The following is a 57,475-nucleotide window of genomic DNA, read 5'->3' on the forward strand; positions in this document are numbered from 1 at the left end:
AATACGGTGCGCCGTATGCGGACATGATCAAGCGCATCGACGCGGTTCAATAACCTCCCCTGCCCCTGCATAAGGCCCGGCGCGGTCGGCATCGACGCGCCCGGTCACGGTGAACGCCATGAAGACTTTACTGCTGCGCTTCAATGACCGCCTTTACATGACCTGTATCTGGGTCGCCGGCCTTTCGGTCCTGGGGGTGGCCTTGATCATTCCCTGGGGTATCTTCACCCGCTACGCCCTCGGTACCGGTTCCAGCTGGCCGGAGCCCACCGCCATCCTGCTGATGCTGGTGTTCACCTTTATCGGCGCCGCTGCCAGTTACCGTGCCGGCGCGCACATGTCGGTGGCGATGATCACTGACCGCTTGCCGCCTGTCCAACGCCGCCTCGTCGGCATCCTCTCGCAACTGCTGATGGGCACCATCTGCGTGTTCATGACGATTTGGGGCACCAAGCTGTGCCTGTCCACCTGGAACCAATTCATGAGCGCCATCCCTACCCTGCGCGTAGGCATCACCTATATGCCGATCCCGATTGGCGGCGTGCTGACCCTGGTGTTCGTGGTCGAAAAGCTGCTGTTCGGTGACCAGAGCAACCGCAAGGTGGTGCGCTTCGACTTGGTTGAAGAAAACGAAGGGGCCGCCTGATATGGACGCATTGATTCTGTTGGGCAGCTTTGTTGTATTGATTCTGATCGGCATGCCGGTGGCCTACGCGTTGGGGCTGTCGGCGCTGATTGGCGCGTGGTGGATCGACATCCCGTTCCAGGCCCTGATGATTCAGATTGCCGGTGGGGTGAACAAGTTTTCGCTGATGGCGATTCCGTTCTTCGTGCTGGCCGGGGCGATCATGGCCGAGGGCGGCATGTCGCGGCGCCTGGTGGCCTTTGCCGGGGTGCTGGTGGGCTTTGTGCGTGGCGGGTTGTCTCTGGTCAACATCATGGCTTCGACGTTTTTTGGCGCGATTTCCGGCTCATCCGTGGCCGATACCGCCTCGGTCGGCTCGGTGCTGATCCCGGAAATGGAACGGCGGGGTTATCCGCGCGAATTCGCCACCGCCGTGACCGTCAGCGGTTCGGTGCAGGCGCTGCTGACGCCGCCCAGCCATAACTCGGTGCTGTACTCCCTGGCGGCAGGCGGCACCGTCTCCATCGCCTCGCTGTTCATGGCCGGTGTGGTGCCAGGCTTGTTGATGAGCGCGTGCCTGATGGTGCTCTGCCTGATCTTCGCGAAAAAGCGCGACTACCCCAAAGGCGAAGTCATCCCCTTGAAGCAGGCGCTGAAGATCGCCGCCGATGCGCTCTGGGGCCTGATGGCCATGGTGATCATCCTCGGCGGCATCCTCTCGGGCATCTTCACCGCCACCGAGTCGGCGGCGATTGCGGTGTTGTGGGCATTCTTCGTGACCATGTTCATCTACCGCGACTACAAATGGCGCGAGCTGCCCAAGCTGATGCACCGCACGGTGCGCACCATTTCCATCGTGATGATCCTGATCGCTTTCGCCGCCAGCTTCGGCTACATCATGACCCTGATGCAGATCCCGGCGAAGATCACCACGCTGTTCCTGACCCTGTCGGACAACCGCTACGTGATCCTGATGTGCATCAACGTCATGCTGTTGTTGCTGGGCACGGTGATGGACATGGCGCCGCTGATTCTGATCCTCACGCCGATCCTGATGCCGGTGATCCTGGGCATCGGCGTCGACCCGGTGCACTTTGGCATGATCATGCTGGTGAACCTGGGCATCGGCCTGATTACCCCGCCGGTGGGCGCGGTGCTGTTCGTTGGTGCGGCGGTGGGCAAGACCAGTATCGAGAAAACCGTGAAGGCACTGCTGCCGTTTTATGCGGTGTTGTTCTTGGTGCTGATTGCGGTGACCTACATCCCGGCGTTGTCGCTGTGGTTGCCCCATTTGGTGCTGTAAACCTTCTTTCAGAAACAAAAGTGAGCAGCTGTGGGAGCTGGCTTGCCTGCGATAGCGGTGTATCAGTCACGGATGCATTGACTGACAGGTCGCTATCGCAGGCAAGCCAGCTCCCACACTTGCATCCTCAGTGTTTGTTTTGACTTCATCAGGCAGGTCAATCGTGATTGAGCTTTCGGATCAATTCACCCATCTGGTGCTCGCCCCCGCCATCGGCGGCAGCCTCGTCAACTGGACGGTGCGCGCCACCGGGCAGCCGCTGTTACGGCACAGCGATGCACAGGCGATCAATACCGGGCTGCCGGGCAAGCTGGGTTGCTATCCCTTGGCACCCTGGTCCAACCGAATCGCCCAAGGCGGGTTCGACAACCCCGGTGGTTGGCTGGCACTGGCAGCTAATAGCCTCACTGATCCTTTACCGATTCACGGCTCGGCCTGGCAGCAGGCATGGCAGGTGGTGAGCCATACCACGCATGAAGTGGTGCTGGAATTGGAATGCGCCACACCCTTCGCCTATCACGCCCGCCAGCGGTTGCGCTTGAACAACGGTGAGTTGAATATTCAATTGTGTGTAACTCACTTGGCCGAGCAACCCGCGTGGCATGGGCTGGGCTTGCATCCGTACTTACCTCGCCGGCCGGGTACGCGGCTGCAGGCCAAGGCTGGGCAAGTGTGGATGAGTGATGCAGCCAAGCTGCCCACCGAGTTGGCACCGGTTCCCGAAGCCTGGGATTTCCGGCAACTCAAAGGATTGCCAGAGGGGCTGGTGGACAACGGCTTTTGCGGCTGGGATGGGCACTGCCTGATCGAACAACCGGAGCTTGGCTACCGTCTCGAATGCCAGGCCAGCGGCGCCGATTATTTCCTGTTGTACTGCCCGCCGGGGTTTGAGTTTCTCTGCATCGAGCCGGTGAGCCATCCGGTGAATGCCCATCACCTGGCGGGCAAGCCTGGCCTGAAGCTGTTGGAGCAAGGCCAGTCAACCCACCTCAATTTCAACCTGAAATACACGCCAAGCGTGCCAGTGTCAGGGCGGTGAATTTTTGAGACGCCCTGCCGTGTCGATACTCACCACCACCGACAACCCCGGCCGCAAGCGCTCACTCTCGGCTTGATCCGGATCCACGGTGATGCGCACGGGCACCCGCTGGGCGATCTTGACGAAGTTGCCGGTGGCGTTGTCCGCCTGCAACAGGCTGAACTCGGAACCGGTGGCCGGGGAAATATGCTGCACCGTGCCATGGAATTTGCGGTGGTTCAGCGCATCCACGGTGAACGTCACCGGCTGGCCGACCTGCACATTGTCCATCTGGGTTTCTTTCATATTGGCAATCACCCACAACTGCTTGGGCACCAGCGCCATCAGTTGCGCGCCGGAATTGACATAAGCGCCCAGGCGCACGCCAATCTGCCCCAGCTGACCATCCCGTGGCGCCGTGATGCGGGTATTGGACAGGTCGATGCGCGCCAGTTCCACCGCCGCCTCGGCGCTCGCGACAGCTGCCTCCAGGGAGCCGCGGTTGACGATCACCGTCTGCAAATCCTGGCGCGCAATTTCCAGGCTGGCCTGGGCCTGGGCCACGGCAGCGATGGTCTGCGCGTTGGCGGCACGGGTCACGTCCAGTTCGCGTTTGGACACCGAACCATCGCTGATCAGTTCTTCATTGCGGCGCAAATCCGCAGTGCTCTTGCGTGCCTGAGCCTGACTGTCGACCAACGCGGCCTGGCGCAGCTTGATGGTCGCTTCGGCGCTGTTGCGTTGCTGCACCACGTTGGCCAACGAGGCCTTCTGCACCGCCAGTTGTGCCAGGGCCTGGTCGAGGCGTTGCTTGTAGATACGGTCATCCAGGCGCACCAGCAGGTCGCCGGTCTTGACGTACTGGAAGTCCTGCACCGGCACTTCGAACACATAGCCACTGAGTTGCGGGCCGATAATCGTCACCTGCCCACGTACCAGGGCGTTTTCCGTGGTTTCCACCGCGCTGCTGAACGGCGGCAATTGCCAGGCGTACAACACGATCAGCACACCGATGATGGCGATGGCGGCAAAGCCCAGGGACGAGATGATCCGCACGCGCAAGGACCGCAGTTGGGTGGGCACCGCGCCCGGTGGCGTGCTGCCTTCCGGCGTGGCGGCAATGGCAGTCGTGGTGGTGGTTGAAGGTTCAGTCATGAAGTCGCGCCGCTGGGTTGAACAGGAGGAGTTGCCTTGGTAGTGCTCATCAGCCACAGGCTGCGGGTGAAGATCCACAGCATGGTCAGGATCGCGATAATCGCGATCAGCATGAAGACATCGTTGTAAGCCATGACGTTCGCCTCACGGGTGGCCGCCGTGGCCAGGCTGCGGATGCCCATGAGGTTGCGCAGTTCCGGGTCAGCGACGATCTTGCCATAGGCCGCCCCACCACTCTGCACCCGCGCCGCCACAAGCGGATCGATCAGGGTCAGGTGCTCGACGATCATGCTCGAATGGTACTTCTCGCGCACAATCTGGAAGGTGCCCAGCAACGCCGCGCCGATCAGGCCGCCAAGGTTCTGGCAGATCCCGAACATCACCGAGAAGCTCACCAGGTTGCGCGGGTTGGTCAGTACGTTTTTGGTGCCCAGCACCATGGTCGGCCCCAGGAAGAATGTACCGCCGAAGCCTAGCAGGAACTGGCTGATATAGAGGTTCTGCGGACGGGTCAGGTTGCTGGAAAAACTGTCCATCACCGAACCGGTCGCCATCAGCGCCAGGGAGATGATCAGCGGCATCAGCAAATGCGCCGGGTTGATCGTCAACGCGCTGACCACCAGCCCGGCAATCGCCCCGGCCAGCATCACCACGTACAGGGTGTGCATCTGCTGGTAGCTCATGTTCAACATCTGCATGAACCCCACCGCACCGGTGGATTGCTCGGACAGCACCATGCGAATCAGCACCACCGCCAACGCCAGGCGGATCATCACGCCGCTGCCGAGCCAGCGCGTCATCAGCATCGGGTTGCTGCGGTTATGCTCGATGGCGAGCCCCGCCATGATCAGCACCAGGGAACAGGCGGAGGCCACGCCGATCCACGGCGCTTCCAGCCACCAGTCAATACGCCCCAGGGACAGCACAGCGCAGAGCAAGGCCACGCCGCTGGCGAGGATGGCAAAGGTTAGAAAATCGAGTTTTTCAAAGGTCTTGAAGCGATCACCCGGCGGCAGCTTGAGCAGGAACACGCAGCCCAGGCAGATCAGCGCCAGGCCCAGTTCGAACAAATACAGCCCGCGCCATTCAGCGATTTGCAGCAAGTCTTCGGAAAACAGCCGCGCCAGCGGTAACGCCAACTGCGCGGTGCCCAGCCCCAGTACCAGCGCTTTCAGCCGCCACTTGGCCGGGAATGCCTGGATCATGTAGTACAAGCCCAACGAACTGAGCGCCGCACCCACCATGCCATGGGCGGCCCGTACCGCAATTGCCGAACTGAGGTCATTGACGAACAAGTGGCCGAAGGTCACCAGCGCGTAGAGCACCAGGAACACCTCGGTAAACGCACGCAGGCCGAACTGCTGGCGAAACTTCACCAGCAGTAGGTTCATGCACACGTTGGTCATCACATAGGCGGCGGGCAGCCAGGCCATTTCCGCGGTGGTCGCGCCCAGGGCGCCTTGCAGGTATTGCAGGTTGGCGATGACCAGGGCGTTACCCAAGCCGCCGGTGATTGCCACCAGCACGCCGACCAGCGCGAAAAGCCAGCGCTTACGTGTAGGGTGCAGAGGCGTCGACGGCGAGCCAGGCAGGCTTGGCCGCTCGTGGGGTTGCCAGGTGTGGGGGGTGTATTTATCCATTCGGTGACCTTGGTAAGCCGGGGTGCAAGGCCGGTGAATCCGTTACACAGAGGAACAGTAACCTGAGAGGCGTTCATCTTGCCATCTCGTGGACGCATTTGATCCCCAGGCAGACACAGCTAAATGTGGGAGCGGGCTTGCTCGCGAATGCGGTAGATCAGTTGCTGATGCATTGACTGACACGACGCCTTCGCGAGCAAGCCCGCTCCCACACTGCAATCCATGCCGTTCTTAGAGAGAGGCTTTAAGCAACATACCGACTGCCACCACCACACACAGGCTAGCAAACCCCACTTGCAAGGCCCGCGCGGGAATCACCGAACACAACCGCCGTCCTGCCAACATGCCGACGATACTCGCGCCGATAAACACCCAGCCCACCGGCTCGATACTCACGCCCGCATGAAACGCACCGGCCACGCCGATCAGCGACAGCAGGCTGACCACCATCAACGACGTGGCGACGATGCCACGCATCTGCACATCGGTGAGCTGCTTGAACGCCGGTACGATCAGGAAGCCGCCGCCCACGCCCAACAACCCCGACACGGCGCCGGTCACCGCACCCAATGCGGCCAGGGTGGCGCTGCACTTGGCGGTCCAGGCCAGGCGCCCGGTCTCCTGGTTGAGCATGCAGTTCTTCTGGCCCCACGACGCCGAACCATGGTCACTCGGCCCGGCCTCGCGCTTTTCCCGTTGCAGCATGCGCCAGGCCACCAGCACCATCAGCGCGCTGAACAGTCCCATCAGCACCGGCTCCGACAGTTGATGGGCGACGAACACACCCAACGGCGAAAACAACGCGCCAAGCAAGGCGATCAGCAACGCCGCGCGATACCGCACCAGGCCATGGCGCAAGCCATCAATGGCCCCCACCGCTGCCGCCGCACCCACCGCCAGCAACGACACGGGCGCGGCCTGGGTCATGGTCAAGCCCAGCCCCAGCACCAGCGCCGGCACCCCGAGGATGCCGCCGCCCGCGCCGGTCAGGCCCATGACCAGGCCCATCAATACACCCAACACACTGGCCAGCAGCATTCAGTCCACCTTGCTCAGACGGGTCAGCCACTCGCGGCCCTTGAGCATACCGTTCCAGTAGAACCACGGCAGCAGCGTGGCCTTGAGGAACCACATCGAACGGCGCGCCTGCGTGGGATCGAGGGGAAAGGTCGGCAGCAATTTGCCGCCGTAGCCAAACTCGGCCAGCACCACCTTGCCCTTCTCCACCGTCAGTGGGCAGGAACCGTAGCCGTCGTATTTGAGCGGCAATGGCGCCTGTTTGCGCAGGGCCAGCAGGTTTTCCGCCACCACCACGATTTGCTTGCGCACCGCCGCAGCAGTCTTGGCGTTGGTGGTGCCGCACACATCGCCAAGGCCGAAGATATGTGGGTAGCGCAGGTGTTGCAGGCTGTGGGGGTTCACTTCGCACCAGCCGGCGGCATCGGCCAGCGGGCTCTGGCGGATAAAGTCCGGGGACAACTGCGGCGGTACGACGTGGAGCATGTCGAAGGTTTTCTCTTCGACCGTCGCGTTGCCTTGGGCGTCTTTGACTTCAAACCAGGCTTTGCGCGCCGGGCCATCGACTTTCACCAGGTTGGAATTGAACGCCAGGCGCACGTTGTATTTCTCCACGTACTTCATCAATGGCGGCACAAAGGTTGGCACACCGAACAACGCGGCACCGGCCAGGTTGAATTCGACGTCGATGTGTTTGAGGTCGCCCTGCTTGAGCCAGTGGTCGCAGGACAGGTACAGGGCTTTTTGCGGCGCGCCGGCACATTTGATCGGCATCGCCGGCTGGGTGAACAACGCCTTGCCGCCCTTGAGCTGCTGCACCAGCTGCCAGGTGTACGCGGCGTGCTCGTAGCTGTAGTTGGAGGTGACGCCGTGCTGGCCGAGGGTGTCTTGCAGGCCTTCGATTTTTTCCCAGGCCAGGCGCAGGCCGGGGCAGACGATGAGGTTCTTCCAGGTGACGCGCTGGCCGCTGTCGAGCACCAGGGTGTTTTCATCGGGCAACAGTTCGCTGACGGCGGCCTGCACCCAGCTGACGCCATTGGGTAGCACCTCGGCCAGGGGCCGGCGGGTCTTGTGCAGGTCGTAGGCGCCGCCGCCGACCAGGGTCCAGGCCGGTTGGTAGCAGTGGTAGTCGTTAGGTTCGATGAGGGTGATGTTCAGCTGCGGGTCGCGCTTGAGCAGGCTGGCCAGCAGGCCGATGCCTGCCGAGCCGCCGCCGATGACTACGATATCGCCACTGATGGTGGGTCCCCAGTGTTGTTCGGTCATTGTCTACTGCCTTTTTGAGTCAATGCACACAAGGGTCGCTGCCGGATGGCGTCACGCCCAACTTTTTATGACCGCGCCGCAATACAGCCCGGACAGGGTCTTCATCACTTGAATCACTTCATGGCTGGCCAGCCCGTAGAAAATGTATTTGCCTTCCCGACGGGTGGCGACCAACCCTTCATCGCGCAAGATGCCCAACTGTTGTGACAGGGTGGGCTGGCGTACCCCGGTCAGGGCTTCCAGCTCGCCGACGTTGCGCTCGCCCTGGGTCAACTGGCACAGGATCAACAAGCGGTCTTCATTGGCCAGGGCCTTGAGCAAGGCACAGGCCTTGGACGCCGATGCACGCAGCTGGGCGACCTCGCCCTCACTCAACGTAGATTCCATTTGCCTCGGGTCCTTTAAGTCACTTAAGCTCAAAACATTATGTGTAAACGTAAACTGATTGTAACCACTTTTTTCTTCAGCAGAGACAGCCGCCATGCCAGCGTTGATTCAAGCCTTTCTGGATGACGCATCGTCGACCTACACCTATATCGTCTATGAAGCCGATGGCGGCCCTTGCGCCATCGTCGACTCGGTGCTCAATTACGACCCGGCGTCCGGGCGCACCGACACGACGCAAGCCGACAAGGTGATCGCCTTTGTGCGCGAGCATGGCCTGCACGTGCAATGGCTGCTGGAAACCCACGCCCACGCTGACCACCTGTCCGCCGCGCCCTACCTGCGTCGCACCTTGGGCGGCAAGATCGCGATAGGCGAATCGATCAGCAAGGTGCAGGGCGTGTTCAAAAACCTGTTCAACCTCGAGCCGGAATTTCGCGTGGACGGCTCGCAGTTCGATCACCTGTTTGCGCCGGATGACATCTTTCATATCGGCAACTTGAAGGCCCAGGCGTTGCATGTGCCCGGACACACCCCCGCCGACATGGCCTATTTGATCGATGGCCGCTTGATCCTGGTGGGCGACACCCTGTTCATGCCCGACGTCGGCACCGCCCGTTGCGACTTCCCCGGCGGCGATGCGCGGCAGTTGTACGCGTCGATGCGCAAGCTGTTGGCGTTCCCTTCAGACACCAAGCTGTACGTGTGTCATGACTACCCGCCCGAGGGTCGAGAAGCCAAATGCCAGACCACCGTGGCGGAACAGCGGGCGGGCAATATCCATGTGCATGACGGCGTGGATGAAGCGGCGTTTGTTGAGATGCGCACCCAACGCGATGCTGGATTGGGCATGCCGACGTTGTTGCTGCCGGCGATACAGGTAAATGTGCGGGCGGGGAATATGCCGCCGCCGGAAGAAAACGGCGTGACCTACCTGAAGATCCCCCTCAACCAACTTTAGAAGCACCGATCCCCTGTGGGAGCTGGCCGGCGAAAGCGGTGGGTCAGTTGGACCATTCGCCCGATATACAGCTCTATAACGACCAACAGTAACCACGATGGGAAGCGAGCCGCTCTTGCTCTTGCTCTGCTTGTGATCTTGATCTCAGGCGCCCCGTTAAACCACGCTGGCCGGAATTCGACAGGGATTTGGGGGGTAAACCGGCAGGGATGCCGGTTTAGCCGCCCCGCGCCATGGATGGCGCGTGGCGGCGGCCCCCCAAATCACTGGCGGATTACGGGCACACCGAGCCCAAGCGAGGTGCCGAGTGGTGGGGCAAGAGCGTTTTGCTTACTTTTGGGCTCTTTTCAAAAGTAAGCCGCTGTAGAAGCGGAACCCTAAGTGGCCGTTACCGCAGGAATGGATATGTACACAATCCAGCTACGTTGACTGTGAGGCCGTCTTCGCAGGCAAGCCAGCTCCCACAGTTGGATCGTTAGGGTGTCAGGTAGGTAATCGTCGGCTGTCAGGCCGCCATCGCAGGCAAGCCAGCTCCCACAGTTGGATCGTTGGGTGTCAGGTAGATTGGCGTCGGCTGGCAGGCCGTCATCCCAGGCAAGCCCTACATTTTGTCCCGTGTTGAATCAGGAACCGAGGCTGATGCCATTGGCCGGCAATGGCAATGCGGTTTTGTAGCGCACTTGCTTCAAGGCAAAGCTGGAGCGAATGTTCGCCACCCCCGGCACCTTGGTCAAAAAGTCCATCATGAAACGCTCCAGCGACTGAATCGTGGGCACCAACACCCGGATCAAATAGTCCGGGTCGCCGGCCATCAGGTAGCACTCCATCACCTCAGGCCGATCCGAGATCGCCCCTTCGAATTGCTGCAGCGCCAGCTCGTTCTGTTTTTCCAGGCTCACATGGATGAACACATTGACGTGCAGCCCCAGCAAATCAGCATCCAGCAGCGTGACCTGCTCACGAATCAGCCCCAGTTCTTCCATCGCCTTGACCCGGTTGAAACACGGCGTGGGCGACAGGTTGACCGAGCGGGCCAGGTCGGCATTGGTGATCCGGGCATTCTCCTGCAGGGCGTTGAGAATGCCGATATCGGTACGGTCCAGTTTGCGCATGAGACAAAATCACCTGTTTATTATGTTTATGCAGTTTTTTTATCCGCAAATGACCGTGAGCGCAATGAAACACAGATAAATATTCTTCTACGCCACGCCTATGATTGTTGTAGGACAAGATTTCTTCTACCCGAAGACTGACTGTCAGCTAGCGCGCCCACTACAAGAAATTCACAAGATAGAGCGTAGAAAGCCATGACCCAGCCGTATGCACCGCTGCGCCTGCATGTTCCCGAACCCTCGGGCCGCCCAGGCTGCAAGACCGACTTTACCTACCTGCGTTTGACCGACGCCGGCCTGGTACGCAAACCCGCCATCGACGTAGAACCGGCCGACACCGCCGACCTGGCCAAGGGCCTGATCCGCGTGCTCGACGATCAGGGCCAGGCCCTTGGCCCGTGGGCCGAGGGTGTCTCCACCGAGATCATGCGCCGCGGCATGCGCGCCATGCTCAAGACGCGCATTTTCGACAACCGCATGGTGGTCGCCCAGCGTCAGAAAAAAATGTCGTTCTACATGCAAAGCCTTGGCGAAGAAGCCATCGGCAGCGCCCAGGCCCTGGCCTTGAATATCGACGACATGTGCTTCCCCACCTATCGCCAGCAAAGCATCCTGATGGCCCGCGAGGTGCCGCTGGTGGACCTGATCTGCCAACTGCTGTCCAACGAGCGCGACCCGCTCAAGGGCCGCCAGTTACCGATCATGTATTCGGTCAAGGAGGCGGGCTTCTTCACTATTTCCGGCAACCTTGCCACCCAATTCGTGCAGGGCGTGGGCTGGGGCATGGCCTCAGCGATCAAGGGCGATACCAAGATCGCCTCGGCCTGGATCGGCGACGGCGCCACTGCTGAATCGGACTTCCACACCGCCCTCACCTTCGCCCACGTGTACCGCGCGCCAGTGATTCTCAACGTGGTCAACAACCAGTGGGCGATTTCCACCTTCCAGGCCATCGCCGGCGGTGAAGCCACCACCTTCGCCGGACGCGGCGTCGGTTGCGGCATCGCTTCCCTGCGCGTGGACGGCAACGACTTTATCGCCGTGTACGCCGCCTCGGCCTGGGCTGCCGAGCGTGCGCGCCGCAACCTGGGGCCCACCCTGATCGAGTGGGTCACCTACCGCGCCGGCCCACACTCCACCTCCGATGACCCATCCAAGTACCGTCCCGCCGACGACTGGAGCCACTTCCCGCTGGGCGATCCGATTGCCCGCCTCAAGCAGCACCTGATCAAAATTGGCCAGTGGTCCGAAGAGGAACACGCGGCGGTCAGTGCCGAACTTGAAGCCGAAGTGGTCAAGGCGCAGAAGGAAGCCGAACAGTACGGCACCCTCGCCGGTGGCCAGATTCCAAGCGCCGCGACCATGTTCGAGGACGTCTATAAAGAGATGCCGGAGCACCTGAAGCGCCAGCGTCAAGAGTTGGGGGTGTGACATGAACGACCACAACAACAGCATCGAACTGGAAACCGCCATGACCACCACCACCATGACCATGATCCAGGCCCTGCGCTCGGCCATGGATGTGATGCTTGAGCGTGACGACAACGTGGTGGTGTTCGGCCAGGACGTCGGGTACTTCGGCGGCGTGTTCCGTTGCACCGAAGGCTTGCAGACCAAGTACGGCAGCTCGCGGGTGTTTGACGCCCCCATCTCGGAAAGCGGCATCGTCGGCGTGGCCGTGGGCATGGGCGCCTATGGCTTGCGCCCGGTGGCCGAAATCCAGTTCGCCGACTACGTCTACCCCGCCACCGACCAGATCATTTCCGAGGCGGCGCGCCTGCGCTATCGCTCGGCCGGCCAGTTCACTGCGCCCTTGACCATGCGCATGCCCTGCGGTGGCGGCATCTATGGCGGCCAGACCCACAGCCAGAGTATCGAAGCGGTGTTCACCCAGGTCTGCGGCCTGCGCACGGTGATGCCGTCCAACCCCTATGACGCCAAGGGCCTGCTGATCGCCTCCATCGAAAACGATGACCCGGTGATCTTCCTCGAACCCAAGCGCCTGTATAACGGCCCTTTCGATGGCCACCACGACCGCCCGGTAACGCCGTGGTCGAAACACCCCCAAGCCCAGGTGCCGGACGGTTACTACACCGTGCCGCTGGACGTGGCCGCCATCGTGCGTCCGGGTTCGGCCGTGACCGTGCTGACGTACGGCACCACCGTGTATGTGTCGCAAGTCGCCGCTGAAGAAACCGGCATCGACGCCGAGGTCATCGACCTGCGCAGCCTGTGGCCGCTGGACCTGGAAACCATCGTCAAGTCGGTGAAAAAGACCGGCCGTTGCGTGGTGGTGCATGAGGCCACGCGCACCTGCGGCTTTGGTGCCGAGTTGGTCTCGCTGGTGCAAGAGCATTGCTTCCACCACCTGGAAGCGCCGATCGAACGCGTCACCGGTTGGGACACCCCCTACCCGCACGCGCAGGAATGGGCGTATTTCCCAGGGCCGTCCCGAGTGGGCGCGGCGTTGAAACGGGTCATGGAGGTCTGAATGGGCACGCACGTTATCAAGATGCCGGACATAGGCGAGGGCATCGCGGAAGTTGAATTGTCGGTATGGCATGTAAAGGTCGGCGACCTGGTGGTTGAAGACCAGGTGCTGGCGGATGTGATGACCGACAAGGCGATGGTGGATATTCCCTCGCCGGTCCACGGCAAAGTGATTTCCCTCGGCGGCGAGCCGGGTGAGGTCATGGCAGTGGGCAGTATTTTGATCAGCATTGAAGTAGAAGGCGCAGGCAATACCAAGGATGTACCCGTGGTTGCCGAGCCGGCGAAGGCCGCGCCGCCTGTGGCCGAAGCCAAACCGGTACAGGCGCCGGTAGAAAGCAAGCCCGCTGCAGCAGTGAAAGCGCCGCAAGCGCCCGTGGCCCGTGAAGCCAGCGAACGCCCATTGGCCTCGCCTGCCGTGCGCAAACACGCGCTGGATGCCGGGATTCAACTGCGCCTGGTCCAGGGCACAGGGCCTGCCGGCCGAATTCTGCATGAAGACCTGGAGGCTTACTTGCGCCAGGGCACGGCAACGGGCGCCAGTGCCGCCAACCCTTACGCCGAGCGCAACGACGAACACCAAATCCCGGTGATCGGCATGCGCCGCAAGATCGCCCAGCGCATGCAGGACGCCACCCGGCGCGCCGCGCATTTCAGCTACGTGGAAGAAATCGACGTCACCGCCCTCGACGAGTTGCGCGTGCATCTCAACGAGAAGCACGGTGCGACACGCGGCAAGCTGACCCTGCTGCCGTTTATCGTGCGGGCCATGGTGGTAGCCTTGCGCGACTTCCCGCAGATCAATGCGCGTTACGACGACGAAGCCCAGGTCATCACTCGCCTCGGTGCCGTGCACGTGGGCGTCGCCACCCAGAGCGACGTGGGCCTGATGGTGCCGGTGGTACGTCACGCCGAAGCCCGCAGCCTGTGGGGCACTGCCGAAGAAATCGCGCGTTTGGCCAATGCCGCACGCACAGGCAAGGCCAGCCGCGATGAGCTGTCCGGTTCCACCATCACCCTGACCAGCCTTGGCGCCTTGGGCGGCATTGTCAGCACGCCGGTGCTGAACCTGCCGGAAGTGGCCATCGTCGGCGTCAACCGTATCGTTGAGCGGCCGATGGTGATCAAGGGCCAGATTGTGGTGCGCAAGATGATGAACCTCTCCAGCTCCTTCGATCACCGCGTGGTCGATGGCATGGACGCGGCGCAATTCATCCAGGCCATTCGCGGCCTGCTCGAACAACCCGCCAGCCTGTTCCTGGAGTAAGGGCATGACTCAGACATTGCACACCACGCTGCTGATTATCGGCGGCGGCCCCGGCGGTTATGTGGCGGCGATTCGCGCAGGCCAACTGGGCATCCCCACTATCCTGGTGGAAGGCCAGGCACTGGGCGGCACCTGCCTGAACATCGGCTGCATTCCCTCCAAGGCGCTGATCCATGTGGCCGAGCAGTTCCAGCAAACCGTGCACCATAGCCAGGGCTCGCAACTGGGCATTGAAGTGGATGTACCGACCCTGGACATCCGCAAGAGCGTGGAATGGAAAGACGGCATCGTCGACCGTCTGACCACCGGCGTGGCCGCACTGTTGAAGAAGCACAAGGTGCAGGTGATCCATGGCTGGGCCAAGGTCATCGACGGCAAGACTGTCGAGGTGGGCGAGCAGCGCATCCAGTGCGAACACCTGCTGCTGGCCACCGGCTCGACAAGCGTCAACCTGCCGATGCTGCCGATTGGCGGGCCGATTATCTCCTCCACCGAAGCCCTGGCACCGACCCATGTGCCCAAACGCCTGATCGTGGTGGGCGGTGGTTATATCGGCCTGGAACTGGGTATCGCCTACCGCAAGCTGGGTGCCGACGTCAGTGTGGTCGAGGCCCAGGCGCACATCCTGCCGGCCTACGACGCCGAACTGACCCTGCCGGTGGCTGAATCCTTGAAGAAACTCGGCGTGAAGCTGTACCTGGAACACAGCGTCACCGGCTTTGCCGACGGCAAACTGCAGGTGCGCGCCCCCAACGGCGACATCTTGGCGCTGGACACCGACCAGGTGCTGGTCGCCGTGGGGCGCAAACCCAACACCCAGGGTTGGAACCTCGAAGCGCTGAACCTGGACATGAACGGCGCGGCGATCAAGATCGACAGCCGCTGCCAGACCAGCATGCGCAACGTGTATGCCATCGGCGACCTCAGTGGCGAGCCGATGCTGGCGCACCGGGCCATGGCCCAGGGCGAAATGGTTGCCGAACTGATCAGCGGCAAGGCCCGCGAATTCAACCCGGCGGCAATTCCGGCGGTGTGCTTTACCGACCCGGAACTGGTGGTGGTCGGCAAGACCCCGGACGAGGCCAAGGCTGCCGGCCTGGATTGCATTGTGTCGAGCTTCCCCTTCGCCGCCAATGGCCGGGCCATGACGCTGGAGTCCAAAGCCGGCTTCGTGCGGGTGGTGGCGCGACGTGACAATCACTTGATTGTTGGCTGGCAAGCCGTGGGGGCCGGAGTGTCCGAGCTGTCGACCGCGTTCGGCCTGAGCCTGGAAATGGGTGCGCGCCTGGAGGATGTGGCTGGCACCATCCATGCCCACCCGACTCTGGGTGAAGCGGTGCAGGAAGCCGCGCTGCGGGCGTTGGGCCACGCGTTGCACCTGTAAAACCGTGGCGTGGCTATCGCAGGCAAGCCAGCTCCCACACTTGGAATGCATTCCAATGTGGGAGCCGGGCTTGCCCGCGATAGCGGTGGATCAGCCAATGCAGAGGTTGAATGGTCCGCCGCCCTCCTCCCACACCGGCCAAGAATGCAGTATTGTTGCGCCCATCCAGAAAAAAAATCCGACTTGACCAGAGATAGAGGGTGTCATGGGTAACGAGAGCATCAATTGGGACAAGCTGGGTTTTGACTACATCAAGACCGACAAGCGGTTTCTCCAGGTCTGGAAAAACGGCGAATGGCAAGCTGGCACCCTGACCGACGACAATGTGCTGCACATCAGCGAGGGCTCCACTGCCCTGCATTATGGCCAGCAATGCTTCGAGGGCCTGAAGGCCTATCGTTGCAAGGACGGTTCGATCAACCTGTTCCGCCCGGACCAGAACGCCGCCCGCATGCAGCGCAGCTGTGGCCGCCTGCTGATGCCACAAGTGCCGACCGACGCGTTCATCGACGCCTGCAAACAAGTGGTCAAGGCCAACGAGCGCTTCATCCCGCCGTACGGCAGTGGCGGCGCGCTGTACCTGCGCCCGTTCGTGATCGGCACCGGAGACAACATTGGCGTGCGTAGCGCGCCGGAGTTCATCTTCTCGGTGTTCTGCATCCCGGTCGGTGCCTACTTCAAGGGCGGCCTGGTGCCGCACAACTTCCAGATCTCCGGCTACGACCGCGCCGCGCCGCAAGGCACCGGTGCCGCCAAGGTCGGTGGCAACTACGCCGCCAGCCTGATGCCCGGCTCGGAAGCGAAGAAATCCGGTTTCGCCGACGCGATCTACCTGGACCCGATGACCCACTCGAAAATCGAAGAAGTCGGCTCGGCCAACTTCTTCGGGATCACCCACGACAACCAGTTCATCACGCCGAAGTCGCCTTCGGTATTGCCAGGCATCACCCGCCTGTCGCTGATCGAACTGGCCCAGACCCGCCTGGGCCTGGAAGTGGTCGAGGGCGAAGTGTTCATCGACAAGCTGGATCAGTTCAAGGAAGCCGGCGCCTGCGGTACCGCTGCGGTGATCTCGCCTATCGGCGGCATTCAGTACAACGGCAAGCTGCATGTGTTCCACAGCGAGACCGAAGTCGGCCCGATCACCCAGAAGCTCTACAAAGAGCTGACCGGTGTGCAGACCGGTGACGTGGAAGCGCCAGCGGGTTGGATCGTCAAGGTCTGACAGCCACAAAAGCCAGCGACACCACAAAACCCTGTGGGAGCTGGCTTGCCTGCGATAGCGAACTGTCAGTCAGCATATGATCGTTCCCACGCTCCGCGTGGGAATGCAATGCATCCCCTGACGCTCCGCGTCACCTGTTGTCCGGCGGGACGCGGAGCATCCCAGGCGGCATTCCCACGCAGAGCGTGGGAACGATCAAAGGCCCACCGCTATCGCAGGCAAGCCAGCTCCCACACTGGTTTCTACGCCTTCAAGAGCGTGGCGCAATATTCTCGGCAATCTTCTTGCCCATACTGATCCTCGGCTCCACCCCGTACCCCAACGCCTCATAAAACCCCACCACCACGTCATTGCCGCCGGTGATCTGCAGGTTGATCTTCATGCAACCCAGCGCCGTCAACGCCTGTTCGGCATAGCGCACCAGCGACGATCCCAGGCCATGGCGCCGATAGTCGGTATGCACCGCCACCGAATACAACCAGCCACGATGCCCGTCATAGCCGGCGAGAATGGTACCGATCACGGCTTTGTTGTCGGTGGCAACGAAGAACAACCCGTCGTTGACCGCCAGTTTCCTATCAATCGCCAGGCTCGGCAGGTTATGCGCGGTGTCATAGCCAAACGCCTGCTGCCATAGCTCAATCACCTGAGCACGGTGTTGACGGTCGCGATAAGGCCCGATGGGGTGGCGGGACAACAGCGTTTTTTCCATCACCAACGTGCGCTCATTGCCGTGGTACACGTCACGCACGTTGTGAAAACCCAACTTGGCGTAGAAGGCTTGCGCCGTCAGCGAGGACGGCACGCTCAAGACCGTCACGCCGGCTTCACGGGCGCGCAGTTCGATCTCGATCATCAACAATCGGCCAATGCCCTGCCCTTGCAGCGCTGGGTTGACGAACACCGAGCGCACCACATTGCCATCCAGTGAGGCCGTAGCGACGATCAGTTGAGCCTGAGTCGCCACCAACACTACCCGCCGCTGGAGCAATGCCAGCACAGCGTCGGGGGTGAAGTTGCTGGCAACCCGCGCAATCACATCCGCGGGGTAATCACGTGCGTTGCTGCTGTGCAGCGCAGCCAGGATGACGTGGCTGATACCTTCGGCATCGGAAGGTTGGGCAAGGCGAACAGCGGTAGACATGGTTCCTCCTGGCTGACACAGCGATAACAATCACCACAATACCAATGTGGGAGCTGGCTTGCCTGCGATAGCGGTGGGCCAGCCAGATGAATGGGGCTGACACACCGCTATCACAGGCAAGCCAGTTCCCACAGTTTGATCGTATTTCAATCTGGCAGCCGATTCGGCTGCGCCACTCCCGTTTTCAGCTTTCTTGGCTGAGCCACCCCGCCGTTTCAGCCGGGATCCTTTCCCCGCAACGCACACAATAGCGGCACAAGATCCCCAACGGACCCGTGCCCCCATGCAAACCACCAACACCGTCCTGATGATCCGCCCGGCGCGCTTTGCCTTCAACCCGGATACCGCGATCAACAACCGTTTCCAACGCCCGCCGCTGGACCCGCTCAGTGCACAGCACAAAGCGCTGGAGGAGTTCGACGGTTATGTCGACACCCTGCGCCAGCACGGCGTGGAGGTGCTGGTGGTGCAGGACACGCCGGCGCCCCACACGCCCGACTCGATCTTCCCCAACAACTGGTGGAGCAGCCATGCCGACGGCAGCCTGGTGCTCTACCCCATGGAAGGCCAGAACCGCCGACTGGAGCGCAACAAGGGCGTGCTGCAAGTTTTGGAGCAGCGCTTTGCGATCAACACCACCATCGATCTCAGCCACCTGGAACAACAGAACATCTTCCTGGAAGGCACCGGCAGCATGGTACTCGACCGCCAGCACCGCATCAGCTACGCCTGCCATTCGGGGCGCACCCACCACGCGGCCCTGCGCCAGTTTGCCGAACGCCTCGACTACCAACTCTGCGTGTTCCACGCCCTGGACCGCCACCAGGCACCCATCTACCACAGCAACGTGATGATGAGCGTTGGCCGCGACCTCGCGGTGGTGTGCCTGCAGGCCCTGCCCGACGACCGCGAACGCCTGGCCCTGGAACGCTCCCTGCGTGATACCGGCAAAGATATCCTCAGCCTGGACTTCGGCCAGCTGGAAGCCTTCGCCGGCAACATGCTGGAAGTCCACGACCGTGACGGCCAGCCGTTGCTGGTGATGTCCGCCAGTGCCTGGGGCGCCCTGCATCCGGCGCAGCGTCAGCATGTGGAACGCCATACGCGGCCGGTGGTGGTGAATATCGACAACATCGAACGCATCGGCGGCGGCAGTGCCCGCTGCATGCTGGCCGAAGTGCATCTGCCGGCCCGTCCCTCATTTCAATAAGGAGTCTTGCCATGACCCGTTATATCGACGTCAACGACCTCAGCTACCTGGTTTCGCAAAAAGGCCTGCAAACCTGCATCACCGAAATGGCCGACTACATTCGCGCCGACTACCTGCGCTGGCAGGATTTCGAGAAATGCGCGCGCCTGGCCAACCATTCACCGGATGGGGTGATCGAGCTGATGCCGGTGTCCGACGCCTCGCTGTACGCCTTCAAGTACGTCAACGGCCACCCGAAAAACACCCTGGCCGGCATGCTCACCGTGATGGCGTTCGGTGCCTTGGGCGACGTCGACACCGGTAAACCGGTGCTGCTGGCGGAAATGACCCTGACCACTGCGATCCGCACCGCCGCCACCTCGGCCCTGGTCGCCCGCTACCTGGCCCGCGCCAACAGCCGCAGCATGGCGCTGATCGGCAACGGCTGCCAAAGCGAATTCCAGGCCCTGGCCTTCCACGCCATGCTCGGTATTACTGAAATCCGCCTGTTCGACATCGACCCCCAGGCCACCGCCAAGCTCGCCGCCAACCTCAAGGCGTTCCCGGCGATCAAGGTGATCCTGGCCGCCAGCGTCGCCGAGGCAGTCAAAGGCGCGGACATTGTCACCACCGTGACTGCGGACAAAGCCTACGCCACCATCCTGACTGACGAGATGATCGAGCCAGGCATGCACCTCAATGCCGTGGGCGGTGACTGCCCGGGCAAGACCGAGCTGGACCGCCGCATCGTCGAGCGCGCTCGGGTGATCGTCGAGTACGAACCGCAAAGCCGCATCGAAGGTGAAATCCAGCATATGCCGGAAGATTCGCCGGTCACCGAGCTGTGGCAAGTGATCAACGGCCAACAGCCGGGCCGCGAAAATGACCGCCAAATTACCCTGTTCGACTCGGTGGGTTTTGCCATCGAAGACTACTCGGCCCTGCGCTATGTATTGGACGTGGCCAAAGCCCTGGATGTGGGCAGCGAGCTGGAGCTGGTGCCGGACCTGGCCGACCCGAAAAACCTGTTCGCACGCCTGGCCCAGCAACCTGTGGTACAGCATAAAAAGCGCGCCTGAAACCGCTCTGGCCTGCCGCTTTGCGCCCAGGGCAGGCGAGATTCTAGTGGGTTAAAAGCCGATTTTGCCGGTGCCACAGCCGATTCCGCTGCATTGCTTGTTTTAACAGCGCAATTTGCGCTTTGCGCAGGGGGTAAACGACACAAAAAACGCACCACCATGAAGCATTCTCTGCTCCCAGTTATTCACTGCCCCTGACATCAATTACAAAATATAGGGACCGACACATGACTCCTCTGCGATCACTCTTCGCTGCGTTGCTGTTGCCACTGTGCGCCACTTCTGCCCACGCCCAGGACTGGAAAGAAATCCGGTTTGGCGTGTTCCCCGAATACCCGCCCTTCGAATCTGTCGCCGCCGACGGCAGCCTGCAAGGGTTCGATATCGAACTGGGCAACGCTATCTGCGCCAAGCTCGAAGTGAAATGCACCTGGGTGCACAACGAATTCGACGGCATGATCCCGGCCCTGCGTGCGCGCAAGTTCGACGCGATCATGTCCTCCATGGCCGTGACCCCGGCTCGTGAGAAAGTCATCGACTTCACCGACCGCCTGTTCCTCAGCCCCACCTCGGTGATCACCCGCAAAAACGCCACCTTCGGTGACACCCCCGAGTCGCTGAACGGCAAGCACGTTGGCGTGCTGCAAGGCTCGTTGCAGGAAGCCTATGCCCGCGCACACCTGGCCAAGCTCGGTGCACAGATCAAGGCATACCAGTCCCAGGAACAGAACTACGCCGACCTGCAAAACGGCCGCCTCGACGCCACCCTGACGGACAAGCTCGAAGCCCAGCTCAACTTCCTGTCCAAGCCCGAAGGCGCCGACTTCAAGACCGGCCCGGCCTTCAAGGACCCGACCCTGCCGCTGGACATCGCCATGGGCCTGCGCAAGAACGACCAGGCATTGCGTGAGCTGATCAACAAGGGCATCGCCGCCGTCCAGGCCGATGGCACTTACGCACAGATCCAGAAGAAATACTTTGGCGATCAGGACATCTACAACGAGTAACCGGCAACCCGTGCCCCTGTGGGAGCGGGCTTGCCCGCGATAGCGGTGCTTCAGGCACCCACGCCGTGACTGCACCACCGTTATCGCAGGCAAGCCAGCTCCCACAGTAAATCCGTGCACTCCTTCGAGATCTTCCCCATGAACGACCTCCTCAACCTGCAAGGCTACGGCCCCATGCTGGCCCAGGGTGCCTGGATGACGCTCAAGCTGGCGTTCCTCGCCCTGGCTCTGAGCCTTACGCTGGGCCTGGTCGCCGCTGGCGCCAAACTCTCCAGCGCCAAATGGCTGCGCGTGCCGGCCACGCTCTACACCACGTTGATCCGCAGCGTGCCGGACCTGGTGCTGATCCTGCTGATCTTCTACAGCCTGCAACTGTGGCTCAACGACCTGACCGAAGCGTTCGGCTGGGACTACGTTGAAATCGACCCGTTTACCGCCGGGGTGATCACCCTGGGCTTTATCTACGGTGCGTATTTCACCGAGAACTTCCGGGGTGCGATCCTCAGTGTGCCGGCGGGCCAACTGGAAGCCGCCACCGCCTACGGCCTGAGCCGCTGGCAGCGCTTTCACCTGGTGCTGTTCCCGCAACTGATGCGCTTTGCCCTGCCTGGCCTGGGCAATAACTGGCTGGTGCTGCTCAAGTCCACGGCGCTGGTGTCCATCATCGGCCTGTCAGACCTGGTCAAGGCCGCGCAGAACGCCGGCAAGTCCACCAGCGAGCCGCTGTACTTCCTGATCCTCGCGGGCCTGGTGTACCTGGTGATTACCACCCTCTCCAACCGCATCTTCAAGCGCCTGGAACGGCGCTATAACCTGGGCATCAAGGGGATGGCGCGATGATCGAACTGTTCCAGCAATACGGCCTGGCCTATCTGTTCAGCGATGGCAGCGGCCTGTCCGGTGTCGCCATGACCTTGTGGCTGTTCATTATCTCGGTGGTGCTCGGCTTTGGCCTGTCGATCCCCCTGGCGCTGGCACGCGTCTCAGAGCATTTCTGGCTGCGCTGGCCGGTGGAGGTTTACACCTACCTGTTCCGTGGCACGCCCCTGTATATCCAACTGCTGATTTGCTACACCGGGCTGTACAGCCTGGAAGTGGTGCAGGACAACGCCCTGCTCAACCAGTTTTTCCGCAACGCGCTGAACTGCACACTGTTGGCGTTTGTGCTCAACACCTGCGCCTACACCGTGGAAATCTTCGCCGGGGCAATCCGCAACATTCCCCATGGCGAGATCGAAGCGGCACGCGCCTATGGCCTGCACGGCTGGCGGCTGAACCTGTTTGTGATCGTACCCGCCGCATTGCGTCGCGCCCTGCCGGCCTACAGCAATGAAATGATCCTGATGTTGCACGCCACGTCACTGGCGTTTACCGCCACCGTCGCCGACATCCTCAAGGTCGCCCGCGATGCCAATGCCGAGACGTTCCTGACCTTCCAGGCCTTCGGCATCGCCGCCCTGCTCTACATGCTGCTGTCCTTTGCACTGGTGGGCCTGTTCAGGCTGGCCGAACGTCGCTGGATGCGCTTTCTTGTTCCTACCCGAGGCTAACCCATGAATCAGTCCGCGCAGGCCCTGGCCGCTTATCCAATGGATGTACCCGTCGGCAAAACCGCCACGGCGGCCATCAAGCTGCAAGTCGAAGGTATCCATAAACGCTACGGCGAACACGAAGTGCTCAAGGGCGTGTCCCTCAATGCACGCCAGGGCGATGTGATCAGCCTGATCGGCGCCAGCGGCTCGGGCAAAAGCACGATGCTGCGGTGCATCAACTTTCTGGAACAGCCTGACGCCGGGGTGATCACCCTGGACGGCATCAGCATCGAAATGCAACCAGGCCGCGCCGGCACCCGTGCGCCGCACCAGGCGCAACTGCAAAACCTGCGCACGCGCCTGGCCATGGTGTTCCAGCACTTCAACCTGTGGAGCCACATGACCGTGCTGGAAAACATCACCATGGCCCCGCGCCGGGTGCTGAACGTGAGCGCCGCCGAAGCCGAGAAGCGTGCGCGGCTGTACCTGGACAAGGTCGGCCTGCCGAGCCGCGTGGCGGACCAATACCCGGCGTTCCTGTCCGGTGGCCAGCAGCAGCGCGTGGCCATTGCGCGGGCGCTGGCAATGGAACCGGAGATTATCCTGTTCGATGAACCCACCTCGGCCCTGGACCCGGAACTTGTAGGAGAAGTGCTCAAAGTCATACAGACGTTGGCCGAGGAAGGTCGTACCATGCTGATGGTCACCCACGAAATGGGCTTTGCCCGCCAGGTGTCCAGCCAAGTGCTGTTCCTGCACCAGGGCCGAGTCGAAGAACACGGCGGCGCCGAGATCCTCGACCATCCCACCAGCGAACGCTTGCAGCAATTTCTTTCCAACCGTTTGAAGTGAACTCATGGATACCAAGGCCCACGGACCCCATTCTTCCCCTACGCTGGATCGCATCGACGAAGCGATCATCGACGTACTCAGGCATCAGGGGCGTATTACCTACGAAAAGCTCTCGTCGCTGGTGCACCTCACCCCCAGGCCCTGCCTGGAACGGGTGCGCAAGCTGGAACGACGCGGGGTGATCCGTGGGTATGGGGCGATCATCGATGTGCAGATGGTCTCACCGGGGCTGTCACTGCTGGTGCTGGTGGCCTTGTCCAACCAAAGCGGGCGCTCGGCGCAAAAGGCCTTCGAAGCCTGCGTGAAAGCCTGCCCGCAGGTATTCGAATGCCAGTTGATCAGCGGGCCGTTCGACTACAGCCTGCGCATGCGCTGCCGGGATATGGAACATTACCGGGTGCTGACCGAGACCTGGTTGAACAATGATGAGTTGCACATTGATAAGCTGGTGGCGCATCCGGAGTTGGCGGTGGTCAAGAACACCGCGACCGAACTGGCCTGATCCAGCTGGCTCGTTCCCACGCTCTGCGTGGGAATGCATCCAATGACGCTCCGCGTCACAACTTCAAGAGCAGACGCGGAGCGTCCAGGGTGGCATTCCCACGCAGAGCGTGGGAACGATCAATCAGTCACCCCACATCTGACGGGTAGACCGCTATCGCGGGCAAGCCAGCTCCCACATTGACCGGGTTTGCAATTCTTTTGCCTGGCTTGGCCCCCACCAGCTTCGCCTGCCCATCCTTCTGCTTGCCCGAACGCGCCTCGCTGATCAACCCTGGAATCAACTTGCCCTCCGGCAAATTCTTCCAGAAGCGGCTGGGCAAATGCCCTTCCATCACCTTAGGGTTCAAGCGTGCCGGGTTGAAGATGTGGCTGTAGTAGGTCAGCCACATGGCGCTGTGGGGATCTTCAACATTCTGCGCCAGTTGCTGCCAGGCCTCGGGGCACTGGCGCTGATGAATCAATTGCTCACCGTCGTAATAGACCCCGTCCAGGGGCGTGGCGATCATCCAGCGATGGCGGCCCATGCGCCCGATAAAATGCTCGCTGGCGCTCTTGAGAATGTCATGGGCCGGCTCATGCCAGGCCACGTACTCCGGCAGTTCCGGCCCTGCCTCGGCCGGCAGCGCGATGAAGCGCACAAACGCGTGCAAGTGGTGGGCCTCCCGGCTGACTTGCTTGATGCGCCGCTGCAACTCGCTGCCAAGCTTGTCACCTGCCAGCATGGCCGTGCGATCACCGTGGCTGACCCGCCATAGCACTTCATACAACAGGCTCCAGCGCTGATCACCTTGATAACAGGCAGCGGACTCCAACAATTGCAACAACGCCTTGGGTATGCGCGCCTGAAACGGCCCCATCCCTGGTGGGATAGGTTCATCGGTAGCGAACAGGTCCGCCGCCTGCGCCTCGCCCCAGCTGACCTGGCTGGGGTCGACCTGATGGCTGAGCAACCAGCGGGCCTGTTCGCGCCAGGTGCTGAACAGATTGTCGCACTCCAGGCTGATCATCCCCACAACCCCATCTGTTGCGGCTGCGGACGGTCCCGCAATTGTTCGCGCAACAACACACTGGTGCTGTCGGCCTGCTGCGGGTGATAGTCGCTGGTGATGAAAAACGGCTTGGCCTTGGCCAGCACGCAGCGCATGCGCGCCAGGTCTTCGAAGCGGATCTTGCGCTCACGGCGCAGGTCGACCAGGCGCTGGGTGGTGCGCAGGCCGATGCCGGGGATACGTGCGATCAGGGTCGGCTCGGCGCGGTTGAGGTCCAGGGGGAACACCTCGCGATGCTCCAGGGCCCACGCCAGCTTGGGGTCGATATCCAGTGCCAGGTCACCGGGGCCGGCGAACAGCTCATTGGCGCTGAAACCGTAGCTGCGCAGCAGGAAATCAGCCTGGTACAAGCGGTGCTCGCGCATCAAGGGCGGCGCGGCCAGGGGTACGCTTTTCGGGCTGTTGGGGATGGGGCTGAACGCCGAGTAATACACGCGGCGCAGCTTGAAATTACCGTACAACGCCTCGGCACCGTGCAGGATGGTGCTGTCGTCGGTGTCGTCGGCACCGACGATCATCTGCGTGCTCTGCCCGGCCGGGGCAAACCGTGGCGCACGGGGTTCGTTGAGCACCGTCTGTTCGCCGGTGTAGATGGTCTGCATGGCCTGCTTGATCGAGCCGATCTGCTTCTCGGGCGCCAGGGTCTGCAGGCTGGCGTCGGTGGGCAGTTCGATATTCACGCTGAGGCGATCGGCATAACGGCCAGCCTCGGCGATCAGGGCCGGGTCGGCATCGGGGATGGTCTTGAGGTGGATATAACCGCGAAAGTCATGCTCTTCGCGCAGCAGTTTGGCGACCCGCACCAGTTGCTCCATGGTGTAGTCCGACGAACGGATGATGCCGGAACTGAGGAACAGCCCACTGACGCAATTGCGCTTGTAGAAATCCAGGGTCAGGGTGACCACCTCCTCCGGGCTGAAGCGCGCACGGGGCACGTCGCTGGAGCGGCGGTTGACGCAGTATTGGCAGTCGTAGAGGCAGAAGTTGGTGAGCAACACCTTGAGCAACGACACGCAACGGCCATCGGGCGTGTAGCTGTGGCAGATGCCCATGCCATTGGTGGAACCCAGCCCCGCCTTGCCCTCGGAACTGCGCTTGGGCGCGCCACTGCTGGCGCAGGACGCGTCGTACTTGGCGGCGTCGGCGAGGATGCTGAGTTTTTCGATCAACTGCATGGGGGGCTACCGATACTGGTTTTTTGTACAGTACCAATAGCCACACTTTGTCACAAGTGCCGTCTGTAGGAGCGAGCTCTTGCTCCCGCTGGGCTGCGAAGCGGCCCCAAAAGCTTGCGGGCGCTGCGCACCCGAACGGGAGCAAGCTCCCTCGCCACAATAAGGGGATCGGTCAGCTGGCGGTTGCCAGCAGCAAGTCCTGCACCGAACGCGCCTTGCCACGGTGATGGTCCAGCGCATACAACGACGCCGCAATCTCATCCGCCCGAATCGGCAACACCGACAGCAAGGTATCGCTCAAGCCATGGCTGGCCTGGCTGAAGCCCTGGATGTAGATGCCAGCCTTGCAGCGCTCGTCGGTGACGATGCGGTAGTCGCGGGCCACTTCGAAGTCGCCCATATAAGCGTGCAGCGGCGCCAGTAGTTCCCGGTGCATCTGGCGCTCGTAGCCGGTGGCCAGGATCACCGCGTCGTAATGGTTGAGACTGGTTTCGCCACTGGCGGTATTGCGCAGGGCCAGTTCGATGCCCAGCGGGCCAGGCGTGGCCTTCTCCACTACGGTCAGGGTGCGGAACGCCTGGCGGGCGATGCCGGAGACTTTCTGGCGGTAGAAAATCCCGTAGATGCGCTCGATCAGGTCCAGGTCCACCACCGAGTAGTTGGTGTTCTGGTACTCGGCGACCAAACGCTCACGCTCGGCACCGACTTGCTGGAACACCAGGTCAGTAAAGGCCGGCGAGAACACTTCGTTGACGAACGGGCTGTCGTCGGCCGGCTTGAGCGCCGAACCGCGCAGGATCATATCGACCTGCACCGACGGGAAGCTGTCATTGAGGTCGATAAAGGCTTCGGCCGCGCTCTGGCCACCGCCGATCACGGCGATGCGCATCGGCTTGCCGTCTACGCACGGCTGGCTGGCCATGCGCTCCAGGTACTGGGAATGGTGAAACACCCGGCTATCGCCCTTGAGCGCCTTGAATGCCTCGGGGATGCGCGGTGTGCCGCCGGCGCTGACCACCACCGAACGGGTGGTGCGCACATGCTGCTCGCCCTGGGCATCACGGGAGATCACGCGCAACGCCTCGACCTGTTGCTGATGCAGGATCGGCTCGATGGCCAGCACTTCCTCGCCGTAGTTGGCCTGGGCCTGGAACTGCCCCGCCACCCAGCGCAGGTAATCGTTGTACTCCATGCGGCAGGGATAGAAGGTGCCCAGGTTGATGAAGTCCACCAGGCGTTCGTGGGCCTTGAGGTAGTTGACGAAGGAGTACGGGCTGGTGGGGTTGCGCAGGGTCACCAAGTCCTTGAGGAAGGAAATCTGCAGTTCGCTCTGGGTCACCAGGGTATTGCCGTGCCAGCGGTAGTCGGCTTGTTTGTCGAGAAACAGCACGTCCAGCTTGCCCTGGGCCTTTTCACGCTCCTGCAGGGCGATGGCCAGCGCCAGGTTCGAAGGGCCGAAACCGATCCCGATCAGGTCATGAACCGCGGGCGAAGCAATTGCCTGTGTCATTCCAGTGTCCTCTGGATAAGCCCCATGGCGGTGGGGCGGGAATACCTTCATGGCCTGAACAACAGGCCGTGTGTTGATAGGAAACGAGGACAGTGAAATAAAATTTAACTAACAGCCGATCAGTGCGCTTCCCACTCGCGCATGCGCACCCGGCAGTGCTTCATCGCATTGACGATGTGTTTTTCCACCAGGCTGCGGGAAATGCACAGGCGTTCGGCGATTTGCACGTGGGACAGGCCTTCGAGTTTGCGCAACAGGAAACTGTCGCGACAGGCCGCCGGCAACTCGGCCAAGGCGCGCTCGAGCATCTCCAGGCGCTGGCCCTGGTGGTGGCTGGTGTGGGGGGAACAGGCGGCGAAGCGCTCTTCGCTGTCCAGCACCTCAAGAGGCTCGGACTGACGCAAGGCATTACGCCGATGGCCGTCGATCACCAGGTTCAGTGCGGTGCGGTAAAGAAACGCGCGAGGCTGCTCGATTGGCGTATCGCTTACGCGCTCCAGCACCCGCACATAGGCGTCATGCACCACATCTTCGGCCACCTGGCGGTTACCCAGCTTGGCGTTCAGGAAACACACCAGCTCGCGATAGTAGTTTTCCAACATGACTCCTGAGCACCTCCCGGTGGTGTTGATCCTGTAGGAGCGTGCTTGCTCGCCAAGAACCTGAGGGCACATCGTTTTATCTGGATGCACGCGTTATCGTTGACGTTTTCGCGAGCGAACTTGCTCCCAACAGACAGCCATCGATGATGGCAGTTTGAGTACGTGCAATTTATAGTAATTCTCATCTACTTTTAAAGAAGTCTTGCTCCCACGTATGGTTTTTTTCGCCGACGCAGCTGTTACTGCGTATGTAAACGCCTAAATATTCGCGCAATTTTCTCGTATAACAGTCAGCTCTTCGCCACTCGGCCCCCTTTCCCTGGCTGGAACCAAAGCATGAAACGCCCTCGCCCCGCCCGCCTCGCCCTGCTTGCTGTGGTGTGCCTGATCCCCCTCCTTGCAGTGGCAGCCTGGCAGCTGTTGCCGCCAGGTCGAGATAGCTTGCCCACGGTCACTGTCGTGCGCGGCGACATTGAGAACAGTGTCACCGCCCTGGGCACCCTGCAACCGCGACGCTACGTAGACGTCGGCGCCCAGGCCTCCGGACAGATCCGCAAGATCCATGTCGAGGCCGGTGACCAGGTCACGCAAGGCCAGCTACTGGTAGAGATCGACCCTGCCACGCAGCAGGCCAAACTCGACGCCAGCCGCTACGCCATCGAAAACCTCGAGGCCCAGTTGCAGGAGCAAAAAGCCCAGCACGAGCTGGCGCGCCAGAAGTATCAGCGCCAGCAGCGCCTGAGCGCCGGGAATGCCACCCGCGAAGAAGATGTGCAAACCGCCAAGGCCGAACTGAGTGCGACCCAGGCGCGGGTGGACATGTTCAAGGCCCAGATCCGCCAGGCCCAGGCCAGCCTGCGCAGTGACGAGGCCGAACTGGGCTATACGCGGATTTACGCGCCGATGAGCGGCACCGTAGTGGCGGTAGATGCGCGAGTCGGCCAGACGCTCAACGCCCAGCAACAGACGCCGTTGATCCTGCGCATCGCCAAACTGTCGCCGATGACCGTATGGGCCGAAGTGTCCGAAGCCGATATCGGCCACGTCAAACCGGGCATGAGCGCCTATTTCACCACCCTCGCCGGCGGCACCCGGCGCTGGACCAGCACCGTGCGCCAGATCCTGCCGATCCCGCCCAAGCCCCTGAACGAAACCAGCCAAGGCAGTGGCAGCCCCAGCAGTACCAGCAAAACCGGCAGTGGCCGGGTAGTGCTATACACCGTACTGCTGGATGTGGACAACGCTGACAATGCGTTAATGGCCGAAATGACCACCCAGGTGTTTTTCGTCGCCAGCCAGGCCAGGGACGCTCTCACCATCCCGGTCGCAGCGCTGCTCGGCAGCCAAGGCACCGACAAGCAGATCGCGCGGGTCGTGACCAAAAACGGCGCCATCAAGGAGCGAGAAGTACAGCTGGGTATCAGTGACCGCCTGCGGGTTGAAGTGTTGGGTGGCCTGGACGAAGGCGATCACCTGTTGATCGGCCCAGCCAGCGGCAGCGGGGGTTGATGTGACCACGCCACTGATCGAACTCAAGAACATCCGCAAATCCTACGGCGGCGGCGACAGCCCGCAGGTCGACGTATTGCGTGGGATCGACCTGTCGATCCATGCAGGAGAGTTCGTTGCCATCGTCGGCGCCTCCGGCTCCGGCAAATCCACACTGATGAATATCCTCGGCTGCCTCGACCGCCCCACCGTGGGCGACTACCTGTTCGCAGGGGAAAACGTCGCGCACCTGGACAGCGACGCACTGGCCTGGCTGCGCCGCGAAGCCTTTGGTTTCGTGTTCCAGGGCTACCACCTGATCCCGTCCGGCTCGGCCCAGGAAAACGTTGAGATGCCGGCGATCTATGCGGGTATCAGCGCTGCCGAACGCCATGCCCGTGCCAAGGCTCTGCTGACCCGCCTGGGCCTGGCCGATCGCACCAACAACCGCCCGCACCAGCTCTCCGGTGGTCAGCAACAGCGCGTCTCGATTGCCCGGGCGTTGATGAACGGCGGGCATATAATCCTTGCCGACGAACCCACCGGGGCCCTCGACAGCCACAGCGGTGCCGAGGTGATGGTGCTGCTGGATGAATTGGCGAGCCAGGGCCATGTGGTTATCCTGATTACCCACGACCGCGAAGTCGCGGCGCATGCCAACCGCATCATTGAGATCAGCGACGGCCGGATCATCAGCGATTCGGCGTTGAGTACCACCCACGTGCCCGTCACGGCCGGCAGCGACGCATTGCAAGCCGTGGATCTGCGCCAGCGCCTGGCCGACGGTGCCGAACACAATGGTGCCTGGAAAGCCGAGCTGCTGGACGCGGTGCAGGCAGCCTGGCGGGTCATGTGGATCAACCGCTTCCGCACCGCGCTGACGCTGCTGGGGATCATCATCGGCGTGGCGTCGGTGGTAGTGATGCTGGCGGTGGGCGAAGGCAGCAAGCGTCAGGTCATGGCGCAGATGGCGGCCTTCGGCTCCAACATCATCTATCTGAGCGGCTTTTCGCCTAACCCGCGCACACCGGCAGGTATCGTGACCCTCAATGATGTGGCGGCATTGGCTACATTGCCCCAGGTCAAGCGCATCATGCCGGTGAACGGCACCTACGCCGGCGTGCGCTTCGGCAACGTCGACTACATGGCCTATGTGGGCGGCAACGACACCAACTTCCCGGACATCTTCAACTGGCCAGTGGCCCAAGGTAGCTACTTTACCGAAGCCGACGAACGCGCCGGGGCCACGGTGGCGGTGATCGGCCATCGCGTGCGCGAAAAACTGTTCAAAGGCCAGCTAGACCCCATCGGCCAATACATCCTGATCGAAAACGTGCCCTTCCAGGTGATTGGCGTGTTGGCGGAAAAAGGCTCCAGCTCCGGGATGCAAGACAGCGACGACCGTGTCGCCATTCCCTATACCGCCGCCAGCGTGCGCCTGTTCGGCACCTATAATCCCGAATACGTTGTCATTGCCGCCGCCGATGCACGCAAGGTGCAAGAGGCCGAGCAAGCCATCAGTCAGCTTATGCAAAAGCTGCACGGCGGCAAACGCGACTTCCACCTGACCAACGACGCAGCGATGATCCAGGCCGAAGCACGGACCCAGAACACCCTGTCGCTGATGCTCGGCTCGATTGCAGCGATTTCCCTGCTGGTGGGCGGCATCGGCGTGATGAACATCATGTTGATGACCGTGCGCGAACGCACCCGTGAAATCGGCATCCGCATGGCCACCGGGGCACGCCAGCGCGACATCCTGCGCCAGTTTCTCACCGAGGCGGTGATGCTCTCGGTGGTCGGCGGCCTGTTTGGTATTGCCCTGGCATTGCTGGTAGGCGGCGTGCTGGTGCTGGCTGAAGTGGCGGTACAGTTTTCCCTGGTGGCGGTGCTCGGCGCGTTTGGCTGTGCGCTGGTCACCGGCGTCGTATTCGGCTTCATGCCGGCCCGTAAAGCTGCCCGGCTTGATCCGGTTAAGGCGTTGACCAGTGAATAAACGATCTCTCACGCCACAACTGTCAGCGCTCAGTGTGTGCCTGTTGCTCACGGCCTGCGGCACTAACCCGCCCGCCATCGACAGTGGCCTTGCTGCGCCCGCCGCCTGGCATTTTGCCGAACGCGAAGCGACCCAAGCCATCAACCAACGTTGGTGGACGCAGTTTGGCAGCCCGGCGCTGAACCGCCTGATCGACCAGGCCCGCCGTGACAGCTTCGACGTGGCGGCGGCCATGGCGCGTGTCCGCCAGGCCCAGGCCACGGCGGTAATTGCCGGTGCACCGTTGTTGCCGGAACTGAAGTTCAACCTCAGCGCCAGCCGTCAACGGCTGTTGCGCGGCAGCGGCAACTCGGAGCTGGACGCCACCGAGAGCAACAGGACTGTCAACAACTATGACGCCAACCTCACGGCCAGCTACGAAATCGACTTCTGGGGTGGCCGCGCCGCTGCCCGCGACAGCGCCGTGCACAGCTTGCACGCCAGTGAGTTCGATCAGGCCAACGTGGAGCTGACCCTGCTCAGCAACGTCGCCGACCGCTACGCGCAAACCCTGGCCGCACGCCAGCGCCTGCAGATTGCCGAGCTCAACCTGGCGAATGCGCGCAATGTGCTGAACCTGGTGCAGACCCGCCACGACGCAGGTTCCGCCACGGCCCTGGAACTGGCACAACAGAAAAGCCTGGTGGCCGGTCAGCAACGGCAACTGCCGCTGATCGAGCAATCGGCCGAAGAATCGCAGATCACCCTCGCCGCCTTGCTCGGCCAGCCCGTGCAGGCCCTGGAGCTAGGCACAGAACCCTTTCAGGCATTGACCTGGCCAAGTATCGGGCCTGGCGTGCCCAGCCAGTTATTGAGCCGGCGCCCCGACCTCGCCCAGGCCGAGGCCCAGTTGGCGGCGGCCAGCGCCGACGTCACGGTGGCCCGTGCGGCCATGCTGCCGACGGTGACATTGGGCGCAACGCTCGGCTCAGGCGCGTCCAAGGCTGAAGAGATCCTGCGCAGCCCCTTCTACACCCTGACTTCGGGCCTGATGGCGCCGATTTTCAATAATGGCCGGCTGAGCGCCGAGCGCGACAAGGCTCGGGCACGCCAGGATGAACTGCTGCAAACCTACCGTGGGGCGATCATCAACGGCTTTGCCGATGTGGAAAAAGCCCTCAGCAGCATCACCCGCCTGGACCAGCAACGCCAGTGGCAAACCGAAGAGCTGCAACAGGCGCAGGCCGCCTTCCAGATTGCCCAAAGCCGCTATGAAGCTGGCGCCGAAGACCTGCTCACGGTACTGCAAACCCAGCGCACCCTGTACGACGCCCAAGACCAGAACGTGCTACTGCGCCTGTCGCGCCTGCAAGCCAGCATCGCCCTGTACAAGGCATTGGGCGGTGGCTGGAACACCGATATCTGATAAACGAAACTCATATTTCATACACGAGTTGTTTCTTCACCTTACATTTTCCACCCCAAGGTCCTTGGTAAAAAAGCCGTTATCACACGGATGCCCAGGACCTCATGATGAAACCCAGCGCTTTTGTAAACGGCCTGGTCTGCATCGGCTTTTGGCTGATACCAAACCTGGCGTTGGCCGAGCCCTTGATCGCCCCCACCGCGATCGACTGGTTGCTGGACTGCCCACTCACTGCAACAGCGCGCCTGGACCCCGAAGTGGTTGGCCGCACCCAATGCGGCCTGGTCAGCGTGCCCCGCGACCATGCCGCCCCCCAGCGCGGCCGCATTCGCCTGAGCGTGACACGGGTAGGCGCACGGCAGCCGCTCAACCGTGAAGGCGTGGTGTTCATCCAGGCCGGCGACCCCCAGCGGGTCAAAGGCGCACCTTTCGTCCTTCACTTGGCCAGCCGCTGGGAGTCGCTTGCCACCACCGCCTATCGCACCCTGGTCGACCGCTACGACGTGATCGAGCTGAGCACCCGCGACCTGCGCCAGGGCAATGCCGTGGAACAGGCCGCCCGGGACATGGAGTACGTGCGCGGGCAATTGGGCGAGGCGCGCCTCAACTACCTGGGCAACGCCGCTGCCACGCGCCTGGGCAACCGCTATGGCACGCTGTTTCCCGAGCGCGTCGGGCGCATGGTGCTGATCAATACCGAGCCTGGCGAAGCGCTCGCCGCTGGTGTCGAGCAGCTCTTGCTCAAGGAGTCGGCACACGCAGGCGCTGACGGCTGTGTGAGCCGCTGGCTAGGGGATTTTCTCGCTTATGGCAAACAGCCGCCGGCGACCGCACGCTGCCTGGATTTGGGCGCCTGGGAATAACCTGCGCATTTACGACCCCTATTCACCGAAAACGACCCCTTGCGTTGACGCACCTGCCCAATCGTTATTAAGTGCTATTTATCCGCATTAATACGATAAATCACCGCCATGCTGAGTCGTCCGTTACGCCGCAAACGCCAGAAGCTGTCCGATGTGATTGTCGAGTCGGTCAAGCGCTCGATCGTCACCGACGCCTTGAAGCCCGGCGATCGCCTGCCCACCGAACGCGAGCTGATGGAAAGCTTCCAGTGTTCCAAGGGTTCGGCACGCGAAGCGCTCAAGGCGTTGGAAGTGGAGGGCCTGGTGAGCACGCGCACCGGCCCCAGTGGCGGGGCGTACTTGAACCAGGCCGGCACCGAGCCGGCCAGCCGCGCCCTGCGCAATTACCTGCATTTCCAGCACCTGGACGGCGAGCAGGTCTACCAACTGCGCAAGGTCATCGAAGTGGAGTTGGCGGTGTCGGTGCTGGGGCGTTTGAGCGAAGACGACTACCTGGCCCTGCAAGCCAACGTGGATTTTTGCAGCGCCCCCGAAGACAGCGAAGCCGGCCAGCGCGAACAACGCCTGGCGGAACTGGAGTTCCACAACCTGCTGGCCCGGGCCTGCCCCAACCCGCTGCTGAGTTTCATGGCGCAGTTCCTCAATGACTTGCTGCGCGACCTGGTGGTGCTGAAAAAGGCCTACAAGCCCAAGCGCAAGCAGTTCGATGCGGCCAACCTCGACTATCACAAGCAACTGCTGATCGCCTTTCGTGCCGGGGATGAAAGCGCGGTGCGCAGCTTGATGCATGAACACATGTGCGATGCCGAACACCACATGACCGCGCTGGAAGGCCAGGTGAGCCCGCACTTCCTCTTGGAGTTCGACCACTCTTAAACACACCAACCATTCAATGTGGGAACCCGTTCAATGTGGGAGCTGGCTTGCCTGCGATGCGGGCGCCTCGGTGTTACAGAGGGACCGAGTAGATGCCATCGCAGGCAAGCCAGCTCCCACAGTTGACCCCGTTCCCCCGCGAAATCGAGTTATCCAATAACAAGCCTGCCCACAGGCCCTTGCTCCACCGTATCGCCCTTGCCGCTCCTGCCAATAACTAAACCAGGGAGTTACCCCATGCAGCGTCGTACGTTATTGAAAGCCAGCCTCACCGCCGCCGCCGCCCTCAGCCTTCCGCTGAGCGTGCGTTCGGCATTCGCCGCCGAGCCCTTTACCTTTTACGGCCTCAAGTCCATGTCTGGCGCCTTTGCCAGCTATGGCAAATTTGCCGACATGGGTTCACGCCTGGCGGTGCAACAACACCCCGACTTGCTCGGCCGCCCGCTGAACTACAAGGTCATCGATACCGAAGGCAACGCCGGCAAGGCGGTGCGCAAGGTGCAAGAGGCCATCGCGCAGGACGGCGCACGGTTCTTCCAGGGCTGCACGCTGTCGTCTTCCGCCCTGGCGGTGGCCAAGGAAGTGGACAAGGTCGGCGGCGTGTTCATGACCCCGGTGGGCGCCGATGAAGTCACAGGCAAGGACTGCAACAAGGCGACCTTCCGCTGGTCAGTGCCCACCTACGGTGCGATCCGCGAAACCATGGTGCCGCTGATCAAGTTGCTGCCGGACGCCAAGCGCTGGTACACCATCACCCCGCAATACGTGTTCGGCGAAGCCTTGCTCGAAGGGGCCAAAAACGTGCTCAAGGAACATAGCCTGGAACACGTGGGCAACAGCTACCACTCACTGCAGGAACAGGAGTTTTCTGGTTACCTGACCAACGCCATTTCCACCAAGCCCGATGTGCTGGTGCTGCTCAACTTTGGCAGCCAATCGTCCAACACCCTGCGCCAGGCCGTGAACTTCGGCATCAAGGAGCGCATGAAGGTATTGCTGGTGTGGTCTGCCGGCCTGGATCAGTTCCAGGAACTGGGCAGCGATGTGCTCGAAGGTGTGTACCTGGGCGCGCAGTACTGGCACCAGGTCGACACCCCGCTCAACCGTGAGCTGGTCAAGCTGACCCAGGCCACCTACGGCATCAACCCCACCTACCCGCTGGCCGCCGACTACATCAGCACCAAAGTCATGCTCGACACCATCATCGCCACCGGCAGTTTCGACGGTCCGACCGTAGCCAAGGCCCTGCAAGGCTTGAGCTACGAAGGCCCGACCGGCAAAGAGTCGATCCGCGCCGGCGACCACCAGGTGATCAAGGATTACTACCTGCTGATCGGCAAGGCCAGCGGCGACATGGCCGACAAGGACGACCTGGCCAAAGTGCTCAGCGCTGGCCAGTCGTTCCCCGCAGTCGAGGCGACGGGCTGCACACTCGGCTGACCGCTTAACTTTTGTCGCGCAGGGCCGCGCAAGCGGCCACCTGCGGAGGGTGCCTGCATGCTTAATCTGTACCTGTTCCAGATCCTCAACGGCCTTGGGTTAGGGATGATCTACTTCCTGATCGCGGTGGGGCTGACGATCATTTTCGGCCTGCTCAACTTCGTCAACTTCGCCCACGGCGCGTTCTTCCTGCTCGGCGCCTACATCTGCTACACCGCGGTAAGCCTCACCGGCAGCTTCTGGCTGGCGTTGCTGATCGCGCCGTTGGTGGTGGCTGCGTTGGCCTGGGTGATTGAGCGCTTGTTGATCCAGCGTATCTACCACTTGCCGCACATGTTCCAGATTCTGGTGACCTTGGGGATCGCTCTGATCATCCAGGAAGCCAGCGTGATGATCTGGGGCCCGGTGGGCAAAAGCGTCGCCGTGCCGGAACTGTTGCGCGGCGTGCTGGTGGTGGGTGATTTCGTCTACCCCTACTACCGCCTGTTCCTCATCATGTTTTCCGGGCTGGTGGGCCTGGGCCTGTGGCTGCTGCTGGAGCGCACGCGCTTCGGTGCCCTGGTGCGCGCCGGCAGTGAAAGCACCGAAACCGTGTCGCTACTGGGCACCAATATTTTCCGCCTGTTCTCCATGACCTTCGCCCTCGGCGTCGCCCTGGCCGGTGTCGCCGGGGTGTTGTTCGCGCCGTTGCGCGGCGCCCAGCCCTTCGTCGGCCCGGAGATTCTCGGCATCGCCTTCGTGGTGGTGGTGATCGGCGGCATGGGCTCGTTCAGCGGTGCGCTGGTCGGCGGTTTGCTGGTGGGCGTGGTGCAAAGCCTGATGACCACACTCTGGCCCCAGGGTGCGAGCCTGATGATCTACGGCGCCATGGCCGTGGTGATTCTGGTACGCCCTTACGGCCTGTTCGGGAGAGCCTGACATGAGCGAGAAAAACCCCCTGCCGTTTGCCAAGACCCAATCCAGAGCCATGTTGCTGTGGGTGTTGGCCGTGCTGATCGGCCTGCCGTTGGTGTTGCCCTCGGCGACCCTGGCCGCCGAGATCCTGATCTTTGCCATGGCCGCCCTGGCCTGCAACCTGCTGCTGGGCTATACCGGGCTGCTGTCCTTCGGCCAAGGCATCTTCTTTGGTGCCGGTGCTTATTGTGCGGCGCTGTTGATGATCCACCTGCAACTGGGCCTGTTCACCGCGTTGCTGGGCGCGGCGCTGGCCGGTGGCGTGCTGGCTTTGCTGGTGGGCGCCCTGGCGATTCGGCGCACGGGCATTTACTTCGTGATGCTCACGTTGGCGTTCAGCCAGATGGCCTACTTCGTCGCCTACACCCTGAGCGACTGGACCGGCGGCGACAACGGCCTGCTCAGCGTGCCACGCCCGGAAATTCGTGTGGGTGACACCGTGCTGCTGTCCCTGGCCGATGCCCGCGCCTTCTACGGTTTTGTCGCGGTGCTGTTCCTGCTGATTTTCATCGGCGCACGCCGGGTGATCGCCTCGCCGTTCGGCAGCACGCTGATGGCGATCCGCGAGAATGAAACCCGCGCCTCGGCCATCGGCTACGACACGCGTCACTTCAAGATCCTGGTGTTCGTGCTGTCCGGCGCGGTCACCGGGATTGCCGGGGCGCTGTACGCCATGCTGTTGCACTTTGTGCCGCTGTCGAATATCGACCTGGCGATGTCCGAGAACATCCTGATCATGACCATCGTCGGCGGCACCGGCTCGCTGTTCGGCTCACTGCTGGGCGCCGGTTCCATCGTGCTGCTGGGTGACTTTCTCTCCGATCTGTGGCCGCGCTGGCTGATGCTGCTGGGGGTGATCCTGATCCTGGTGGTGATCTTCATGCGCGGCGGTTTGTGGGGCGGCTTGGCGTCGCTGTTCGAAAAGCTGCGCGGCACGCGCAAACCCGCAGTCGTCGCCAAGGAGGACGGGCTATGAGTATCTTGCTGGAAACCCAGAACCTGGAGCTGGCCTACGGCGCGTTCCATGCGGTCAATGGCGTCAACCTCAAGGTCGAAGCCGGCACCATTCACACCATCATCGGCCCCAATGGCGCCGGCAAGACTAGCCTGTTTCATTGCCTGACGGGCGAACGCCAGGCCACCGCCGGAGCGATCCATTTCGACGGCAAGAACCTGATGCGCAAGCCCGCCCACGGCCGCGTCGGCCTGGGCATGGCGCGTTCGTTCCAGCTCACCAGCCTGTTCCAGAACCTCAGCGTGCGCGAAAACCTGCGCCTGGCCGCCCAGGGCCGCGATGGCTCGCGTGCCTTGAACTTCTGGCGTCGGGTGGACAGCCAGCGCGAACACCTGGAGATGGCCGACCAGGTGCTGGAGCGTCTGCAACTCACGGCCCGCGCCGACACCCTGGCCGGTGAGTTGTCCCACGGCCAGCAACGGGTGCTGGAGGTGGGCATGTCGATCTGCTCCAAACCCAAACTGTTGATGCTCGACGAGCCCACCTCGGGCATGGGCATCGACGATATCCCGATCATGACCCAACTGATCAGCGACCTTGGCCGCGACCATACGGTGCTGTTGATCGAACACAACATGAGCATCGTCATGTCCATCAGCCAACGCATCACGGTGATGAGCCATGGGCAGATTCTGGTGGAAGGCACGCCGGAGTTCGTGCGCGCCGATGAACGTGTGCGTACTGCCTATCTTGGGGAGGCTGCCTGATGCTGATCGTCGAGAATATCCATTCCTACTACGACAAGAGCCATGTGCTGGAGGGCGTGTCGCTGAGCGTCAATCCTGGCGAACTGGTGACCCTGCTGGGCCGTAACGGTGCCGGCAAGACCACCACCCTGCGTAGCATCCTCGGCATCATCTGCCCGCGCCAGGGCCAGATCCACTTCAACGGCCAGGCGTTGGTGGGGCAGAAGATTTTCGAAATTGCGCGCCAGGGCTTGGCGCTGGTGCCGGAAAACCGCGGGATTTTCCGCCTGCTGACGGTGGAAGAAAACCTGCGCATCGCCGCCCGCAAACACAGCCGCTGGCAACTGGAAGACGTGTACGCCATGTTCCCGCGCCTCAAGGAGCGGCGCAAAAACGCCGGCCATGCGTTGTCCGGCGGCGAACAGCAGATGCTCGCCATCGCCCGCGCCCTGCTGAACGACCCCAAGCTGCTGATCCTCGACGAACCCACTGAAGGCCTGGCCCCGGTGATCGTTGACGAGCTGGTGAAGATCCTGCGCAAGGTCAAGGACGAGGGCCTGCCGGTGTTGCTGGTGGAACAGAACCTGATGGTCTGCGACAAGCTCGCCGACCGCCATTACGTGCTCGAACAGGGCCGCGTGGTGTACGAAGGCAGCGCCGCTGACTTCCGCGCCGACCCGACGATCAAAAACCGTTACCTGGCCTTGAGTGCCTGAGTGGAGATTCCTGATGAATAGTCTTGCGCAACCGCTCCAGAGCAATGCCCCGCTGATCAACCGCGACCGCTTGTGGCAGTCGCTGATGGACCTGGCCCAACTCGGCGCCACGGCCAAGGGCGGCGTGTGTCGCCTGGCCCTCACCGACCTGGACCGCCAGGCCCGCGACCTGTTTGTGCAGTGGTGCGAGGCCGCCGGGTGCAGCATCAGTGTGGATGCCATCGGCAATATCTTCGCCCGCCGTCCTGGCCGCAACCCCGCCCTGCCCCCGGTCATGACCGGCAGCCATATCGACACCCAGCCCACCGGCGGCAAGTTCGACGGTTGCTACGGGGTAATGGCCGGGCTGGAAGTGATCCGCACGCTCAATGACTTGCAGATCGAAACCCAGGCGCCCATCGAAGTGGTGGTGTGGACCAACGAAGAAGGCTCGCGCTTCCCGCCGTGCATGATGGGCTCCGGGGTATTTGCCGGGAAGTTCGACCTGCAGGACACCCTCGACAAGCGCGACGACCAGGGCCTGTCGGTAGGCAGCGAATTGCAGCGCATCGGCTATGCCGGTTCGCGTGCGGTGCTGGGCCATCCGGTGGGCGCTTATTTCGAAGCGCATATCGAGCAAGGCCCGGTGCTGGAGGACCAGGCCATTACCCTGGGCGTGGTGATGGGCTGCCTGGGCCAGAAGTGGTTCGACCTGTCTCTCACCGGCGTAGAGGCGCATGCGGGCCCTACGCCCATGCACCTGCGCAAAGATGCCCTGGTGGGCGCTGCCGAGGTGGTCAGCGCGGTCAACCGTATCGCCCATCAGCATCAGCCTCACGCCTGCGGCACCGTCGGCTGCCTGAACCTGCACCCTGGCTCGCGCAACGTGATCCCCGGCCAGGTGCACATGACCATCGACCTGCGTCACCTGCACGCCGACAAGCTGCAAGCCATGGTCGATGAAGTGCGCGCAGTGATCGAAGACGCGGCCGCCCGCCACGGCTTGACGTTTGACCTGACGCCCACCGCCGACTTCCCGCCGCTGGACTTTCACCCGACCTGTGTCAATGCCGTGCGCGAGGCTGCCCAGGCATTGGGCTTGAGCCATATGGACATTGTCAGCGGTGCCGGGCATGACGCGATCTTCGTCGCTGAACTGGGCCCGGCCGGGATGATCTTTGTGCCGTGCGAAGGCGGCATCAGCCATAACGAAATCGAAAACGCCGCGCCGGATGACCTGGCGGCGGGTTGCGCGGTGTTGCTGCGCGCCATGGTCAAGGCGGCACAGGGGGATGTGGCATGAGTGAGATTGGCCAACTGACAGCGGTGCAACTGTTGCAGCACTTTCGCGACAAGACCTTGTCACCCGTGGAGGTCACCGAAGACGCGTTGCTGCGCATCGAGCGCTATAACCCGGTGGTGAATGCCTACTGCCATGTCGACCCGCAAGGCGCCTTGGACGCTGCGCGGGCGTCGGAACAACGCTGGCTCAAGGGCGAACCCTGCGGGGCGCTGGATGGCGTGCCGGCGTCGATCAAAGACCTAACGCTGACGGTCGGTATGCCCACGCGCAAAGGCTCGCGCACCTCCAGTGCCGAGGGCCCGTGGGACGTGGACGCGCCCTTCTCGGCCTTCATGCGCAAGGCCGGCGCGGTGCTGCTGGGCAAGACCACCACCCCGGAATTCGGCTGGAAAGGCGTCACCGATAACCCGCTGTATGGCATCACCCGCAACCCGTGGGACACGCGCACCACCGCCGGTGGTTCGTCCGGGGGCGCCGCTGCGGCGGCGGCATTGAACCTGGGCGTGCTGCACCAGGGCAGCGACGCCGGTGGCTCGATCCGCATTCCCTGTGCGTTTACCGGCACCTTCGGGATCAAGCCGACTTTCGGCTATGTACCGCAATGGCCGGCCAGTTCCATGACGATTCTGTCGCACCTGGGGCCGATGACGCGCACCGTGGAAGACAGCGTGCTGATGCTGCAAGCCGTGGCGCGACCGGATGCACGGGACGGCTTGATCGGTGCGCCGCGAACCACGCCCTGGCTCATTCCAGGAACGGACTTGAAAGGGTTGCGTGTCGCCTATAGCCCCACGTTCGGCTATGTGAAAGTCGACCCGCAAGTTGCCCAGGTAGTGGATCGGGCTGTGCAGGGCCTGGTGCAACTGGGCGCCCATGTCGAGCAGATCGACCCCGGTTTCAGCGACCCGCTGGAGGTGTTCAGCACCCTATGGGCTGCCGGCGCAGCACGCCTGACCGGCACGATGAGCGAGGCGCAAAGGCAACTGCTGGACCCAGGGCTGCTACGCATTGCACAACGGGGCGAGCGCTTGAGCCTGGATGATTTCAACGCAGCCCTGGAAGCCCGGGCGGCGCTGGTCGCACGGATGGCGGCTTTCCATGAGCATTACGATGTGCTGGTGTCACCGATGATGCCGATCACCGCGTTCGAAGCCGGGCACAACGTACCGCCGGGTTCGGGAATGACTGAGTGGATGGAATGGACGCCGTTCACCTACCCGTTCAACCTCACCCAGCAACCGGCGGCGTCAGTGCCCTGCGGGTTGGCGGCAAATGGCTTGCCAGTGGGCTTGCATGTGGTGGGCGCGCGGTTTGCCGATGAGCAGGTGTTGAGGGTGTGTCACGCGTATGCACAAGCATTCCCCATAGCGCACTTGCACACACCGAGAAGCCCGACCTGAAATACCCGCAACTGTGGGAGCTGGCTTGCCTGCGATAGCGCTGGTTCAGTCAGCACATTGGCCTCTGACACACCGCCGTCGCAGCTTCTACGCAATTTTGTAGGTTGTAGCAGCCAACGGTAACCACGATGCGAAGCGAGCCGCTCTTGATCTTGCTCTTGATCTGCTTTTGATCTTGATCTCAGGCGCCCCGTTAAACCACGCTGGCCGGAATTCGACAGTGATTTGGGGGGTAAACCGGCAGGGATGCCGGTTTAGCCGCCCCGCGCCATGGATGGCGCGTGGCGGCGGCCCCCCAAATCACTGGCGGATTACGGGCACACCGAGCCTAAGCGAGGTGCCGAGTGGTGGGGCAAGAGCGCTTTGCTTACTTTCGCGCTTTTCGAAAGTGAGCCGCCGTCAGGGCGGAACCCTAAGTGGCCGTTACCTAAATAACGGATATGTACGCGCTCTGATCCAACATCCCAGTTGACTGTCAGGCCGTCTTCGCAGGCAAGCCAGCTCCCACATAGAACTGCGGCGCGTCAGGTGGATAAGCGTCGCTGTCAGGCCGCCACGGGAGCAAGCTCCCTCGCCACAGATACAGCGTCGTACCAAAGTTATGTAGATACCTATGCTGCGATAGCGGTGTGTCAGAGGCCAATGGGCTAACTGAACCAGCGATTTCGCAGGCAAGCCAGCTCCCACATGGATCGCATTCCAATCCTGCATCGCTCTACAATGCCCCTATTCATCCCCGGGGGCTTCATGGACATCGAACTGGCACGCACCTTCCTCGAAATCACCCGCTGCGGCAGCCTGGCCGCAGCGGCCGAGAAACTGCACGTCACCCAGACCGCTATCACCGCTCGTGTCAAAAACCTTGAGAACCAGCTCGGCTGCACGCTGTTTGTACGCAACCGTGCCGGTGCGCGGCTGACCGCCGACGGCGAGGCCTTCGTGGTGTACGCCAACCAGTTGCTGCAGACCTGGGAAGCGGCGCGACGCGACCTGCCGTTGCCCGATGGCTATCGCAATGTGCTGCATATCGGCGGAGAGGTCAGCCTGTGCAACCCATTGATGCTCGGCTGGGCCAAGGCGCTGCGCGAGCACATTCCGGGGCACGCGCTGCGCACCGAGGTGCGTGAAGGCGAGTACCTGCTGCGCCAACTGGAGTTGGGTGTGCTCGACGCCGCCTTGGTGTTCCAGCCGCAATACTGGCCGGGCTTGCAGGTGGAGCAGGTGCTGGAAGAAAAACTGATCCTGGTGCAATTGGCGAGCAAACCCTCGCCTTACGTGTATATCGACTGGGGCCAGGGTTTTCGCCAGCAACACGACGCCGCCCTGCCCGACCGTGCGCGTGCCGCGCTGAGTTTCAACCTGGGGCCGCTGGCGTTGCAGTACATTCTGGAAAACGGCGGTGCCGGCTACTTCCGCACACGGGTGGTGCAAAGCTACCTGGACAGCGGCGTGATGCAGCGCGTGCCCAAGGCGCCGGAATTCAGCTTTCCGACCTACCTGGTGTATTCGCGGGCGCGAGATTCGGCGGTGTTGCAGCAAGCCCTGGAACTGCTACGCGCGGTGGTGAAGGCCGAAGGCGACTGGTCGCAACGCTGGGATCCGCTGATTTGAATCACTCTACATCTGCGCACATGCTAGCCTGCTGGTGTTTCCTCTCGCAGCCTTACCGATGAACAAGAAAAAGTCCGTCACCATTAGCGACATTGCCAAACGGGTCGGCATGACCACCATTACGGTGTCCCGGGCCCTGAGCAAACCCGACCTGGTCAAACCCGCCACCCTGGCGCGCATTCTTGAAGTGGCTCGCGAGCTCGACTACGTGCCCAACGCCTTCGCCCGTGGGCTCAAGCGCAGTGAAAGCCTGATCCTCGGGGTCATCACCGCATCGGTAGACAACCCGTTCTACAGCGAGATGATCAAGGCCATTTCCCGCGAGGCGAAAAAGCACGGCTACACCATCATGCTGGTGGACACCGATGAACTTGAAGAACTCGAAAGCAAGGCAGTCGATACCCTCCTGGGCTACCGCGTGGCGGGGATCATCCTGTCGCCGGTTTCCGACGAGCCAAGCTACCAGCCCGACTACCTGGAGCGCCTGGGCAACGGCAAGACCCCGGTGGTACTGCTCGATCGCACGATCCACGACAGCCCGTTCAGCCGTGTTGTGCTCGACAACTACCACAGCGGCCTGCAAGCCGCGCACTACCTGTTACGCCAAACCCCGAACCTCAAGCGCCTGCTGGTGCTGACCGGCCCCGAGCACTCGCGCATCAGCGTGGAGCGCCTCAAGGGCCTGCGCGAAGTGCTGGCCGAGCACCCCGACATTCAGGTCGAGGTGCAGGCGGGCGACTACACGCTGATGCCGGCTTATTTACATACTCTCGACTACCTGGCCGCACACTCGGCGCCGGATGCGATCATGGGCTTCAACCAGTTGATCACCCTGGGCGCCCTGCGCGCCTTGCGCATGCACAACATCGCCCATGACAGCCTGACCATCTGTGGCATCGACCGCCTGCCCTTCGCCGATATCTTCGGCGTGCCCATCGCTTGCGTAGCCCATGATGCATCCCTGGCCGGCAGCAGTGCCGTGCGCCTGCTACTTGACCGCCTGCAAGACCCGCACAAGCCACGGGACAAAGTGGTCATCGCCGGGCAGTTGGAAAACGGCTAGCGGCTGGTGTAGCCGCCGTCCACCGGCAGGCTGACGCCACTGATCATGCTCGCCGCGTCGCTAAGCAAAAACAGCACCGGTAGCGCCACTTCCGCCGGTTGCGCAAAACGCCCCAAAGGAATCGCTGCCAGCGCCGGGTCGCGCTTGGCCGTGTCGGACCAGGCCATGGCCGCCATCGGCGTCAAGGTCACGGTGGGGTTGACGCTGTTGACGCGTATGCCAAAACGGCCCCACTCGGCGCATTGCACGCGGGTGATCGCATCCAGTGCAGCCTTGGAGGCGCAGTAGCTCAGGTGATCGTCCAGCGCCACCAACGACGCCTGACTGGAGACGTTGACGATGCTGCCCGCCATGTTCGCTTCGATCATCTTTGCCGCGACCCGGCTGGCCACTTGCGCTGCGGCGCGGGCGTTGACGCTCATCACCTGGTCGAAGGCGCTGGCGCTGATGGCCGCGGCAGGCTCCAGGCGTGAGATACCGGCGCAGTTGACCAGACCGTGCAGAGGCGGCAAATCTTGCAGGGTTTTGTCGAGGGCGACGCTGTCAGCGATATCTACGCACAGGGTGTGGCACCCCAATGCAGCCAACGCCTGGGCATCGCGACCGAGAGCGAAGACTTCAGCGCCGCTGGCGATCAGTTGCTGGGCAATTTCGCGACCGATGCCGCTGCTGGCACCAGTGACGAGGATGCGCTGGTGCGAGAAGTCGAAGGTGGTAGTCATAAATAAAGATCTCAAAACCAATGAAGACCCACTGTGGGAGCTGGCTTGCCTGCGATAGCGGTGTATCAGCTCCCGATAAGGAGACTGACACTCCGCTATCGCAGGCAAGCCAGCTCCCACATTTTTGGACTGTGTTGAATCAGGTGGCTTGCAGGTTGTGCATGACCGGTTTCAGGGCCGGATACAGCTTCAGGTACTCGGCAAACGCCCGGTCATAGGTCATGACATTCTCCCGCTTGGGCTGCGCCCGCAATTGCAACTGCACCCAGCCGGTGTCCATCTGCCCATCACTCACCAGCCCCACCGTATGCGCCGCCAACAACGCCGCGCCCAGGGCTGCTTCTACCTCCTGCACGATGGTGTAGACGGGGTAGCGTGTGACATCGGCGATGATCTGCATCCATAGATCCGAATGGCTGGCCCCACCCACCACGATCAAGCGCGGGTCCAGGGAGTGCGCGCCTTGAGTACCCGCTTCGATATTGTGGCGCAGGGCAAAACTCACGCCCTCCAGCACCGCGCGGTACAGGTGAAAGCGACTGTGGTAGAGGTTGAGCCCGACAAAACTGCCGCTGGCGCGGTCATCCCACACCGGGCTGCGCTCGCCCATCAAGTAAGGCAAAAACACCACGCCTTCGCTGCCTGCCGGAATCTTCATCGCGCTCTGCTCCAGCAGCGCCAGGCTGTCTTGCCCCGTGGCCTGGGCCTGCTGTTCTTCGGCCTGGCAGAACTGCTCGCGAAACCAGCTGACCGAGGCCCCGGCGGTGATCGCACCGCCGAAGATGTACAGGTCGCGGTGGCCGTTGTAGACGTGGGGCATGCTCACCAAACCGTGACGTGCATCCACCTGCTGGTTCAGATAGCCCCAGCACATGCTGGTGCCGATCATCGCCACATGATTGCCTGGCTGAGTGACACCCGCCGCCAGGGTCGCCATGGCCGCGTCCACGCCCCCAGCGAGGATCGGCGTGCCCGCCTGCAAGCCCAGGCGGGCAGCCCAGTCTGCGCGCAAACCACCCACCACCTCGCCGGAATACAGCAACCGCTCGGGCATCATCGACTGCGCGATACCCAGCGCATCCAGCATCTCGCCTGACCAGTTGCGCGCCGCCACGTCGTAGACACCACCGATATTCCCGGCGCTGCTGTGGTCCACCGCCAACTCGCCGGTCAGGCACCAATTGATGTAGCTGTTGGGCGGCAACAGGTAACGGGTATCCGCCCACACCTGAGGCTGGTGCTGCTTGAGCCAGAGCATCTTGGTGAAGCCGTAGTAGCTGTCCACCGAGTTGCCGGTGATGGCGAACAAGCGCTCCAGGTCCACATGCTCACGCACCCAGGCCACCTGCTCGCCGGCGCGGCGGTCCATCCAGATCAGGCACGGGTACAGCGGCGTCATCTGCGCATCCACAGCAATGCCCGAACCACCGTACAAACTGCTGATGCACAGCGCCTTGACCAGCGGCGCCGGCACCCCGGCCTTGGCCATGCACTGGGCCACGCAAGTTTCGACAGCATCCAGCCACACCTGCGGCCACTGCTCGGCCCAGCGCACTTTCGGGGTGTCCACCCGGTAGCCGTGGCTATGCTGGGCGATGATCGTGCCTTGGGCATCCACCAGCAGCGCCTTGGTGCTCTGGGTGCCAATGTCTACACCGATGACGTAGTCCATCTCAGAGCACCGGCTTCAACAGCACCTTGATCGACTTGGTCGAATTGGCCAGTTCAAACGCCTCGGCCCAGTCGTCCAGCGGGAAATCATGGGTGACGATGCCTTGGGAGGTGACCAGGCCACGCTCGAACAGGTCGATGGCGATCGGGTAGCAATACGGGCCCAGGTGCGCGCCGCGCACGTCGAGCTCCTTGCGGTCGCCGATGATCGACCAGTCCACACTGGTCTCGGCGCCAAACACGCTGAACTCGACAAAGCGCCCGAGCTTGCGGATCAGGTCCAGGCCCTGGGTGACGCCGGCCGGTACGCCGGTGGTTTCGATATAGACGTCACAGCCGTAGTTGTCCGTCAGCCCGTTGATGATCTCGCGAGCGTTGTCACGGGCGGGGTTGATCACCACATCGGCGCCGAACTTTTTCGCCAGTTCCAGGCGCTCGTCGACCATGTCGATCACCACCAGTTTTTTCGGGGTCTTCAGCGCGGCGACCTGGACCATGCACAGGCCAAGGGTACCCGCGCCGGCAATCACCACCACGTCGTCGAGCTGGATATCGCCACGGTTGACGGTATGGATCGAGCAGGCCATCGGCTCCACCAGCGCCGAGTCTTCCAGGGACACCGACTCAGGGATCTTGTGCACGATGGCGGTCTTGGGAATGCGCATGTACTGGGCCATGCCGCCTTCGGCCACTTCGCGCTGGAAGCCGAAGATGTTGTGCACTTCGCACATCCAGTATTTGCCTGATTTGCAGAAGCGGCATTTGCCACACGGCACGATCTGTTCGGCGATGACCTTGTCACCGACCTTGACCTCAAAGTGCTCCTCGGCGCCCTCGCCGGCTTCGACCACGTAGCCGAAAAATTCGTGGCCCGGTACTACCGGCGCCTTGACCCAGGGGTTGTCGCCGCCCCAGAACATCGCCGCGCCCGAGTGGCACTTGCAGTCACTGGCGCAGATGCCGCAGGCGGCGATACGGATCACCAGCTCATTGGCACGCGCCTGGGGTTTGCCGATGCGCTCCAGGCGGTAGTCTTTCGGGCCGTGGCAGACGACGGCTTGCATGTGAGTGTGCTTGTCCATGTGTTCGGTCCTGTGTAGTGAAGTATTAACGATGGCGCTGACGGCTGATGAAAATCGCCAGCAAGATGATCCCGCCCTTGATCACGCTCTGGACGTAGGGCGACACGCCAAGCATGTTCAAACCGTTGTTCAACACGCCCAGCAGCATGGCGCCGAGCAAGGTGCCGATGATCACTCCGCGGCCGCCGGCAATCGACGCACCACCCAGTACCACGGCGGCAATCGCATCCAGCTCGAACGACACGCCGGCATTCGGCTGGCCGCTCATCAAGCGCGAGGTGAGCACCAGCCCGGCAATCGCGGCGGTGAAGCCGCTGATGCCATACACCAGCAGCTTGAAACGCGCCGCTCGCACCCCGGACAAGCGCACCGCTTCTTCATTGCCGCCGATGGCGTAGATGTAGCGGCCGATGCGGGTGTGTTGCAGCAGCACATAGGCCGCCAGGTAGGTGATCAGCATGATCAGGATCGGCACCTGCAGGCCAAACACACTGGCGCGACCGAAGAATGCGAACCACTCTGGCAAGCCGGAAATCGGATAGCCGTCGGTGTACATCAGCCCGAACCCACGGGCGATGCCCATGGTCGCCAGGGTGACGATGATCGGCGGCATATGCAGGTACGCCACGAACAGTCCGTTGCCGATGCCGAAGGCCACGCCCACTAGTAGCCCGACGCCAATCGCCAGGCCCGGCGGCAACCCGGCGACCATCAGCCCGGCGGTCAAGGTGCCGGACAACGCCATCACCGGCCCCACCGACAAGTCGATACCGCCGGTGAGAATCACGCAGGTCATGCCCACCGCGATGATGGCGTTGATCGACACCTGGCGGGCGATGTTGGAGAGGTTGCTGGCGGTGAGGAAAGTGTCACTGGCGAGGATCATCACCAGGGTCACCACCACCAGCCCGACAAAGGGATAAAACGCCGGCGAACGCAGCAGCCGCGCCAGGTTCAGGCGCAACCGGCCGGTGCCGGCGGTGTTAATGGACGTATTCACTTGAGCCCCCTGTTGCATGGCGCATGACCTCTTGAGGATTGACGGCGGACGCTTCCAGTACTTTGACGATGGCGCCCTTGTGGAACACGGCGACGCGGTCGCACATGCCGATGACTTCGGGCAGCTCGGAGGAAATCATGATGATCGCGTAGCCCTGTTCGGTGAGGCTGCGCATCAACGCGTAGATCTGCGCCTTGGCCCCCACATCGATGCCGCGTGTCGGTTCGTCGAACACCAGCACGTCGCAGTGGTGGTTGATCCAGCGGGCGATCACGACTTTTTGCTGGTTGCCGCCGCTGAGGTTCACCACAAGGCTTTCGCCACTGGGCGCCTTGATCGACAGCTGGCGCATCAGCGCTTCGACGCTGGCGCACTCGCGGGCCTTGTCGATCAGGCCCGAGGCGTGCTGATACTTGGGCAAATTGTTCAGGGAGATATTTTCGCGAATGCTGAAGGCGGTGATCAGCCCTTCGCTCTTGCGGCTTTCGGGGAGCAGGCCGATGCCGTGGGCCAGGGCTTGAGCCGGGTCATCGAGGCTGACTTTTTCCCCGCGCAGCCACACGTCTTTGCTCATCGTGGGCAGCGCGCCCATCATGCCCAGGGCCAGCTCGGTGCGGCCCGAGCCCACCAGGCCGGCGAAGCCCAGGATCTCGCCTTTGTGCAAATTGAAACGGTTGTGGGGGCCGTTGCGCACCAGCTGGATATCCTTGACCTCCAGCAGCAAGGGGCCGCGTTCGCTGCTGGGTTTGGGCGGGAAACTGCATTCCAGTCGGCGGCCGACCATCATCTCGACCAAGTGATCGATATCGCTGTCGGCCACTTCGGTAACGCCTGCATTGCTGCCGTCGCGCAGGACGCTGATGCGGTCGCAGACCTGGAAAATCTCTTCCAGATGGTGCGAGATAAAAATCACCGCCACGCCTTGGCGCTTGAGTTCGCGCATGATGTCGAACAGCAACTCGGCCTCACTGGGAGTCAGTGTCGCGGTCGGCTCATCGAGCACCAGCAGGCGTGCATCCAGGGCCAGGGCCTTGGCGATTTCGACAAACTGCTGCTCGGCCACGCTCAGGTGCTTGACCGCGCAGTGCAGGTCAATGCTGACCCCGAGGCGCTGGAACAACGCCTGCGCGGCCTCGGCCATTTCGCGTTTGCGCAACAGGCCGAAGCGGTTGCTCAGCTCATGGCCAAGGAAGATATTTTCTACCGCCGTGAGGTAGGGAATCAGGCTGAATTCCTGGAACACAATGCCAATCCCGGCGGCAATCGCATCCCGATAGGTCGCAAATTGTCGGGCCTGCCCATCGATAAGGATCTGCCCTTCGTCCTGGTGCTCGACCCCGCCCAGAATCTTCATCAGGGTGGATTTGCCCGCGCCATTTTCCCCGAGCAAGGCGTGGATTTCGCCGCGCTCCACTTGCAGGTTGATGGCCTTGAGGGCCTGCACCCCAGGGTAACGCTTACAGATGTTTTCCAGCTTCAGAAGACTGCTCATACCGCCGACCTCGCACTCAGAAGGAAGACCTGGGCCCCACGAACTACGCGGGGCCTGGGGGGTTTACCAGCTGAAGTCCTTGGCCTTGGCCTGGTCGATCAGGGTGATGTCCACCGGCACGCTGGCCGGTACTTGGGCGCCCCACTTCTTGGCCAGGGCAATGCCCAGGGCGAGGCGGATCTGGTCACGGGGGTATTGGGCCGAGGTGGCGATGAAATGGCTGCCGGGTTTCTGGATCGCCTTGATCGCTTCCGGCGCACCGTCGACGCTGACCAGCTTCACGTCCATACCGCTGGCTTCGATGGCCGACAGCGCGCCGAGGGAGCCATTGTCATTCACGCTGAAAATGCCCTTGAGGGTAGGCTGGGCCTGCAACATGTTTTCGGTGACGGTCAGGGCCTGATCGCGTTCCTGTTTGCCGTTCTGGATGCTGACAATCTTGATGTCCGGGTGCTTGGCCACCGCCTCTTTGCAGCCGCGCACACGCTCGAGGATCGGCACCACGGCGATGCCGTCAAGGATAGCGATATTGCCTTTGTCACCGATGGTTTTAGCCAGGTACTCACAGGCCTGGAAACCAGCGTCGAAGTTCTTCGAGCCCACGAACGAATCCAACGGGCCATCTGCCTGGGCATCCACCGCCACCACTACGACGCCGGCAGCATGGGCCGACTTGACGGCCGATTGCACGCCGACGGAGTCAGTGGGGTTGATCAACAGGATGTCGATGCCCTTTTGCAGCATGTCTTCGACATCACTGACCTGCTTGGACACGTCGTGGCGGGCGTCAGTGATGATCAACTTGGCACCGATGGTCGCGCCGGCTTCTTCCAGGGCGTTTTTCATGGTGACGAAATAGGGGTTGTTGATTTCCTGGAACGAGGCGCCGATGCGGATGGGCTTGGCGGCGTCGGCAAACGCGGGGGTCGCGCTGCCCAGGGTGATGCTGGCAGCCAGTAAACACAGGGTTTTTGGGAGCATTTTCATGGCGTGGGTCTCTGTTTTGTTTTTATTTTTAGAGCAAATGTTATCGTTAACATTTTGCCAGAAGCTAACAATTAATTCAGACCTGTGCAAGTCTCCACTGGTCGGCCTCGGGCAAAAATATGTGAGCTGGCTTGCCTGCGATAGCGCAGTGTCAGTCTACTGATCTGGCCCTGATACACCGCCATCGCAGGCAAGCCAGCTCCCACAGGGCGATGAGGTGGTCAGTAAAAACTCGCACATCCGCTTACGCTAACTAAGCTCAGCCTCAAATAAAAACACAGCGAGCAGCCGGCCATGCCCCACCCGACCGAGACTTTCCGCGACCGTTACCGCGCAAGCGTCAACCCGCGTTACAACCCCTGGCTGCACGCCGCATTCGTGCTTGGCTACGGCATCGCCTGCATCACGCTGGCCTGGTCCTCCACCGCCGATATCACCGCCCTCCAGTGGCTGACCGTGCCCTTGAGCCTGCTGTTTTTCAACCTGTGTATCTATCTCGTGCACCGCCACCTGGGCCATCACAAACATGCATTCGCCCGGCTGTTCTACGCACGCCACACTGGCGACCACCACAGCTTCTTCACCCCTGATCACATGACTTACGACAGCCCCCGGGACTGGCGCGTCATCCTGTTTCCAGCCTGGCTGATCGTGCTGCACAGCCTGGCCATCACCCTCCCCGCCTGGTGGCTGCTCAGCCAACTGAGCCCCAACGTTGCCGGGTTGTTTGCAGGCTGCATGATCCTTGGCTACCTACTCTACGAAGTGTTCCATGCCTGCGAACACCTGCCTGCCGAACACCCGGTGGCACGCCTACCGTGGATTCGCCAGATGCATCGCCTGCACGCCTTGCATCACCGTCGTGAGCTGATGCAGGGACGTAACTTCAACATCGTGCTGCCGTTGATGGACTATCTATTTGGCACTTTGCATTGGGAACCCGCGGTAAAAAAAAGGGGCAGTCCAACTGGACTGCCCCCCGCTTCACACACATAGATCAATCAGCGCACGATAGTCTGGCTGCAGATGTGGCCGAGGCTGACGTATTGGACGGTATTGCCACCCACGCCCACACCAGGGAACTCCCTGAGCTCGATGCGCCAGCCGCCCTCGTTGAACCAGGTTTCCCAGTTGTAGGTCTGGCCTGAGGCGCTGTCCGGGTAGCGCACTTTGTAGTCCCCAGAGCAGGTGCCCAGCGCGACATTCCCCGAGGCCGCGCCGGTGATGCCAGTCTTGGCCTCATAGTCGACCCAGTTGTAAGTGGCGCCAAAATGCTTGTCGACCCGCAGTACAGGAGTGACGCCACGCAGGGGCTCGCCAGTGCTGTCTGACCACTGGGTGCTCCAGCTCAGATTGCGAGCCGCCTGGGTGGCCAGTTGGAAGATCGAGCTGGGAATCCGCACCACGTTATCGCCGTTCACATTGTGCTGGTTCAGGCGTGGCGCCGAGCCGAGGGTCAGCTTGTATTGAGCCTGAGGGTTCAATGCCACCGCCGGGTTGGCCCGCACGCGCACCTTGACCGTGTAGCCCGGCGTCAGGTTGGGATAGGTAGAAGTAGAGCCCTGCGGGACTTCCACCCACTGGGTGCCATCGAACCGTTCGAAGATCCACTGGTTACGCGTGCCCGCACCGTCATCGCCCAGGAACATGCCCACACCTTGGCCACGCAACGAGACGAAGGAGAAGTAATCCACGTCATTGACGCTGTCGAGGTTACCGGTCACCTGGTTCAAGGCATCCGGCAGCGCGAACGCGGTTTGCTCAGTGTCGTTGGGCTCGTAGGCATCAATATTGCTGTCCACTGCCACACCGAAACTGAACTGCGAGTTGCTCGCGGCATTGGCCACCATGAACCAGTAGTAGTCACCGGCCGGCAACACGCCGTTGAGGTATTCATCGGCACTGCCGGGGTTATCCGAGGTGCCCAACGGCGTCAGGTTGCCTTGGCCGTCGTCATGGAACAGCGTCAACGACATATCCGTGCCGGCACTCTGGTTCAGCAGCTGCACCTGGATTCGCGCGTTTTTCGGCAGGTTGAAGTGGTAAGCGATTTGCGCGCCGGTCTCCACACCGGTGAGAGTGTAAAGCGTGTTGATATCCAAGGTGGGAAACAACGGCGTGAAGGCTGCAACCGCGGCCTGTTTCATGTGCGCCGAGTCAGGTTTTTCCAACTGGCCAACCGGGGAGTCGATCGCCACATTACCGACGGCTGCCTTGCTTTTTTTGACGACGTTGGACTGCCCGGTCTTGGCGGCATTGAGCTTTTGCTTGAGCTCGCCCGAGACGCTGGCCTTTTCCAGCGTACCGCCAGGTTTCAACGCTTTGTCCACGGCCTGCTTGACCGCCTGCGCGCTGAGTTTTGCCGGGGTTTGCTCGGCCAGGGCAAAGGCCGAAACGAAGCAAGAGGCCGCCATGGCCGCGCCCAGAATGAAGGCTTTTTTCGATTTCATTTTTTATCCATCCATAGTTAAAAAATTGACGCTCAGGTAACCGGTGACATCCGGTCACCTGGGATGGACTGTAGGACAAGACTGTATGCATGTACAGTATTTTTTAAAAAATCTGTGGGAGTATTACCCGTCGAGTCGTAGGGAAAAATTAACTCAGCTGTAGCCTCCTAGTAGCCCGTCATCTCCAAATACCCCACCCCACCCTCAAACCGCACCGGCCCTTCCCAGTACGGAATACCCAGGTCCATCCACGCCTTCGGGTTGACGGCCTCGGTGGTGATATCCAGCTGTTTACCGGGAATTTTCAGCGACCAGCGTGTGGGAATGTTGCGCCCGTCGATGGCCGTAGTGGTCAGCGGTGTGAGTTGGATATCGTTGTTGTGCAAGGTCTGGGTGTGGCCCTGGGCGTCGATCCAGGTGCCGGTGAGGTAACCGTCGCTGTCTTTCTGCCGCACGCGAAACAGCATCAGTTGCGCGCCGCGGTCCAGGTGCAGGGAGAACCAGTCCCAGCCGGTCTGGCTGGCGGCCAGGGGTTGGCTGCTCCACTCGCGGTCGAGCCAGGCTGGGCCGCTGACCTGGTAGGTATGGCCGTCGAGGCTGACGCTGCCGTTGGCAGTGAAAAACGGCTGGCTGTAGTAGTACGACGCCTGGCCCTGGTCGGATTTGCGGCTGTAGCCATGGTCGCCTTGCAGCACCAGCGGGCGGCTGGAGGTCAGGTGCAGATCGTAGGCAAATTGCGCGCCACTGGCCTTGAGTTGCATGTCGGCCAAGGGGCTGGCGGTGCCGGGGCGGCTGGCGAAGTTCCAGTCGTCGATCCAGGCGTTAAATGGCTCTGCCTGAGCCCCAGCCTGGCCGACGCCACCCCGAGCCAGGCGTTCGGCGGCGTAGTGCCGGGTGGCCGAGGTGACGGCGGCGTGGCCGAGCCACACGGTTGAATCGCGCCAGCCCGGTTGGACGGGACCGGCCTTCAATGCGTTGCGAAACAGCGTCCATTGCACGCCGAAGACATTGCCCTGGGCATCCTTGAGGTTGGCCGTGACGTACCACCATTCGATACGAAAGCCGTCATGGGGCCCGTGGTCCTCGGGAAAACTGAAGACTTTGCCGGGCACCACCTGGGCAAAGTCCGCGGCATCGCTGCCCAGCCCGGCGAAACTGTCCTCGGGTGCGGGCGCCTGGTCGCAGCCGCTCAGCAGTAACCAGGCGATGCACGCCAATGCCTTAATCTTCATGGGCGAACGTCCTCAACAAATCCGCCGGGCGGCTGCGGTACAGCTGCCAGAGGGGCCAGGCCGACGCGAGCAAGGTGGCAAGCATCGCCAGCCCCAGCAATTGCGCAAGCTGCCCGGGGAATACTTGCAACGGCAGGCGCCAGCCGAAGGCCTGCACGTTGATCACCGCATCCAGGCACCACGCCAGCAACAGCCCCAGCGGCAACGCCAGGATCAATGTGAGTACCGCCAGCAGCCAGGTCTGGCCGAGGTTGAGCAGCATCAATTGTCGGCGCGTCACGCCCAGCGCCCACAACGGCGCGAGTTGGCCGAGGCGGCTTTGGCTCTGGGTCAGCAAGCTGATGAACAATGCCACGCCGGCGACGCCAAGGGTCAGGCTGTTCAACGCCGCGGTGGCGGCGAAGGTGCGTTCGAAGACTTGGCTGGACCACCCTTTGAGTTGCTGTTGATCGACGATGCGGCTGTCTTCCAGGGCGAACTCACGCTGCACTTCACGGATCAGCGGCGGCACGTCAGCGGGCGCCACCCGCAGGTTGAAGCGCGCCGGTGAGAGCGTCGGCCAATGCGCCAACAGATGCTCGGCATTGACCAGCAGATGGCCCTTGGGGTTGCCGTAGTCGGCATAGATGCCGACGATCTTCGGCGCCCAGGTGCCCTGCGGAGTGGGGATGGACACCGTGTCGCCCAGTTGCACCTTCAGGCGTCGCGCCAGTTGTTCGCTGAGCATCAGGCTGTCGTCTTGCAGCAAGCGGTCCCAGGGCGCGTCCACCGCCTCCAGCAGCGGCCAGTGTTGACGATAAGTGGGGTTGTCGACCACGCCGAACACCTCCGCGGGCCAGCCTTGCAGTTGCACCGCCACCTGCCAGGCGGGCAATACGGCCTGCACCAGGGGCTGACGGGTCAACCACGTTTTCAGTTGCTCGGCCTGCTGCGGATTTTGCGGGTTGAGGTACAGCTCGGCGGTGAGACGCTGCTCCAGCCAATGGGTGAAGGTCTGGCGAAAGCCCGAGGTCATGGAGCCGGCGCCGATATTCGCCGCCAGGGCCAACAGCAACGCCATCAGCGCCAGGCTCAAGGCCGGCAGTTGTTGGCGGCAATCGGCCAGGAACCACTGGCCCAGCACCGAGCGGCTGCGCCCCAGCACCGCTTTCAATAACCCGTTGAGCAGCACCGGCAACGCCAACGCCGCGCCCAACAGCAAGGCCGCCATCAGCACAAACCCGGCGGCCAGGCTATCGCCCAGCCACAGTGCCAGCAACGCGATCAGCAAGGCGGCGGATGCCACCCAGCCCTGGCGCCGCAGCCAGCGCCCATGGGCTTGATGCCAGGCTTGGGCGTTGGCCAGCGCGAGTAACGGCAAACGCGCTGCGCGCCACAGGCTGCTGGCTCCGGCGAGCAACGCGCCGAGCAGGCTCACGCCCAGGCCGGCCAGCCACCACCAGGGGCTCAAGTTCAATTGGCCGGCGACTTCGGCGCCGTACAGGCCGCGCAAACTGGCGGCGACATCCGGCAGCAACAGGCTGGCCAGCAGGTAGCCGCTGGCGATACCGAGCA

At 62.2% G+C, this 57,475-nt stretch carries 52 protein-coding genes (2 of these 52 running past the window's edge); 32 read left to right on the forward strand and 20 right to left on the reverse strand.

The window, feature by feature from the left end; translation table 11 throughout:
- From AB9N64_RS06835 to AB9N64_RS06850, 4 genes are all read left to right on the forward strand, one after another.
- A protein-coding gene (locus AB9N64_RS06835; protein ID WP_003192291.1) for a TRAP transporter substrate-binding protein crosses the window boundary here: on the forward strand, nt 1-53 show its 3' portion. It extends 910 nt beyond the left edge of the window; only the last 53 of its 963 coding nucleotides appear in the window; the start codon falls outside the window, past its left edge; it ends in the stop codon at nt 51-53.
- A gap of 65 nt (nt 54-118) precedes the next feature.
- Nucleotides 119-646 carry a TRAP transporter small permease gene (locus tag AB9N64_RS06840; RefSeq protein ID WP_014719007.1) on the forward strand — a complete coding sequence of 176 codons (528 nt, stop codon included), beginning with the start codon at nt 119-121 and terminating at the stop codon, nt 644-646.
- 1 nt (nt 647) lies between these two features.
- Nucleotides 648-1,928, forward strand: coding sequence for a TRAP transporter large permease (locus AB9N64_RS06845; RefSeq protein ID WP_014719008.1), 1,281 nt, complete (start codon nt 648-650; stop codon nt 1,926-1,928).
- 163 nt (nt 1,929-2,091) lie between these two features.
- Entirely contained in the window at nt 2,092-2,967 is an 876-nt protein-coding gene (locus AB9N64_RS06850) for an aldose 1-epimerase (protein ID WP_371360075.1), read from the forward strand.
- On the opposite strand, the gene AB9N64_RS06855 is transcribed toward AB9N64_RS06850, so the two are convergent.
- The 5 genes from AB9N64_RS06855 to AB9N64_RS06875 all read right to left on the reverse strand — a co-directional run bounded on the left by AB9N64_RS06855 (nt 2,956) and on the right by AB9N64_RS06875 (nt 8,411).
- Nucleotides 2,956-4,101, reverse strand: a complete 1,146-nt coding sequence (locus AB9N64_RS06855) for an HlyD family secretion protein (RefSeq protein WP_014719010.1) — start codon at nt 4,099-4,101, stop codon at nt 2,956-2,958. The genes AB9N64_RS06850 and AB9N64_RS06855 overlap by 12 nt on opposite strands.
- Entirely contained in the window at nt 4,098-5,741 is a 1,644-nt protein-coding gene (locus AB9N64_RS06860; RefSeq protein WP_054917398.1) for an MFS transporter, read from the reverse strand. Before AB9N64_RS06860 ends, AB9N64_RS06855 begins: the two co-directional genes overlap by 4 nt.
- Before the next feature lie 231 nt (nt 5,742-5,972).
- The gene (locus AB9N64_RS06865) at nt 5,973-6,779 is read right to left on the reverse strand and encodes a sulfite exporter TauE/SafE family protein (RefSeq protein ID WP_058410675.1); all 807 of its coding nucleotides are present in this window, start codon (nt 6,777-6,779) and stop codon (nt 5,973-5,975) included.
- A complete protein-coding gene (locus AB9N64_RS06870; protein WP_371360076.1) occupies nt 6,780-8,024 on the reverse strand; it encodes an FAD-dependent oxidoreductase in 1,245 nt (414 codons plus the stop codon). It lies immediately after the preceding gene.
- Nucleotides 8,025-8,075: 51 nt separating this feature from the next.
- Nucleotides 8,076-8,411 carry a helix-turn-helix transcriptional regulator gene (locus AB9N64_RS06875; RefSeq protein WP_003174875.1) on the reverse strand — a complete coding sequence of 112 codons (336 nt, stop codon included), beginning with the start codon at nt 8,409-8,411 and terminating at the stop codon, nt 8,076-8,078.
- A gap of 94 nt (nt 8,412-8,505) precedes the next feature.
- Between AB9N64_RS06875 and AB9N64_RS06880 the strand changes: the two genes are divergently transcribed.
- Nucleotides 8,506-9,369, forward strand: coding sequence for an MBL fold metallo-hydrolase (locus AB9N64_RS06880; RefSeq protein ID WP_072433859.1), 864 nt, complete (start codon nt 8,506-8,508; stop codon nt 9,367-9,369).
- 623 nt (nt 9,370-9,992) lie between these two features.
- Here the strand turns inward: AB9N64_RS06880 and bkdR are convergent.
- Nucleotides 9,993-10,481 (reverse strand): Bkd operon transcriptional regulator BkdR, encoded by a 489-nt coding sequence (gene bkdR / locus AB9N64_RS06885; RefSeq protein WP_003174877.1) that lies wholly within the window; start codon nt 10,479-10,481, stop codon nt 9,993-9,995.
- Between the two features lie 195 nt (nt 10,482-10,676).
- On the opposite strand from bkdR, the gene AB9N64_RS06890 reads away from it, so the two are divergent.
- From AB9N64_RS06890 to AB9N64_RS06910, 5 genes are all read left to right on the forward strand, one after another.
- Nucleotides 10,677-11,912: a 3-methyl-2-oxobutanoate dehydrogenase (2-methylpropanoyl-transferring) subunit alpha gene (locus tag AB9N64_RS06890; RefSeq protein WP_014719015.1), complete on the forward strand. Its 1,236-nt coding sequence runs from the start codon at nt 10,677-10,679 to the stop codon at nt 11,910-11,912.
- Between the two features lies 1 nt (nt 11,913).
- Nucleotides 11,914-12,972, forward strand: coding sequence for an alpha-ketoacid dehydrogenase subunit beta (locus tag AB9N64_RS06895; protein WP_005789444.1), 1,059 nt, complete (start codon nt 11,914-11,916; stop codon nt 12,970-12,972).
- Complete coding sequence (locus AB9N64_RS06900; protein WP_014719016.1) at nt 12,973-14,238, forward strand: dihydrolipoamide acetyltransferase family protein; 1,266 nt, start codon at nt 12,973-12,975, stop codon at nt 14,236-14,238.
- Nucleotides 14,239-14,242: 4 nt separating this feature from the next.
- A complete protein-coding gene (lpdA, locus tag AB9N64_RS06905) occupies nt 14,243-15,622 on the forward strand; it encodes a dihydrolipoyl dehydrogenase (RefSeq protein WP_058410691.1) in 1,380 nt (459 codons plus the stop codon).
- Between the two features lie 205 nt (nt 15,623-15,827).
- On the forward strand, nt 15,828-16,847 hold the full coding sequence (locus AB9N64_RS06910) for a branched-chain amino acid aminotransferase (protein ID WP_032903431.1): 1,020 nt from the start codon (nt 15,828-15,830) through the stop codon (nt 16,845-16,847).
- A 250-nt stretch (nt 16,848-17,097) separates the two neighbouring features.
- Here AB9N64_RS06910 and AB9N64_RS06915 read toward each other — a convergent pair whose 3' ends face one another.
- Nucleotides 17,098-17,991 carry a GNAT family acetyltransferase gene (locus tag AB9N64_RS06915; protein WP_371360077.1) on the reverse strand — a complete coding sequence of 298 codons (894 nt, stop codon included), beginning with the start codon at nt 17,989-17,991 and terminating at the stop codon, nt 17,098-17,100.
- 283 nt (nt 17,992-18,274) lie between these two features.
- Between AB9N64_RS06915 and ctlX the strand changes: the two genes are divergently transcribed.
- The 7 genes from ctlX (at nt 18,275) to AB9N64_RS06950 (ending at nt 24,152) form a co-directional block, all read left to right on the forward strand.
- Nucleotides 18,275-19,201 (forward strand): citrulline utilization hydrolase CtlX, encoded by a 927-nt coding sequence (gene ctlX, locus AB9N64_RS06920; RefSeq protein WP_058410692.1) that lies wholly within the window; start codon nt 18,275-18,277, stop codon nt 19,199-19,201.
- 11 nt (nt 19,202-19,212) lie between these two features.
- Nucleotides 19,213-20,259 carry an ornithine cyclodeaminase gene (locus AB9N64_RS06925; RefSeq protein ID WP_020301301.1) on the forward strand — a complete coding sequence of 349 codons (1,047 nt, stop codon included), beginning with the start codon at nt 19,213-19,215 and terminating at the stop codon, nt 20,257-20,259.
- 227 nt (nt 20,260-20,486) lie between these two features.
- A complete protein-coding gene (locus AB9N64_RS06930; RefSeq protein WP_371360078.1) occupies nt 20,487-21,266 on the forward strand; it encodes an ABC transporter substrate-binding protein in 780 nt (259 codons plus the stop codon).
- 138 nt (nt 21,267-21,404) lie between these two features.
- Nucleotides 21,405-22,106 (forward strand): ABC transporter permease, encoded by a 702-nt coding sequence (locus tag AB9N64_RS06935; RefSeq protein WP_014719023.1) that lies wholly within the window; start codon nt 21,405-21,407, stop codon nt 22,104-22,106.
- Nucleotides 22,103-22,816 carry an ABC transporter permease gene (locus AB9N64_RS06940; protein WP_014719024.1) on the forward strand — a complete coding sequence of 238 codons (714 nt, stop codon included), beginning with the start codon at nt 22,103-22,105 and terminating at the stop codon, nt 22,814-22,816. The genes AB9N64_RS06935 and AB9N64_RS06940 overlap by 4 nt, the downstream gene beginning before the upstream one ends.
- A gap of 3 nt (nt 22,817-22,819) precedes the next feature.
- Nucleotides 22,820-23,650: an ABC transporter ATP-binding protein gene (locus AB9N64_RS06945; protein WP_014719025.1), complete on the forward strand. Its 831-nt coding sequence runs from the start codon at nt 22,820-22,822 to the stop codon at nt 23,648-23,650.
- 4 nt (nt 23,651-23,654) lie between these two features.
- The gene (locus AB9N64_RS06950; protein ID WP_014719026.1) at nt 23,655-24,152 is read left to right on the forward strand and encodes an Lrp/AsnC family transcriptional regulator; all 498 of its coding nucleotides are present in this window, start codon (nt 23,655-23,657) and stop codon (nt 24,150-24,152) included.
- Nucleotides 24,153-24,279: 127 nt separating this feature from the next.
- On the opposite strand, the gene AB9N64_RS06955 is transcribed toward AB9N64_RS06950, so the two are convergent.
- The 4 genes from AB9N64_RS06955 to AB9N64_RS06970 all read right to left on the reverse strand — a co-directional run bounded on the left by AB9N64_RS06955 (nt 24,280) and on the right by AB9N64_RS06970 (nt 28,490).
- Entirely contained in the window at nt 24,280-25,161 is an 882-nt protein-coding gene (locus AB9N64_RS06955; protein ID WP_019819958.1) for a TIGR03915 family putative DNA repair protein, read from the reverse strand.
- Nucleotides 25,158-26,378, reverse strand: coding sequence for a putative DNA modification/repair radical SAM protein (locus AB9N64_RS06960; protein WP_014719028.1), 1,221 nt, complete (start codon nt 26,376-26,378; stop codon nt 25,158-25,160). The genes AB9N64_RS06955 and AB9N64_RS06960 overlap by 4 nt, the downstream gene beginning before the upstream one ends.
- A 172-nt stretch (nt 26,379-26,550) precedes the next feature.
- Entirely contained in the window at nt 26,551-27,888 is a 1,338-nt protein-coding gene (locus tag AB9N64_RS06965) for a lysine N(6)-hydroxylase/L-ornithine N(5)-oxygenase family protein (RefSeq protein WP_168224118.1), read from the reverse strand.
- A gap of 119 nt (nt 27,889-28,007) precedes the next feature.
- Nucleotides 28,008-28,490, reverse strand: coding sequence for a sigma-70 family RNA polymerase sigma factor (locus AB9N64_RS06970; protein WP_014719030.1), 483 nt, complete (start codon nt 28,488-28,490; stop codon nt 28,008-28,010).
- Nucleotides 28,491-28,826: 336 nt separating this feature from the next.
- Between AB9N64_RS06970 and AB9N64_RS06975 the strand changes: the two genes are divergently transcribed.
- The 14 genes from AB9N64_RS06975 to AB9N64_RS07040 all read left to right on the forward strand — a co-directional run bounded on the left by AB9N64_RS06975 (nt 28,827) and on the right by AB9N64_RS07040 (nt 45,285).
- A complete protein-coding gene (locus AB9N64_RS06975) occupies nt 28,827-29,999 on the forward strand; it encodes an efflux RND transporter periplasmic adaptor subunit (protein ID WP_371360079.1) in 1,173 nt (390 codons plus the stop codon).
- A gap of 1 nt (nt 30,000) precedes the next feature.
- Complete coding sequence (locus tag AB9N64_RS06980) at nt 30,001-31,974, forward strand: MacB family efflux pump subunit (RefSeq protein ID WP_014719032.1); 1,974 nt, start codon at nt 30,001-30,003, stop codon at nt 31,972-31,974.
- Nucleotides 31,967-33,379: an efflux transporter outer membrane subunit gene (locus AB9N64_RS06985; RefSeq protein WP_060767048.1), complete on the forward strand. Its 1,413-nt coding sequence runs from the start codon at nt 31,967-31,969 to the stop codon at nt 33,377-33,379. The genes AB9N64_RS06980 and AB9N64_RS06985 overlap by 8 nt, the downstream gene beginning before the upstream one ends.
- Before the next feature lie 107 nt (nt 33,380-33,486).
- Nucleotides 33,487-34,242, forward strand: a complete 756-nt coding sequence (locus AB9N64_RS06990; protein WP_014719034.1) for a proteinase — start codon at nt 33,487-33,489, stop codon at nt 34,240-34,242.
- 108 nt (nt 34,243-34,350) lie between these two features.
- Complete coding sequence (locus AB9N64_RS06995; protein WP_014719035.1) at nt 34,351-35,118, forward strand: FadR/GntR family transcriptional regulator; 768 nt, start codon at nt 34,351-34,353, stop codon at nt 35,116-35,118.
- Between the two features lie 237 nt (nt 35,119-35,355).
- The gene (locus AB9N64_RS07000; protein ID WP_038450627.1) at nt 35,356-36,558 is read left to right on the forward strand and encodes an ABC transporter substrate-binding protein; all 1,203 of its coding nucleotides are present in this window, start codon (nt 35,356-35,358) and stop codon (nt 36,556-36,558) included.
- Between the two features lie 57 nt (nt 36,559-36,615).
- Nucleotides 36,616-37,476, forward strand: a complete 861-nt coding sequence (locus AB9N64_RS07005; RefSeq protein WP_014719037.1) for a branched-chain amino acid ABC transporter permease — start codon at nt 36,616-36,618, stop codon at nt 37,474-37,476.
- A 1-nt stretch (nt 37,477) separates the two neighbouring features.
- Nucleotides 37,478-38,488 (forward strand): branched-chain amino acid ABC transporter permease, encoded by a 1,011-nt coding sequence (locus AB9N64_RS07010; protein ID WP_014719038.1) that lies wholly within the window; start codon nt 37,478-37,480, stop codon nt 38,486-38,488.
- On the forward strand, nt 38,485-39,234 hold the full coding sequence (locus AB9N64_RS07015; RefSeq protein WP_014719039.1) for an ABC transporter ATP-binding protein: 750 nt from the start codon (nt 38,485-38,487) through the stop codon (nt 39,232-39,234). Before AB9N64_RS07010 ends, AB9N64_RS07015 begins: the two co-directional genes overlap by 4 nt.
- Nucleotides 39,234-39,929: an ABC transporter ATP-binding protein gene (locus tag AB9N64_RS07020; RefSeq protein ID WP_003192343.1), complete on the forward strand. Its 696-nt coding sequence runs from the start codon at nt 39,234-39,236 to the stop codon at nt 39,927-39,929. The genes AB9N64_RS07015 and AB9N64_RS07020 overlap by 1 nt, the downstream gene beginning before the upstream one ends.
- Before the next feature lie 13 nt (nt 39,930-39,942).
- Nucleotides 39,943-41,211: a Zn-dependent hydrolase gene (locus AB9N64_RS07025; protein ID WP_371360080.1), complete on the forward strand. Its 1,269-nt coding sequence runs from the start codon at nt 39,943-39,945 to the stop codon at nt 41,209-41,211.
- Nucleotides 41,208-42,611, forward strand: a complete 1,404-nt coding sequence (locus AB9N64_RS07030) for an amidase (protein WP_371360081.1) — start codon at nt 41,208-41,210, stop codon at nt 42,609-42,611. Before AB9N64_RS07025 ends, AB9N64_RS07030 begins: the two co-directional genes overlap by 4 nt.
- A gap of 747 nt (nt 42,612-43,358) precedes the next feature.
- Complete coding sequence (locus AB9N64_RS07035) at nt 43,359-44,222, forward strand: LysR family transcriptional regulator (protein ID WP_014719042.1); 864 nt, start codon at nt 43,359-43,361, stop codon at nt 44,220-44,222.
- A gap of 58 nt (nt 44,223-44,280) precedes the next feature.
- The gene (locus AB9N64_RS07040) at nt 44,281-45,285 is read left to right on the forward strand and encodes a LacI family DNA-binding transcriptional regulator (protein ID WP_014719043.1); all 1,005 of its coding nucleotides are present in this window, start codon (nt 44,281-44,283) and stop codon (nt 45,283-45,285) included.
- On the opposite strand, the gene AB9N64_RS07045 is transcribed toward AB9N64_RS07040, so the two are convergent.
- The 6 genes from AB9N64_RS07045 to AB9N64_RS07070 form a co-directional block, all read right to left on the reverse strand.
- The gene (locus AB9N64_RS07045; protein ID WP_371360082.1) at nt 45,282-46,007 is read right to left on the reverse strand and encodes an SDR family oxidoreductase; all 726 of its coding nucleotides are present in this window, start codon (nt 46,005-46,007) and stop codon (nt 45,282-45,284) included. The genes AB9N64_RS07040 and AB9N64_RS07045 overlap by 4 nt on opposite strands.
- A gap of 139 nt (nt 46,008-46,146) precedes the next feature.
- On the reverse strand, nt 46,147-47,679 hold the full coding sequence (locus AB9N64_RS07050) for an FGGY-family carbohydrate kinase (protein WP_103451901.1): 1,533 nt from the start codon (nt 47,677-47,679) through the stop codon (nt 46,147-46,149).
- A gap of 1 nt (nt 47,680) precedes the next feature.
- Nucleotides 47,681-48,760: an alcohol dehydrogenase catalytic domain-containing protein gene (locus tag AB9N64_RS07055; RefSeq protein ID WP_034128169.1), complete on the reverse strand. Its 1,080-nt coding sequence runs from the start codon at nt 48,758-48,760 to the stop codon at nt 47,681-47,683.
- A 25-nt stretch (nt 48,761-48,785) separates the two neighbouring features.
- Nucleotides 48,786-49,778 carry an ABC transporter permease gene (locus tag AB9N64_RS07060; protein WP_014719047.1) on the reverse strand — a complete coding sequence of 331 codons (993 nt, stop codon included), beginning with the start codon at nt 49,776-49,778 and terminating at the stop codon, nt 48,786-48,788.
- Nucleotides 49,744-51,252 (reverse strand): sugar ABC transporter ATP-binding protein, encoded by a 1,509-nt coding sequence (locus AB9N64_RS07065; protein WP_014719048.1) that lies wholly within the window; start codon nt 51,250-51,252, stop codon nt 49,744-49,746. The genes AB9N64_RS07060 and AB9N64_RS07065 overlap by 35 nt, the downstream gene beginning before the upstream one ends.
- A gap of 63 nt (nt 51,253-51,315) precedes the next feature.
- Entirely contained in the window at nt 51,316-52,239 is a 924-nt protein-coding gene (locus AB9N64_RS07070; RefSeq protein WP_014719049.1) for a substrate-binding domain-containing protein, read from the reverse strand.
- 294 nt (nt 52,240-52,533) lie between these two features.
- On the opposite strand from AB9N64_RS07070, the gene AB9N64_RS07075 reads away from it, so the two are divergent.
- Entirely contained in the window at nt 52,534-53,235 is a 702-nt protein-coding gene (locus tag AB9N64_RS07075; protein ID WP_038450634.1) for a sterol desaturase family protein, read from the forward strand.
- 5 nt (nt 53,236-53,240) lie between these two features.
- Here AB9N64_RS07075 and AB9N64_RS07080 read toward each other — a convergent pair whose 3' ends face one another.
- The 3 genes from AB9N64_RS07080 to AB9N64_RS07090 form a co-directional block, all read right to left on the reverse strand.
- Complete coding sequence (locus AB9N64_RS07080) at nt 53,241-54,689, reverse strand: hypothetical protein (protein WP_020301315.1); 1,449 nt, start codon at nt 54,687-54,689, stop codon at nt 53,241-53,243.
- A gap of 167 nt (nt 54,690-54,856) precedes the next feature.
- Entirely contained in the window at nt 54,857-55,921 is a 1,065-nt protein-coding gene (locus AB9N64_RS07085) for a lipocalin-like domain-containing protein (protein WP_371360083.1), read from the reverse strand.
- Nucleotides 55,911-57,475: the 3' portion of an ABC transporter permease gene (locus tag AB9N64_RS07090; protein ID WP_371360084.1), read on the reverse strand. It continues 898 nt past the right edge of the window; only the last 1,565 of its 2,463 coding nucleotides appear in the window; its start codon lies beyond the right edge, outside the window; it ends in the stop codon at nt 55,911-55,913. The genes AB9N64_RS07085 and AB9N64_RS07090 overlap by 11 nt, the downstream gene beginning before the upstream one ends.

It is taken from the genome of Pseudomonas sp. KT_2_4, assembly GCF_041410225.1.
GTDB lineage: Bacteria > Pseudomonadota > Gammaproteobacteria > Pseudomonadales > Pseudomonadaceae > Aquipseudomonas > Aquipseudomonas paracarnis.

Coding starts and splice junctions, on each gene's coding strand:
- AB9N64_RS06840 (WP_014719007.1), top strand. CDS start 119: ATGAAGACTTTACTGCTGCGCTTCAATGACCGCCTTTACATGACCTGT.
- AB9N64_RS06845 (WP_014719008.1), top strand. CDS start 648: ATGGACGCATTGATTCTGTTGGGCAGCTTTGTTGTATTGATTCTGATC.
- AB9N64_RS06855 (WP_014719010.1), bottom strand. CDS start 4,101: ATGACTGAACCTTCAACCACCACCACGACTGCCATTGCCGCCACGCCG.
- AB9N64_RS06860 (WP_054917398.1), bottom strand. CDS start 5,741: ATGGATAAATACACCCCCCACACCTGGCAACCCCACGAGCGGCCAAGC.
- AB9N64_RS06865 (WP_058410675.1), bottom strand. CDS start 6,779: ATGCTGCTGGCCAGTGTGTTGGGTGTATTGATGGGCCTGGTCATGGGC.
- AB9N64_RS06870 (WP_371360076.1), bottom strand. CDS start 8,024: ATGACCGAACAACACTGGGGACCCACCATCAGTGGCGATATCGTAGTC.
- AB9N64_RS06875 (WP_003174875.1), bottom strand. CDS start 8,411: ATGGAATCTACGTTGAGTGAGGGCGAGGTCGCCCAGCTGCGTGCATCG.
- AB9N64_RS06880 (WP_072433859.1), top strand. CDS start 8,506: ATGCCAGCGTTGATTCAAGCCTTTCTGGATGACGCATCGTCGACCTAC.
- bkdR (WP_003174877.1), bottom strand. CDS start 10,481: ATGCGCAAACTGGACCGTACCGATATCGGCATTCTCAACGCCCTGCAG.
- AB9N64_RS06890 (WP_014719015.1), top strand. CDS start 10,677: ATGACCCAGCCGTATGCACCGCTGCGCCTGCATGTTCCCGAACCCTCG.
- AB9N64_RS06895 (WP_005789444.1), top strand. CDS start 11,914: ATGAACGACCACAACAACAGCATCGAACTGGAAACCGCCATGACCACC.
- AB9N64_RS06900 (WP_014719016.1), top strand. CDS start 12,973: ATGGGCACGCACGTTATCAAGATGCCGGACATAGGCGAGGGCATCGCG.
- lpdA (WP_058410691.1), top strand. CDS start 14,243: ATGACTCAGACATTGCACACCACGCTGCTGATTATCGGCGGCGGCCCC.
- AB9N64_RS06910 (WP_032903431.1), top strand. CDS start 15,828: ATGGGTAACGAGAGCATCAATTGGGACAAGCTGGGTTTTGACTACATC.
- AB9N64_RS06915 (WP_371360077.1), bottom strand. CDS start 17,991: ATGTCTACCGCTGTTCGCCTTGCCCAACCTTCCGATGCCGAAGGTATC.
- ctlX (WP_058410692.1), top strand. CDS start 18,275: ATGCAAACCACCAACACCGTCCTGATGATCCGCCCGGCGCGCTTTGCC.
- AB9N64_RS06925 (WP_020301301.1), top strand. CDS start 19,213: ATGACCCGTTATATCGACGTCAACGACCTCAGCTACCTGGTTTCGCAA.
- AB9N64_RS06930 (WP_371360078.1), top strand. CDS start 20,487: ATGACTCCTCTGCGATCACTCTTCGCTGCGTTGCTGTTGCCACTGTGC.
- AB9N64_RS06935 (WP_014719023.1), top strand. CDS start 21,405: ATGAACGACCTCCTCAACCTGCAAGGCTACGGCCCCATGCTGGCCCAG.
- AB9N64_RS06940 (WP_014719024.1), top strand. CDS start 22,103: ATGATCGAACTGTTCCAGCAATACGGCCTGGCCTATCTGTTCAGCGAT.
- AB9N64_RS06945 (WP_014719025.1), top strand. CDS start 22,820: ATGAATCAGTCCGCGCAGGCCCTGGCCGCTTATCCAATGGATGTACCC.
- AB9N64_RS06950 (WP_014719026.1), top strand. CDS start 23,655: ATGGATACCAAGGCCCACGGACCCCATTCTTCCCCTACGCTGGATCGC.
- AB9N64_RS06955 (WP_019819958.1), bottom strand. CDS start 25,161: ATGATCAGCCTGGAGTGCGACAATCTGTTCAGCACCTGGCGCGAACAG.
- AB9N64_RS06960 (WP_014719028.1), bottom strand. CDS start 26,378: ATGCAGTTGATCGAAAAACTCAGCATCCTCGCCGACGCCGCCAAGTAC.
- AB9N64_RS06965 (WP_168224118.1), bottom strand. CDS start 27,888: ATGACACAGGCAATTGCTTCGCCCGCGGTTCATGACCTGATCGGGATC.
- AB9N64_RS06970 (WP_014719030.1), bottom strand. CDS start 28,490: ATGTTGGAAAACTACTATCGCGAGCTGGTGTGTTTCCTGAACGCCAAG.
- AB9N64_RS06975 (WP_371360079.1), top strand. CDS start 28,827: ATGAAACGCCCTCGCCCCGCCCGCCTCGCCCTGCTTGCTGTGGTGTGC.
- AB9N64_RS06990 (WP_014719034.1), top strand. CDS start 33,487: ATGAAACCCAGCGCTTTTGTAAACGGCCTGGTCTGCATCGGCTTTTGG.
- AB9N64_RS06995 (WP_014719035.1), top strand. CDS start 34,351: ATGCTGAGTCGTCCGTTACGCCGCAAACGCCAGAAGCTGTCCGATGTG.
- AB9N64_RS07000 (WP_038450627.1), top strand. CDS start 35,356: ATGCAGCGTCGTACGTTATTGAAAGCCAGCCTCACCGCCGCCGCCGCC.
- AB9N64_RS07005 (WP_014719037.1), top strand. CDS start 36,616: ATGCTTAATCTGTACCTGTTCCAGATCCTCAACGGCCTTGGGTTAGGG.
- AB9N64_RS07010 (WP_014719038.1), top strand. CDS start 37,478: ATGAGCGAGAAAAACCCCCTGCCGTTTGCCAAGACCCAATCCAGAGCC.
- AB9N64_RS07015 (WP_014719039.1), top strand. CDS start 38,485: ATGAGTATCTTGCTGGAAACCCAGAACCTGGAGCTGGCCTACGGCGCG.
- AB9N64_RS07020 (WP_003192343.1), top strand. CDS start 39,234: ATGCTGATCGTCGAGAATATCCATTCCTACTACGACAAGAGCCATGTG.
- AB9N64_RS07025 (WP_371360080.1), top strand. CDS start 39,943: ATGAATAGTCTTGCGCAACCGCTCCAGAGCAATGCCCCGCTGATCAAC.
- AB9N64_RS07030 (WP_371360081.1), top strand. CDS start 41,208: ATGAGTGAGATTGGCCAACTGACAGCGGTGCAACTGTTGCAGCACTTT.
- AB9N64_RS07035 (WP_014719042.1), top strand. CDS start 43,359: ATGGACATCGAACTGGCACGCACCTTCCTCGAAATCACCCGCTGCGGC.
- AB9N64_RS07040 (WP_014719043.1), top strand. CDS start 44,281: ATGAACAAGAAAAAGTCCGTCACCATTAGCGACATTGCCAAACGGGTC.
- AB9N64_RS07045 (WP_371360082.1), bottom strand. CDS start 46,007: ATGACTACCACCTTCGACTTCTCGCACCAGCGCATCCTCGTCACTGGT.
- AB9N64_RS07050 (WP_103451901.1), bottom strand. CDS start 47,679: ATGGACTACGTCATCGGTGTAGACATTGGCACCCAGAGCACCAAGGCG.
- AB9N64_RS07055 (WP_034128169.1), bottom strand. CDS start 48,760: ATGGACAAGCACACTCACATGCAAGCCGTCGTCTGCCACGGCCCGAAA.
- AB9N64_RS07060 (WP_014719047.1), bottom strand. CDS start 49,778: ATGCAACAGGGGGCTCAAGTGAATACGTCCATTAACACCGCCGGCACC.
- AB9N64_RS07065 (WP_014719048.1), bottom strand. CDS start 51,252: ATGAGCAGTCTTCTGAAGCTGGAAAACATCTGTAAGCGTTACCCTGGG.
- AB9N64_RS07070 (WP_014719049.1), bottom strand. CDS start 52,239: ATGAAAATGCTCCCAAAAACCCTGTGTTTACTGGCTGCCAGCATCACC.
- AB9N64_RS07075 (WP_038450634.1), top strand. CDS start 52,534: ATGCCCCACCCGACCGAGACTTTCCGCGACCGTTACCGCGCAAGCGTC.
- AB9N64_RS07080 (WP_020301315.1), bottom strand. CDS start 54,689: ATGAAATCGAAAAAAGCCTTCATTCTGGGCGCGGCCATGGCGGCCTCT.
- AB9N64_RS07085 (WP_371360083.1), bottom strand. CDS start 55,921: ATGAAGATTAAGGCATTGGCGTGCATCGCCTGGTTACTGCTGAGCGGC.